The following is a 55,912-nucleotide window of genomic DNA, read 5'->3' as shown; positions in this document are numbered from 1 at the left end:
CTGATCTATCGCAAGAACGCCGTGGTCAATTGGGACCCCGTCGATATGACCGTTCTGGCCAATGAGCAGGTCGAGGGCGGACGCGGATGGCGCTCGGGCGCTTTGGTCGAGCGGCGCGAGTTGACGCAGTGGTTCTTTAAAATTTCGGATTATTCCGAGGAGCTTCTGGCCGATCTGGACAGGCTGGACGATTGGCCCGCCAAGGTGAAATTGATGCAGGCCAACTGGATCGGCAAATCGCGCGGGCTGCAATTTTCCTTCTCGATGGTGGATGAGGTCGCGGGCCATGACCGTGTAGAGGTCTATACCACCCGCCCCGATACGTTGATGGGCGCCAGCTTTGTCGGCATCTCGCCCGATCACCCGCTTGCCAAACAGCTTGAGGCGGAGAACCCCAAGATCGCGGAATTTTGCGCCGAATGCCGCCGCGGCGGCACCACCGAAGAGGCGATCGAGACCGGCGAGAAGTTGGGCTTTGATACCGGCCTCACGGTGCGCCACCCGTTTGATACGTCGTGGGAATTGCCCGTCTATATCGCCAACTTCATCTTGATGGATTACGGCACGGGCGCGATTTTCGGCTGCCCCGCCCATGACCAGCGCGACTTCGAATTTGCCACCAAATACGGCTTGCCGATCAATGCGGTCTTTGCCCCCGAGGGCAGCGACGATGCGCCGCTGACCGAAGCTTTCGTGCCGATGAAATCCGAGAAAGTGCAATACCTGCGCGGTTTTGCAGGCGATGCGGTGCAAACCGGTGATGCAGGTGTCGACAGCGCCATCGCCTTTTGCGAGGCCAATGGCGTCGGCCAAGGCGTGACCAAATTCCGCCTGCGCGATTGGGGCCTGTCGCGCCAACGCTATTGGGGTTGCCCGATCCCCGTGGTGCATTGCGACACTTGCGGCGTGGTGCCCGAGGCCAAGGAAAACCTGCCCGTCACCTTGCCCGATGATGTGACCTTCGACGTGCCCGGCAACCCCTTGGACCGCCATCCGACATGGCGCGATTGCACCTGCCCGACATGCGGCGCAGCGGCCAAGCGCGAGACCGACACGATGGACACATTTGTGGACAGCTCGTGGTATTTCGCCCGCTTTACCTCGCCCCGTGCCGCCACGCCGACCGATATGGCCGAGGCAGACTACTGGATGAACGTCGATCAATATATCGGCGGCATCGAGCATGCGATTTTGCACCTGCTTTATTCGCGTTTCTTCGCCCGCGCGATGCATATCACCGGCCATCTGCCCGAAAAATCCAAAGAGCCGTTCAACGCGCTTTTCACCCAAGGCATGGTGACCCACGCAATCTACCGCAAGGCACAGCAAAACGGCCGCTACACTTATTTCTATCCCGAAGAGGTCGAGGTGAGCGGCGGCAAAACCGTGCTCAAAGAGGACGGCACAGAGGTCGAGGTTGTCCCGTCGGCCAAAATGTCCAAGTCGAAAAACAACGTGGTCGACCCCAATTCCATCGTCACGCAATATGGCGCCGATACCGCGCGCTGGTTCGTGTTGTCCGACAGCCCGCCCGAACGCGACGTAGAATGGACCGCCTCGGGCGCCGAGGCCGCGTTCAAACACCTCAGCCGCGTTTATCGCATCTGCGCCGAGATCGCGGGCGACGACACGCCCGCTAGCGGCGAGGATGACGCCTTGCTGCGCGAGATGCATAAGGCCGTGCATGACGTGACCGGCGGCGTGGAAAGCTTTGGCTTCAACGCTTCGATCGCGCGGCTTTACGCCTATACGAACACGCTCGCGAAATCCAAGGCAGGCGGCGCGGCCAAACGCACGGCGGCGAAAACGCTGGCGCAATTGATGTCACCGATGACGCCGCATCTGGCCGAAGAGCTTTGGGCGCTCTTGGGCGGAACCGGCCTTGTTGCCTCGGCGCCGTGGCCCGTGGCTGATGAAGCCATGCTCAAGGACGATGAGGTCGTCCTGCCGATCCAGATCAACGGCAAACGCCGCGCGGAAATCAGCGTGCCTGCGGATATGGACAAAGCCGAGGTTGAAAAAATCGCGCTGGCGCATGATGCTGTGCAAAAGGCGCTGGACGGGGCCCAGCCCAAGAAGATTATCGTCGTCCCCGGGCGGATTGTGAATGTGGTCATCTAACAGGCGCGGCGCGTTGCGCCTTTTGGCACTTGGCGGAGCGGCGGCCCTTGGGGCCTGCGGCTTTACGCCCTCCTACGGGCCAAATGGCGGCGCGTCGTTGCTGCAAAACCGCTTGCGGGTCGATGATCCTCTGGACCGCGATGCCTATCTCATCACCCAAGCGATCGAGAGCAAATTGGGTCGCGGCGCCGTGGCCGATTTCGGCCTGTCGATTGCGATCCGCACCGAAGAGACCCGCATGGCGGTGCGCGCCGATAACATCACCTTGCGGTTCAATATCACCGGCAAGGCCACCTATGCCTTGCGAGATCTGGCCACTGGCGCGGTTCTGAGCACCGGAACGGTCGAGAATTTCACCGGCTATTCGGCCACTGGCAGCACGGTTGCCACATTGGCCGCCAGCCGCGATGCGCGCGAGCGGTTGATGGCGATCCTTGCCGATATGATCACCGCAAAACTGATCGCCGCCGCACCCACTTTTGCCGCACCCAAAGCCCGATGAAACTAAGCCCCCGCGACGCACCTGCCTATTTTGCCAAGCCGGACGGGCGCAAAACCGGTCTGCTGATCTATGGCAATGACGCGATGCGCGTGGCGCTGCGCCGCCAAGAGGTCATTGCCGCGCTCGTCGGGCCGCAGGGCGAGGAAGAAATGCGCCTGACCCGTATTCCGGCGGGCGAATTGCGCAAGGACCCCGCACAGCTCAACGATGCGATCAAGGCGCAGGGGTTTTTCCCTGGCCCGCGCGTGGCCTTTGTCGAGGATGCAACCGAAGCTTTGGCGGCGAAAATCCTGCCCGCGCTCGGCGATTGGCAAGAGGGCGATGCGCAGGTGGTGATCACGGCGGGCGCGCTCAAAGCCACATCAAAGCTTCGCAAGTTCTTTGAGAGCCACCCGAATGCCTATGCCGCCGCGATCTATGACGAACCACCCGGACGTGCCGAGATCGAGGCGATCATCGCGAAATCGGGCCTCGGCCAGCCCTCCGGTGAGGTCATGAACGATCTGACGGCTTTGGCGCGCAGCCTCGATCCAGGTGATTTTCGCCAGACGATGGAGAAGCTGGCACTCTATAAAATCGGCGATGACAGCCCGCTGTGCGCTGCGGATATTGCCGCTTGTGCCCCTGTCTCGGTGGAGGCGGTTCTCGATGACGTGCTCAACATCGTCGCCGAGGGCAAAGCCGCGCAAATCGGGCCGATCATGAGCCGCTTGAAAAGCCAAGGGCTACAGCCTGTGACGCTTTGCATCAGCGCGACGCGCCATTTTCGCACGCTTTATACCGCGTCCTGTGATCCGCAGGGCGCGGCCAACGGGATCGGCAAAATGCGCCCGCCGGTCTTTGGCCCGCGCCGCGACCGGATGGTGCGCCAAGCCCAAGGATGGGGCATGATCAAGCTCGAACAAGCCTTGCAGGTTCTCACCGATACGGATTTGCAACTGCGTTCGGCGGGGCAGCGCGCGCCCGCAATGGCCTTGGTCGAGCGCGCCTTGATCCGGCTGGCGATGCTTGCGCGCCGCTAAGCGCGCAAGGCAACGGGCGGCCCCCGCGCGTATCTGACCTCACGTCGGGCCAATTTTTGGGGGCTGGATTTCGCAGCCCGTCTAGGGTCTGCTCTGCGTCAGGATACGAGGGAGGAAACCAATGTATACCGTGATCGGAAAAGCCAGCAACCGAGGCCTGCGCGTGTTGTGGATGCTCGAGGAACTGGGCCAAGACTACACCCATATCAACGACGGCCCGCATAGCGAGACAGTGCGCAAGCATAGCATTCTGGGCAAGGTTCCGGTGCTTTTGGACGGCGATGAGGCCATCCGCGACAGCAGCGCGATTTTGACTTATCTGGCGGATAAACATGGCGCACTGACGGCCCCTGCGGGCACCATCGCGCGCGGCCAGCAAGACGCGGTGACCCATATGATCCTTGATGATATCGAAGCGCTCTTGTGGATGGCGGCGCGGCACAGCTTTATTTTGCCCGAAGACGAGCGTGTGCCGGAAATCCGCCCTGCGCTACGGCGCGAATTTGCCCGCAACATCGATAAATTCGCCAAAGTCTTTGCCAAAAATGGCGGGCCCTTCGTGATGGGGGGCGAGATGACGATCACCGATATTCTCGCTGGCCATTGCCTGAACTGGGCTGCGAATGCCAAATTCGCGGTCGAGGACGAGGCGCTTTTGGCTTACGGTGCACGGATGCGCGAACGCGAAGCGTTCAAGCGCGCGGCGGCCAGATAATCACGGCTCAGCGCGGGGCAAACGGGCGGCGTATTGCGCGGCCTTTTGCCCCGCCCACAGCCCCGTCGCCATCGAAGCGGTGAGCAGATAGCCCCCCGTCGGCGCCTCCCAATCAAGCATTTCACCGGCGGCGAAAACGCCCGCGCGGCTGCGCAGCATCAGGGTGTCATCAAGCCCCTCAAATCCGATACCGCCCGCAGTGGAGATCGCCTCGTCCATCGGGCGCGGGCCGTTATGGCGGATCGGCAAGGCTTTGATCAGCGGTGCCAGACCATCGGGCAGCGCGCCGCCCGCGCGTCCAAACTCCATCAATAGCGCCTGTTTGACAGGGGGCCACTTGAGCTGTTTGCGTAGATGCGCGCCAAGGCTGGCCTTGCCCTGTTTGCGCGCAAGCCGCGCGCGGACTTCGGCCTCGGTGAGGTCCGGCAATAGATCGACAAAAAGCGGCGCGCCCTCGCGCATCGCCGATGAGACCGCATAAATGCCGCCGCCTTCGATGCCGCGCGCGGATAGCACAAATTCGCCGCGCGAGCGGGCCGCCCCCGCGCGCAGGGCCACGCCTTTGACCGCGGTGCCCATATGCGCGGCCATATGCGGCGACCAATCGACAACAAATCCCATATTCGCGGGCCTGAAAGGCGCCAGCGCCGCATCGCCCACCCAACCGGCCCACGCGCCGTCCGAGCCGAGCCGCGCCCAGCTTGCTCCGCCGCAAGCCAGAACCGCGACCGACGGCGACAGCTGCATCGGGCCATCGGGCGCGGCAAAGGCGAAACCCCCATCCTCCCATCCGGTCCAGCGCCAGCGGGTGCGGATATCAACGCCGAGATCTCCCAAACGCGCCGCCCATGCGCGCAGCAAAGGCGAGGCCTTCATCGCCGTTGGAAAAACCCGCCCCGATGATCCGGTGAAGACCTCTTGGCCAAGGCCCCGCGCAAATTGCGCCGCCTGCTCCGGCCCGAAAGCTTGCAGCATGGGCGCAAGCGCCGGTGCCGCCGTGCCATAGGCGGCAAGGAAGCGCTCGATCGGCTCGTCCTTGGTCAGATTGAGGCCTGATTTGCCCGCCATCAAAAATTTACGCCCGATGGAGGGTTTGGCCTCGGCGACGATCACGCGCAGGCCCGCGCGCGCCATGGCTTCGGCGGCCATAAGACCCGCAGGCCCTGCGCCAATCACCAAAGCATCACTCATTGCGGCAAGGTGCCTGCGCCTTTGATTTCAACAACGCGGTGCGGATAGGGGATCTCGATCCCGTTGTCTTTGAGCGCATTCCAGATCAGGAACAGGACGTCAGAGGTATATTTATGCTGCCCGTCGTCGATGCCGTTGACCCAAAATTCCACTGCGAAATCAATGCCGCTGTCGCCAAAACCGCGCAGTTCACAATCGGGTGGTTGCGGCGCGCCCAATACATCGGGATGTGCGGCGACGGCTTTTTCGATGATCTCGGGGACGAGGTTGATATCGGTGTCGTAGCTGACGGAAAACGGCGCCTCGTAGCGGTTGGCAGAGCCGCTGTCGGAGTAATTGACCACCCGTGTGGTGATGAAATCCTCGTTCGGCACCACGATCCAGCGGCCATCGAAGGTTTCCAAGATCGCGGCGCGGGCGGTCATTTTGACGATGGTCCCCGCCTCGCCTCCGTCCAGTTCGACGTAATCGCCCACCGTGGCCTGCCCTTCGAGCAGCAAGATCACGCCGGAGATGAAATTCGAGGCGATGCGTTGCAGACCAAACCCGATCCCGACACCGACCGCACCACCGATCACCGCGAGCGAGGTGAGCGAGATGCCCATGATATTCATCAGCAGCAAGAAAGCCGCGCCGAAAATCACGATCTCGGCGGTTTTGATCGCCAAGGTGCGCGTCGCGGGGCGCAGTTCTTCGTTCTTGCCGATATAGGCTGCGGATTGATCATTCGACCAACGCCCGAACCAAAACAGCAGCGAGCCGGCAATCAGTCCGCGCACCAAGGTCATCACCGAGAAGGAGATATTGCCAAGGCTGATCATCGTTTCCGTCAGCTTGGCCGTGACCAGATCCAAAATTCCGAGCGCATAAAGCGCCATCACGGGGATCAGCACAAATTTGCCAAGCATCTTGAGGAAGGGGTCAGAGAGGATTTCACGCACCAAAATCCGCGCGGCCATGAACAAGAAGAGCCGTTTGCCAAAGGCAATCACCGCGCCGGACCCGAAGATCGACCGCGTGACGCTTTCGCCGATGCCGGTGAGAACATAGGCAACGAGCGGCAGCAAAAGCGGCACGAACATCAAGGCAAAGCGGCGCGCCTTGGACAGGATGTGTTTGCTGTCTTCGGGGGGCGTGAGCAGGCGCAAAACCGCAGGGCGCGCGCGCCGCGTGATCAAGAGTGCGGCGAGATAGGCCAAGACCAAGAGGCCGAATTGCGACCATGCGGCGGGGCTGAGCAACCAAGAGAGGGCGAGTTCTTTGCCCTGCTCGGCGTAGCCCAGCGCCTTTTGCAGCAGTTCGTTGTCAGAGTTCATGCGATTCCCCGTGCATTTGGCACCTACCCGCGCCGATATGACCCGCGCAGGCCCTGTTATTCAAGGGAAAGCCGCACATCCGGCCTCCCTTGCGGGCGCTGCCACCGCTCAGGATTGGCACATGGCTTTGATGCCGCGGGCGATCTCGGGTTTGGCGGCGATGGTGTCTTCGGCAATCTCGCGCGCTGCGTCCATCAAGGCCTCGCTCTCGATAATCCGCTCGATCAGGCCGAAATCCAAAGCCTCTTGCGCCGTGATCTTTTGCCCGCCCATGAGGATCAATTTGGCGCGCGCAGGCCCGATGAGCGCCGCCATACGCGGCGGATCGGAGGGCTGCGGCAAAAACCCCAGCTTCATCACCGGATAGAAGAATTTCGCTGACGGGACCGCGATCCGGATGTCGCAGGCCAGAGCCATGCCCATCGCGCCGCCCGCGAGCGTGCCGTTGAGCGCCGCAATCGTAATCGCGTCAAGCCGCGCAATGGCCGACGACAGGCGCTCCCACAGGGGGCTGACCGCGAGGCCCGCTTTGGCCGCTTCCAAATCCGCCCCTGCCGAGAAGACCTTGCCGCGTCCGGTCAAGATCAAGGCCCGCGCCTCGCCCGCGCTTTCGGCTATCTGCGCCAATTCGGTCAGCATCGCCTCGGTCAGCGAATTGGCCTTGTCGGGGCGGTTGATCGTGACCGTCCACAAACCGCCGTCTTTTTCCAGTTCAATCATATCAGTCCTACTCTTGCGCGGATGTCTTCTACGCGCAGCGAGATTTCCTCGCCGCAAAATTCGTCGCTGGCCGCGCCGCACATCCACAAGAGCGCGCGCGCGGGCCAATCGGCGGGAATGTGGTCGTCCCACTCCAAGCGGCGCACACCGTTGTCGACACGGCTGACCTTGATGTCGCGCTGCATCTGGGTGGCCACGGTGCCAGGCGACAGGCCCATGATCCGCAGGCCGCTGCCGCCATATTCCAGATGCGCCGAGCGGGTCAGCATCGCCGCTCCTGCCTTGGAGGCGCAATAGGCGCTCCAGCCCGCGACCGGACCATGCGCCGCACCCGACGACACGGTCAGGATCGTGCCCTTCCCTGCCGCAGCCATGACAGGCAGGGCGGCGCGCAGCCCGTAGAACACGCCTTTGAGGTTCACATCGATCAGTCGGCTCCATGCGTCGGGGTCTGCCTCGGCCATCGGGTCAATCGGGTCTATCATTCCGGCATTGCCAATCAACACGTCGAGACCGCCAAAAGCATTCACGGCAGTATTCACTGCGGCTTCGACCTGCGCGAAATCGGCCACATCGCAAGGGATGGCGAGCGCCTTGGCACCGCCTTTGGCGTTCAGCTCTGCGGCCAGACTTTCGGTTTGCGCTGTGCTGCGCGCCGCCAGAGCCACATGGGCACCTGCAGCGTGAAACACCCGCGCCGCCTCGGCCCCGATGCCGCGGCTTGCACCGGTGATCAGAACGGATTTGCCGCCCATATCAGGCATTTGATCTGCCATAGTGTATCCTTCGCGATTGCTTTTCCCTTGTGGTAAACCGCTCACCGGCTCGGGTCCAGACGCTTGCACCCTTGACCCTGCCGCCACCAGATACGAAGTATAGAAGAACATTGTTGAAAAGGGGGTCGATATGACCGGACTACGTAAATTGGGCAGCGTATCAGCCCTCGCATTATTGATGACGCCCGCGGCCGCATTTGCCGATGTCACAGCCCAGCAAGTCTGGAGCGACTGGCAGGAGTATTTCAAGAACTTCGGCTACACAGTTGACGGCAGCGAAAGCACATCGGGCGACACATTGACCGTGTCCGGTGCCGTGATGGCGATGGAACTGCCCGAGGGCGCAGGGTCGTTCAAGATCGAACTTGGCGACGTCGCGCTGCGCAATCTTGGCGACGGGCGGGTGTCGGTTGATTTTGCCGATAGCATCCCGATGACCGGCACGGTGATCACTGAGCCGGGTAAGACGGTCGATTATGCGGTCAGCTATCTGATGAACGGTTTCACAATGATCGCCTCGGGCGATGCCAGCGCGCTGAGCTATGATTACTCGGCCGATGATGTGAACCTGCGCCTGGACTCGGTTACCGTGGACGGCAAACCGGTCGAGTTTGGCGAGGCCACGGCAAAGCTGTCGGGTATTGAAGGCACCTCGAAGATGACCATTGGCGCCGGCCGCTCCATCGACCAGCGTGTGAGCGCGAAAAGCCTGTCCTATACCGCCGATATCGCCCTTCCGGACTCCAAGGATGCGCAGTTTACAGCGAAAGGCGGCATCAAATCTTTGACCTTTGAAGGCACGGGCCGGTATCCCGGAGAGGTCGACGTGATGAACCTGTCAAAGCTCCTTGCCAGCGGCTTTGCCTTTGACGGCGTCTTCTCCTACCTCGACGGAGCGGCGCAGATGACGGTCAAAGAGGCCTCGGGCGCGACCTTCGAGAGCACATCGCAATCGCAAAGCGGCACGCTTGCCGTGTCGATGGACGAAAAAGCCCTGAGCTATGAAGGCACGGCCAAGGGCGGCCAAAGCTCGATGCTGTCCTCGAACTTCCCGATGCCGATCGATATCAGCTTTGCCGAAGGTGGCTTCAAGCTCGTGATGCCCACGACGCCGTCTGACGAGGCCCGCGATGCGGCGATCATGATCAACATGTCTGACTTTACCATGTCCGACATGATTTGGGGCCTGTTCGACCCGACGGGCAAATTGCCCCGTGATCCGGCCACGCTTTTGGTCGATGTGAGCAGCAAGGTGAAGCTCTTCGCCAATATCTTCGACCCCGATGCAATGAAGGGCTTTACCGGTCCCGTCGGCGAGCCGCAAAGCGTGACGATCAATGCGCTGCGGCTCGATATTGCGGGCGCGGAATTGACCGGCGAGGGCGATTTCACCTTTGACAAGACCGATATGACCAGCTTTCCAGGCATGCCCGCACCCGAAGGCGCACTTGATCTGAACCTGACGGGGGCGAATGGCCTTCTCGACAATCTGACCGCCATCGGGGTTTTGCCTGCCGACAAAGCCATGGGCGCGCGGATGATGATGGGGCTGTTTGCCGTTCCTGGCGAGGGCGCGGATACGCTCAAATCCAAGATCGAGATCAACGATCAGGGCCATGTTTTGGCCAATGGCCAGCGTTTGAAATAGGCCGCTCGCCCGATCTTTACCCCTTGGAAGGGCCGCGCGGTTATCTGTTGCGCGGCCCTTGCCATGCCCACCGCCCTGCCCTTGCATAAGGGCGGCCTGCGGTCTACCTCCCTTTGAGCCTTATGCGGAGACCCCTCAATGACCCTGCCCCTTGACGATCTTGCCCACGCCTTGCTCGACGCCGCCCGCCGCGCGGGCGCGGATGAGGCCGATGCCATGGCCTATGCGGGCGATTCCATCAGCATCGACGTGCGGGCGGGGGTGCTCGAACATGCCGAGCGCTCGGAGGGCACCGATATCGGGCTACGGGTATTCGTCGGCCAGCGTCAAGCCTGCGTGTCCTCGTCGGACAGCTCCGAGGCGACGCTCAAGATCATGGCAGAACGCGCCGTGGCCATGGCCAAAGAGGCCCCCGAAGACCCGCATATCGGATTGGCCAGCGGCGATCAGTTGGCCCGCAATTGGGACGCCGAGGCGCTTGAGCTTTGCGATCCGGCCGATGAGCCCTCGCCTGCCGAGCTTGAAGCCGATGCGCGCGCCGTCGAGCAGGCCGCTTTGGCGGTGGAGGGGATCACGCAGATGGACAGCGCCGCCGCCGGATATGGCCGCACCTCGGTCCATATCGCCGCCAGCAACGGATTTTCGGGCGGCTACACGCGCAGCGAACGCCACCTTTACGGCGTGGCGATTGCGGGCACCGGCACCGGCATGGAGCGCGACAGCGATGGCGACAGCCGGATTTTTGCGTCCCAACTGCGCTCGGCGCAGGACATCGGCGAAAAGGCTGCCGCCCGCGCCTTGGAGCGCATCGGCGCGCGCCGCCCGCCCACCGGCAGCTTTCCCGTGCTCTATGACGAGCGGATTTCCTCTTCGCTGATCGGCCATCTTTTGTCCGCCGCCAACGGCAGCGCGATTGCGCGCGGCGCCTCGTGGCTGCGCGATGATCTGGGCACGCAGGTTTTGCCGAGCGGCCTGTCGGTGATCGAGGACCCGCACCGCGTCGGCATTCGCGCCTCGCGGCCTTTTGACGCCGAAGGCCTGCCCACTGCCAAACGCGCCGTGGTCAAGGACGGCGTTTTGATGGGATGGACGCTCGATCTGGCCACCGCGCGCAAATTGGACATGACGCCCACGGGCAATGCCATGCGCGGGCCGAGCGCCCCGCCGCATCCAGGCACCTATAATATCGCCCTCACGCAGGGCGAGGCCAGCCGCGCGGATTTGATCCGCGATATGGGCACGGGCCTTTTGGTCACCTCGATGATCGGCGCGACGATCAATCCCAACACGGGCGATTATTCGCGCGGCGCGGCAGGGTTTTGGATCGAGAATGGCGAAATCGCCTATCCGGTCAATGAATGCACCATCGCGGGAAATCTGCGCGACATGCTGCGCGGCATGATCCCCGCCAATGATGCGCGCGGGTATCTGTCGACGGTGGTGCCCTCGCTCTTGGTCGAAGGAATGACCCTTGCCGGAGACTGACCTCAGCCTTTTGGAAAACGCCGCCCGCGCGGCTGGCGAGATCGCGCTGCGCTATGCGGGCGGGGCGGCGCAGTCGTGGGACAAACCGGACGGCGCAGGGCCGGTGACCGAGGCCGATCTGGCGGTCAACGAGATGCTGAAATCAGATTTGCGCGCGGCGCGGCAAGATTACGGTTGGCTGTCCGAAGAATGCGAAGACGACGAGGACCGCCTTGCCGCCGAGCGGGTGTTCATCATCGACCCCATCGACGGCACGCGCAGTTTTATGAAGGGCGACGACACTTGGGCGCATGCTCTGGCGATTGCCGAGCGCGGCGAAGTCATTGCGGCCGCTGTCTATTTGCCTGTGCTCGACCGGATGTATCTGGCCGCCAAGGGTCAAGGCGCAACATTGAATGGCGAAGCTTTGACAGCCTCGGCGCGGCGCGATCTGTCCGGTGCGCGGGTTCTAGCGGCCAAGCCCAGCTATGACGGCAGCAACTGGCGCGACGGGGTGCCGGATTTGAGCCGCCATTACCGGCCGTCTCTGGCCTTTCGCATGAGCCTTGTAGCACAGGGGCGGTTTGACGCCATGCTCGCCCTGCGCGGCAGTTGGGAATGGGATATCGCGGCGGGCGACCTGATTGGCCGCGAAGCGGGGGCGCGCACCTCCGATCGCACCGGCGCGCCGCTGATCTTTAACAATGCGCGGCCATTGCTCAACGGCGTGGTCTCTGCAGGGCCGAACATTCACGGCGCCTTGATTGATGCCTTGGCGCAGGACGGCCCGCAGGGCGGCGAGATCGCGCCGAAGTATTCCTAGCCGCGATACCGCGTCACAAAATTGCGCAAAATACGCTCGGGCGCGGTGACATCGGCGGCGCGGCACATGGCGATCAAGGCCCCCGCCTCTTCGGGGCGAAAATACCCCTTATGTTTGTAGATATTGATCCGCGTTTCGAAGCCTGCGGCGTCGGCTTCGGGGTGGAATTGCGTGGCATAGACGTTTTGCTTGTGGCGAAACATCTGGATCGGGCAACTGGGCGCTTCGACCAGATGCACACAATCGGGCGGTAGGGCCTGCGCGGCTTCCTTGTGGCCGACAAAGGCCGCAAACCGGTCGGGCACACCGCGCAGCAAAGGGTCGGCGCGCCCCGCGTCGGTCAGGCGGCAATCGGCGGTGCCCACCGGCTCGCCATAGCGCGCCTTGCTGACCTCGCCGCCTAGGTGATGGCCCAAAATACCAATGCCATAGCAACAGCCCAAAAACGGAATATCGCGCGCGGTGATTTCGGGCATGAGCGAGAGAACCTCGGCCTCGATCTTGGCCTCGATTTCGGTTTTGTCTTGCGGCGCATCCGACACGCAACCGGGACCGCCGCCGACAATCACCCCTGCGAAATCCGCCGGATCAAGCGTTTCGGGAAGGGTTTCGCGGTCTAAACACAGACGCAGAACCTCGTCTTCACGCAGGCCCGGTTTGCGCAAGATAGCGGCAAATTCATCGTCCGACGCCTCGATCTCCGGCCTCAATTGCAAGATCAAAAACGGTCTACCCAAAAGTCCTCTCCCGCGTGTCGCCGCGCGCCGCCCGCACGCGGGAGGCAGCGTTAATAGTGCGCATCTTCACCGCGCATTCATTCTTGGTCGTGCAAACAGAACCCCTATCACAACCTTGACGCTGGCGCGCGGTCGGATACCCTGCGCTCGCACGGACCGGAAAAGGATTTTCCCTATGACACAACGGCTCCATCTCGTTTTCGGCGGCGAACTGGTCGATCCTTCGGGAACCACGTTCAAGAACGTCGATGATATCCATATCGTCGGAATGTTTCCCGATTATGCCTCGGCCTATGACGCGTGGAAATCCGAAGCGCAACGCACCGTCGACAATGCCCATATGCGCTATTTTCTGGCCCATATCCACCGGCTGCACGATGAAAATTCCGAAGCCTCCCCGACCGCAGTAATCGATTAACGACCCCAATGGCGCGCTCGCTCAGTCTTAAGGCCTATCTGGCTCTTGCCACACGCGCGCCGCAGCGCCCCGACCCGATCACCACCGCGCGCCCAGCCGGAGAGGTGATCTGGGCACATGCGACCGGTCCGGACAAAGCCGCCGCCGTGATCCAGCTCTATCACCGGCTCAAATTGCAGCGGCCCGACCTGACGCTTTTGCTGACGACACCCGAAGACATGCCCGCGCCGGATCATTTGCGGGGCGCGATGATATGGCAAGCGGTGCCCGCCGACTACCTCGACCATGTGCAGCAGTTTTTGTCCCACTGGCAGCCTGACATCTGCCTTTGGACCGGCGGGCAGTTGCGCCCCGCTTTGATCACGCAAGCCGCCGAAGAGGACATACCGATGATCCTGCTTGATGCGGAGGAAAGCGGTTTTGAGGAGGCGCGATGGCGGTGGCTTCCGGATATGAGCCGCGCGCTTTTGGGCCTGTTCAGCGCCTATTTCGCCACCAATGCCAATGCCGCGCAGCGCCTGCGCCGTTTTGGCGTGCCCGAAGATGAAATCGAGGTCACCGGCCCGCTGCAACAAGGTGGCACCGCCCTGCAATGCAACGAGGCCGAGCGCGAAGAGATGGCGCAAGACCTCGCAGGGCGGCCCGTCTGGCTTGCGGCGATGGTGCAAATGGGCGAGCTCGCGATCATTGCGAATGCACACCGGCGCGCCTCGCGCTATGCGCCGCGCTTCTTGCTCATCCTTGTGCCCGATAACGAAGAAGACGGGCCCGAAATGCTGCGCCAGTTGCGTGCCGATGGATGGCGGGTTGCGGTGTGGTCCGACGGAGAAATGCCCACCGAGACCACGCAAATCCTGCTCGCCGATACGCGCGGCGAAATGGGGCTTTGGTATCGCCTTGCGCCGATCACCTTCATGGCAAGCTCATTAATTGGCCAAGCCGGCGGGCGTGATCCATACGAGCCTGCCGCCCTCGGCTCGGCGGTTCTTTACGGGCCGAACATCAGCCGCTATCTGGGGGCCTATTCGCGCTTTGCCGCCCAAGGCGCGGCGCGGATCGTGCGCGATGCGGATACGCTGGCCGCCGCGCTCGGCCGCTTGATCGCCCCTGATCAGGCCGCCTCTATGGCGACGGCCGCGTGGAGCGTGGCAACCGAAGGCGCGGAGGTGACCGACCAAGTGCTCGATCTGGTCCAAGATACGCTTGATTTGATGGAGGCCGGATAATGCGCGCGCCGCTGTTTTGGTATACGCGCCCCGAGCGCCCGACATGGCAGGCACGGCTTTTGGCGCCGCTTGGCTGGCTCTACGGCGCGCTGACCGCGCGCAGACTGGCCAACGGCAGCGAAGCGCGCCTCGATGTGCCGGTGATCTGTATCGGCAACATCAATGCAGGCGGCACCGGCAAAACCCCGACCGCGATATTCATGCTGCAATACCTGCAAGCGCGCGGATACACCCCGCATATCGTCTCGCGCGGGTATGGCGGATCACTGGACGGGCCGGTCCGCGTTGATCCGCTCAAACACCGCGCGGGCGAGACCGGAGACGAGCCGCTCCTTCTGGCCGCTTTCGCCCCCACATGGGTCGCCAAAGACCGCGCGGAGGGCGCCCGCACCGCACAAGCGGACGGCGCAGATATCATCTTGCTCGACGACGGTTTCCAAAACCCGAGCCTGCACAAAGACCTCTCGATTGTCGTGGTCGATGCGGCCAAAGGCTTTGGCAACGGCCGCTGCCTGCCTGCTGGACCGCTGCGCGAGCCGGTCAGCGAGGGGATCACCCGCGCCGATTTGCTTCTGTCGCTGGGCGCAGAAGAGACGCAGGCAACCTTCGCGCGCACATGGTCCGACCAAATCACCGTCCCCCATCTGACCGGCGCGGCGCGCCCGCTCGAAACCGGCATGGATTGGGCCGATACAGGCGTTCTGGCCTTTGCCGGTATTGCACATCCCGAAAAATTCTTTGCGACCCTGCGCGGCCTTGGCGCAACCTTGCTGCGCGCTGAGGCGCTGGACGATCACCAACCGCTGACCCCCGCGCTCATGGCGCGGCTGGAAGGCGAGGCCAAACTGCTCGGCGCTCAAATGGTCACCACCGAGAAAGACGCGGTGCGCCTGCCCGATGCCTTCCGCCAAAAGGTGCTTACCCTGCCCGTGCGCCTCGAGATCAACGACACCGCGGCTTTGGACGCGGCTTTGGCGACCATCGCGCCAAACCGCTAAACACCCGCGACGGGGCGGGGCGAGGCGGGGCGCAAGGCTTTTTCTTGGCAGAAATACTTCCGCCGGAGGCTCCCCAAATCCGCCACATCGCCCACCCTCGCGGCAAGTGTGCGGCCGCTCAGCCGTTGTCTTCGCCAAGCTTCGGGCTGGGCCGGTGCAGGGCAAGATCGGCGCCGGAAAACCGAAACGGTGCGCGCACGCCAGGGATGCCGTCCAATTCGATCTGCATTGCGCGCGCCTTCACATGCGGGTCGGCAAACACATCATCCATCCGGTTGATCGGCCCCGCAGGCACGCCTTCGGCCTCGCAGGCCGCGAGCAACTCGCTGCGGGTAAAGCCCATGCAAGCCTCGGCCAAACGGCGCGTCATCTCTTCGCGGTTGGCGATGCGGTCCTGATTGGTCAAAAATTCAGGCGCTTCGGCCATCTCGCCCAAGCCCAGCAGGCGGCACAGCCGTTGGTATTGCGGATCATTTCCCGTGGCGATGATGATATGCCCGTCTTTGACTTCGAAGGTTTGATAGGGCGTCAGATTGGGGTGGTAGTTTCCGGTCCGCCCTGGCGGCGTTCCGGTGGTCAGGTAATTCATCGCCTGATTGGCGGTCACCGATACCGCCGTATCGAACAGGGACATATCGATATGCTGCCCCTGCCCGCTCGCGCCGCGTTGATGCAACGCCGCCAAAATCGCCGTGGCCGAGTAGATACCGGTAAACAGATCAGTCACCGCCACGCCCGCACGCTGAGGCGCGCCGTCCGGCTCGCCGGTGATCGACATCAGCCCCGACATGCCTTGGATGATGTAATCATACCCCGCGCGGTGGGCGTAGGGGCCCGTCTGCCCGAAGCCGGTGATCGAGCAATAGATCAGCGCAGGGTTCACGGCGCTCAAACTGTCGTAATCCAGCCCGTATTTCGCCAATCCGCCGACCTTGAAATTCTCGATCAAGATATCGGCATCCTTGACCAATTCGCGCATCTGCGCTTGGCCCTCGGGGGTTGCGATATCGATCGTGATGCTGGATTTGCCGCGATTGCACGAATGGAAATATGAGGCGCTTTTGTCGCCCTCGCGCTCGACAAAGGGCGGCCCCCAGCGGCGCGTGTCATCCCCTTGCGGCGCTTCGATCTTGATGACCTCGGCGCCCAGATCGGCAAGGGTCTGCCCCGCCCAAGGGCCCGCCAGAATGCGGGCCAGTTCGATGACTTTGACCCCCGCCAATGGGGCCGGTTTTGCGCCGCTCATCAGCCTTCCAACTTCCCGTCGATCAAGGTCTTGAGCGCATCAAAGCTCAGGTCCGATTGCTTTTCGCCATCCACAATCAGGGTCGGAGTACCGGTGATGTCATCGGCCTCGCCGTTCTTTTGGTACCATGTCACCAATGCCTGCGCCTTGTCGCCATCTTCGAGGCATTGCGTCACCGTCGCCTCGTCCAATCCGGCAATCACGCCGATTTTGCGTAAGGCATTGGCGATCGTCACCGGATCGCCGCCGCCGACCCAATCTTTTTGCTGCTCGTAAAGCAGATCGGCAATGCCAAAGAAACGCATCCCGTCGCCGCAACGCGCCACCATCGCCGCCCAAAGCCCGAAGCGGTCGAAATAGACATCACGGTAGATGAAATGAACCTTGCCAGTATCGACATATTCGGCCTTGAATTGCTTGAACACCGACTTGTGGAAATTGGCGCAATGCGGGCAGGTAAAGCTGGCGTATTCGATCACCGTCACGGGTGCATCCGGATCGCCGAGGGTCATTTCCTGAATGCCGGAGGTGTCGATTTGCGCGCCGTCATCGGCGGCATTGGCCGCGCCAAGCGGGTTCGGCGGTGTGCCCGCCCCGCGCCCGTTCAGGCCGATCCAGCCGCCAAGCCCTGCCACAATAGCCGCACTGGCGGCGCCGATCATCATCGTTCTTCGGTTCATCAAGAAACCCTTTCTAGCGTTTCGTCTTGGATAGAATATTCCGGCCCAGCGCTTCAAGCGCCAAGCGTAGTTTGTCATCCCCGACCGGCGCGGCAAGGCTTTGCGCTTGCGCGACAACTTCGGGTTTCGGCTCCGGTTTTGACGTGGATTTGGGTCGGTAGGTAAATTCTGCCTGCCCTTCGGAAAACCCCGTCGGCGCAGTTTGCGTGATGCGCAGGCGCGAGATGGCGTTATAGCCATAAACGCTGTTCACCTTGGCGCGAATTTGCTCTTTTTGCATCTCCAGCATCGGCGCATGGGGGCCGGTGGTCAAAAGACTGAGCGTTGCGCCGAAACCTTGGCGGCCATACTTCACATCAACGGGCCGCGCGATGGCGGCGATATCTTCGCCGACGATTTCGGGCCAATGGGTCAAAAGGCGCGTCACCGCAAACCCACGGCTCTCGCCTGCTTTGCGGATACGCTCCTGCAAAAGGCTGGAGGTCTGTTTAAAACCTCGCGTGGTGGGTTTGCGCCCTGCGGCCATGACTTGAATCCTAGGTGTTTAAGCTATTCTAGTGGCTTGCGAGCGGCAAAACAGCCCCGAAACGCTTTAGAGGCATAAAGATTGCGTGACATGGTAAAGAGCAGCCCCAAACCGGCCGATATGAGCGATGCGCTGCTGGCGTGGTATGACGTGCACGCGCGAGATTTGCCATGGCGCATCCCGCCTGCCTCCTTGCGGGGGGGGCAGCGGCCCGACCCCTACCGCATCTGGCTGTCCGAAGTCATGCTGCAACAAACCACTGTAGCGGCGGTAAAGGATTATTTCACCCGCTTTACAGCCCGATGGCCCCGCATCGAGGATCTGGCCGCCGCCGAGGATGGCGAGGTCATGGGCGAATGGGCGGGGCTTGGCTATTACGCCCGTGCGCGCAACCTGCTCAAATGCGCCCGTGTGGTGACGGCGGATCACGGCGGGCAGTTCCCTGATGATCATGCCGCCTTGCTCAAACTGCCGGGCATCGGGCCATATACCGCCGCCGCGATTTCCGCGATTGCCTTTGACGCGCAGCAGACGGTTCTGGACGGCAATGTCGAAAGGGTGATGGCGCGGCTTTACGATATTCACAAGCCGCTCCCCGCCGCAAAGCCCGAATTGATGGCGCGCGCGGCGGCGCTCACCCCGCCGCAGCGCTGCGGCGATTACGCCCAAGCTGTGATGGATTTGGGCGCGACGATCTGCACGCCGAAATCGCCCGCTTGTGGCATTTGCCCGTGGCGCGATCCTTGCGCGGCGCGCAAGGCGGGCTCCGCGGCGCAGCTTCCCAAGAAGACCCCCAAAAAGCCCAAGCCCGTGCGGCTTGGCGTGGCCTATATCGGGCGGCGCGCGGATGGCGCCTATCTGCTGGAGCGCCGCCCCGACACGGGGCTTTTGGGGGGAATGCTCGGCTGGCCCGGTGCGCCATGGGGCGAGATCTTCGCCCAAGCCCCGCCCGCGCAGGCCGACTGGCGCGCCCTGCCCGAAGAGGCGCGCCACACATTTACGCATTTTCACCTGCGCCTCGCGGTGCAGGTCGCCGATTTGCCGATGGACGCCGCCCCCGAACAGGGGGAGTTTGTCGCGGCGCATGACTTTCGCCCCTCGGACCTGCCCACGGTGATGCGCAAGGCATTTGATCTTGCGCAAGGCGCCTTTGCCGATAGACTTTCGCTTGGCCGCTTGAGTGACCGAAATGGATAGGACCTGATGATCCCCGCCTCTGCCCTTCGCCGATTTCGCAATGCCGCGCCGTTCTGGCTCTCGCTGGGATTGGTGCCCATGGCGTGGATCGGCGCGACGCAGGGCGGGTGGACGGTGTTGCTTTTGCCCGCGTCGGGGTGGTGGCTGTTTACGCTGCTCGACGCGCTGACGGGTTTGAACCTTGAAAACGCCGATCCGCAAACCGAGACCGAAGACCTGTTTTGGTATCGCGCCATTACGATGATCTGGTTTCCCGTGCAATTTGTGACGGTGTTCGGGCTCATCTATTACGTTGCCCACACCGACCAATTGAGCGCGCTCGAAATGGGAGTTTTGTTCTTTGGCGTCGGGGTGATTTCCGGCTCGATCGGGATCGTCTATAGCCACGAGCTTTTGCACCAGAAAAACAATCTGGAGCGTTGGCTGGGCGATCTGCTTTTGTCGATGGTGCTCTATTCACATTTCCGCTCCGAACATTTGCTGGTCCACCATCTGCATGTGGCCACCCCGCGCGATGCGGTGACCGCACGCTACAACGAGGGGTTTCACCGTTTCTTTTTCCGCGTTCTACGCGACTGCCCGCGCTCGGCGTGGGAGGCAGAAACTTCGATGTTGGCGCGGCGCGGCGCGGGGGTGTTCAGCCGCAAAAACCCGTTCTGGCGCTATGCGCTTTTGCAAGTCCTTATGCTCGGATTGGCGGTGCTGCTTGGCGGGTGGCTCGGCCTTGCGCTCTTCTTATGGCAAGCGTTGTCGGCGGTCTGGCAATTGGAGCTGACCAACTATGTCGAACATTACGGGTTAACCCGTCGGTATCTGGGGGGCGGCAAGTTTGAGCACGTCAAACCGCATCATTCGTGGAATGCGGCGCATCGGGCGTCGAATTGGCTGCTGATCAATCTTCAGCGCCATTCGGACCACCATTACAAACCCGACCGACGTTTCCCGCTTTTGCAAAATTACGAGGCCGACGAGGCGCCGCAATTGCCGTTTGGATATCCTTTGATGGCCTCTGTTGCGATGCTCCCGCCGCTGTGGCGGCGCGTGATGAACCCGCGCGTGCGTGCGTGGCGCAAACAGCATTACCCCGACATCACCGATTGGATGCCCTATAAGATCGGCCGTCACGAGGCTTGATGAACCCGCCTTTCGGCGTCCCAACAAAAAAGCCCCGCCAATGAAGGCGAGGCAAGTAGGTGCCGCCGCCAAGGCCGCAAGCACCGGCGGTGTTCCCAAGAACAACTCCGATAAAACTATGTGTGAATGTGCGGGCGGTTAGCCCATTTCGGCGCGGATTTGTTGGCGCAGGATGTCAATTGGCACGTTTTTACCGTCCCGCTTGAAGCACCAATAGGTCCAGCCGTTACAGCTTGGCGCGCCTTCGAGTTTCGCGCCGACCTGATGGATCGAGCCTTTGACATCATCGCCGACCAGCGTGCCATCGGCGCGCACTTTGGCTTTGTGACGGCCATTCATCGACAACAACTCCTCACCGGGGCGCAGCATGCCGCGTTCGACCAATTGGCCAAAGGGCACGCGCGGTTCGGCACGTTTGGAGGCCGAGACCTGCAAAGCCTCGCGGTCGAATTTGCGGGTATTTTCGATGCGTTTTTGCGCCACTTTGCGGTAGGCTTGCTCGCGCTCGATCCCGATGAATTCACGGCCCAGCATTTTCGCCACCGCACCCGTGGTGCCTGTGCCAAAGAACGGGTCAAGCACCACATCGCCAGGGTTGGTCGACCCGACCAGAACGCGGTGCAACAGGCTTTCGGGCTTTTGCGTGGGATGAGCCTTTTCGCCGTTCTCATCCTTGATCCGCTCGCCGCCGTTACAAATCGGCAAAACCCAATCCGAACGCATCTGAATACCCTCGTTGAGCGATTTCAGCGCCTCGTAATTGAAGGTGTATTTGCCGCCCTCCTGTTTGGAGGCCCAGATCATCGTCTCATGCGCATTGGTGAACCGCTTGCCGCGGAAATTCGGCATCGGGTTGGATTTGCGCCACACGACATCATTGAGGATCCAATATCCAGCGTCCTGCAAGGCGGCGCCTACGCGGAAGATATTGTGATAAGAGCCAATCACCCAGATCGCGCCATTCGGCTTGAGGATACGCCGCGCAGCCTTGAGCCAGTCGCGGGTAAATTTGTCATAGGCAGCAAAAGACGAGAATTGATCCCAATGGTCATCCACCGCATCCACACGCGAATTGTCAGGGCGGTGAAGGTCGCCTTTGAGCTGTAGATTATAGGGGGGATCAGCGAAGATGAGATCGATTGAATTCTCCGGCAGGGAATTCATCACCTCGATGCAATCGCCATCAAGAATCGTGTTGAGAGGGAGCGCGGATGCACTCTTTGCTTGGGTCATAGTCTTCATTTCTGCCTCTGGTCCCGGCGCAATTGGTTGCGCTCTTTGGTTGAGGTCAGGATGAGTCAAAGACGATTCGCGGTCAAATTCTTTTTTGAATCAATCACTTAGTTTTTTGTGTTGATACAACATATTGTGGACGGGCTTGAACGAACGTCTATGGTGTGGGGTCACCCCTAGATTTTCGAGCGCCAACCTGTGGCTTTTTGACGGGTATCCGGCGTTGGTGTCCCATCCATAACCAGGGAACTGTTGCGCCAAATCCCACATGATGTGGTCGCGCCTTATTTTGGCCATAATCGAGGCCGCCGAAATCGACACAGAGCGCGCATCGCCCTTGATGATCGCCTCGCTTGAATAGCCCTGCGCCGCGAGGCCGCGCGGGATCATATTGCCGTCGATCAACAGTTGGTCGGGACGGCGCGACAATCCGGCAACCGCGCGCTCCATCGCCAGATGCGAGGCGCGCAGGATGTTCAACTCGTCGATCTCCTCGACCGAAGCATGCGCGATGCTGACCTCGGCCCGCTCCATGATTTGCGCAAAGAGCGCTTCGCGCCGTTTGGCCGATAGCTTTTTGGAATCGTTGAGCCCTTCGGGAATATCATCGGGGTTGAGGATCACGGCGGCGGCGCTGACCGGACCGGCCAATGGGCCGCGCCCGACCTCGTCCACACCGGCGACAATGCGATACCCGCGCTGATGTGCGGCGGTCTCATGGCTGTAATCGGGGGCTGTTTTTTGTGCTGTGCTCATATCCCCGTCAAAGCGCAGGGCGCAATGCATGGCAAGAGGGCACGCATAAAAAGAGAGGGGGCCCATGTCCAAAGCCCCCTCTCCACCCGCCTGCGGCCTATGGCGCCGCTCTGCTCAACGGCGGGCGATCCGGTAGCCGCGTGCATTGAGGCAGCGCTCGCCATAGATCAAACGATCCGGCCCTCGGCTGCGCTCGACACGGGTGATGCAGGTTTGCGGCAAACGCGAGGCGTGGCGGAAATTGCGCTCGAGGCAGCGCGCGCCAAACCCGTTGAGCGTGCCGCGATTGGTCGGCAAGGACACGCGGCATTCGCGCGGCAAGAGGTTTCCCATCACCACGGGCGGCAAGGGGCGCGGGATAATCTTGTGGGGTCTGTCATCATGGCGACCACCGTAATTGCCTCTCCCATGTCCATAGCCGCGCTCACGCTCGCGGCGCGCGCGCTCTTCTTCACGCTCACGTTCGCGAGCACGGGCGCGCTCCTCTTCGCGGTGGCGGCGCATGATCTCTTCGCGCGAAGGTCCGGTTTGACGCGTCACGGTTTCGCGGTCACGGCGGCTGTTCTCGATGGCTTTGCCGAGGATAAACAGAGCGGTGATCCCCGCCACGGCGCGCATGGCGTCACGCTCGTCGGCGCGGGCCGGAACCGCCGACAGGGTCGAGATGGCAATCGAAGCGGCGAGAATGCCGGAAATAAACTTGCGGGACATAGGGTTGTCCTTTCGTGTTGCGCGCATCTGCGCTTGAACCAAAGTGCCGAGGCGCCCGTTGGATCAGGCAAGACGGCGGTGATGCTCAAACGATGGCGCGCGGCGGCAAAGACAGGCAATAACGCGGCATGGTTATCCGATAGCAGCCCGTTTTCGCGGGCGGCGCGCGGCATGGATATTGAATAACCGTGCGGCGGCGCGCAGAGTGCAGCCCATGATGACACATATTTTCACCCCCCTGCGCCAAGGCGCCCTGCGCGCGGCGATGGTGCTTGGCCTCGCTCTTGGTCTTGCGCTGCCAATCGCCCCCGCCGCACGGGCCGCCGATTGCTATGCCGATTATAAGGCCAAGCAAGACGCGCCCCTAAAGCTGCACTATGGCGTGCTGGCCCTGAACGGGGCCTGCACCAAATCCGACGCGACCGAAGAGGCCGCCAAACGGCTCAAGCAAAACGGATGGACCTTGCTACAGGTCCTGTCGGTGTTCGATGCCACGCAATTGGACCAAAGGAAGACCAATGCCGGACCATACTACCTCCGCTTCTGAGGCGCGCCGCTCCGGCAGCCGCATCGTTTACGGCGGGATCGCGGCGATTGCTATGGCCTTGATCGCGGCAGCGGCGGTTCTGTTCGCCGCCCTGCCCAGCGCCAATGCCTTCAACGCGCGGGTCGAGCGGTTGTTTGTCGAGAACACCGATCTGACCGCGCAGGCCGAGATCAAGCTGTTGGAGATCCTCGCCCAATCGGGCACCGCCTTTTCCGACACGCTCGCAGGCTATCGCATGGTGATTTTTGTGTTGATGCTCTTTGCCGCCGCGCTTTTGGTCGCGGCACTGGTATTTTTGGTGATGCTGGTGACGATGAACCGCCGCATGGCGCAAATTGAGCGGTCGGGCATTCAGGTCAGTTCGCTTTTGATCAGCCGCGAGGAAAATACCGTCTACCTCAATAACATGGGGTTCAAGCTTACCCCCGCCGCGATGGAAACCCTGAGCGTTCTGGCCGAGGCGCGGATGGACGACGACGTGATGACCGGCGCCGAAATCGAAGGGGTAATATCAGGGCGGGCCTCATCCGATTGCGAAGAGGCCGCAGGCGCGACCCGCATCAAACGCCTGCGCGATACTTTGGGAAATCAGATGGTCAGCGAGCTTTTGGTCAAAAACATAGCGCGCCGCGGCTATATGCTTTCGGTCGGCAAGGATGTCATTCGAGTGATTTAGCGCCCGGCACAGACCCGCGTATGGCGACCCCGGCAGGATTCGAACCTGCAACCTGCCCCTTAGGAGGGAACCGTTCATAGCGCTATTCCTTTTGTTATTTCTTACTGTTGGGTGTTTGTACAGCGTCGTCCTGTACATGGTTTGTACGAAAACGGGCCCTAATGTCGGCCTCGTCGGTCTCTGCGTGGGCATAAATCCGCATAGGCAAATTGGGGTCAGACCAGCGGCCAGCCTTGGCTGCAGTGACTGGGTCTACACCCTGGCGTACAACCAGCTCAGTGAAGAAGCCGTGCCGTCCTGCGGGGTGGGCAGAAAGGTACGGGATGCCCGCGCGCTTGCAGATAGTCTTCCAGCGCGTGTTGTAACCTGTCGAGCTGCCATAGCCGAAGATGCGCGCTTTCATCAGCTTGCCGGTCTTCCGGTTCTTTGGGCGCTTCGGTGGAAGCGCGAGCAGCTCTTCCATCATCTGAGGCGAAACAGTGATCCAGCTTTCCGGATGTCCCTTCTGGGCCTTTACCCGAACTTTGTTTTCGTGTCGCCTTAGATCGTCTGGCTCCAATGATACGGCCTGATCAATTCGCGCAGCCGTCTCAAACATAAAACGGACCAGCGCGGCGTTGTACGGATCGGCCGCACGGCAAAACGCCTCGATCCATTCCTTGTCAGCCGGTGTGCGCTCGACGCGGCTCAGCTTTCCTCGTCGCTTATCCTGAGCGATCCGCTCGAACTTGTCGTAGGGTTTCACGCGGATCAGAGGCGTTCCCTCGAGCTCATGCGCGTTGTTGATCACTGCACTCGCAGGCGTCACGATTTCACGCCACCAGGTATCGGTCGACGCTTTGGGTTTCAGTTTCGGCCCAAGGCTCTTTAGTAAAGCACCGGAAATTGCGCTCAACGACAGGTCGCCGATTGCTTCGACAATCGGGATCAACTGCTTCGCTGCTTTTGGGGACGCGTTGTAGAGCATGATTGCATCGGAGAACGTCTTGCTCGGTTCGTCGCCCACAACGTAGCGACGGATCTGACGTTCGGTCTCATCGTTTATCCAGTCCCGTGCGCCCTCTTCTGTAGATGCCTTAGTGCTTCGCCGGTATGGGCCGGCGATTGGCCTGCCGTTGTATTCAATCCACCCCTTGGCCCAGTAGACACGGCCCCTCTTGTAAATTTGGAGCGGCATGACTGGCCTCCTTCAAAAATCGTATCAATCTGCGCGGGCGTGATGAGCATGGTCCGCCCAAGGCGATAGAATGCGCCCGTCTCATTGGCGCGTTCGCGCAAGGTGCGTTCTGAAATATCGATCCCCATCCCGGCCATGACTTCGACCCATTGGGCGGGCGTCTTCCCAAGCCCCAAGATCTGAGAGCTGTCTGAATAGTTGGTCTCTGCCATTTCAGTCGTCCTTGTCCGCTTAAGTTGAATCGGCGACACGCATGGAATCGCTTGTTCTGCACCTTCTGACGTGGTCAGATGTGATTAAATGTAAATGTTCGTCATTTTTTGCAAAGTTCGCGAATTTCGGCGAAGTAGTCAATTGGAAAATTCAGATGCCGCAGAAACCTGCTGATCTTTTTGCTGCAATGGGTGCTCGTCTCACCATTGCTCGCAATGAAATCGGCTTCTCACAAGCGGCCATGGCCGAAGCTATCGGTGTCTCACCGCGCGCGTATCACAGCTACGAAAAGGGCCAGCGAGGAATGCCTGTAGAAGCCTTGGTCGCGATGGGTGAGCGGTTCGAGGTGGACGTACCCTGGCTACTTCTGGGCACCAAATCCATTCGGGCGGGGCATGATTTCGATGCCCTCAAACACATCGAAAGCTCACTGGATCAGCACCTCACCGAAGAGGGCATAAAGATCAAAAGCGAAAAGCGCGGGGCCATCGTGGCTCGTTGGTATCAATCGCATGTCGAAGGTCGTGAAGTGACGGATGATGACGTGCACACATGGATCGAGTTGGTAAGGGAGTAATCTGGTGAACAAGGCAAGCAAACGCTGGAACATGTTGCGGCATTCGGTCTTGGAGCGCACTCGCCGTGAGGTGATTGAACCCTTTGGGCCGCTTTACCTGATCTTTCTGGGAACCAGCGTGTTCTACCTGATTGGCTTGGGTCGACTATCACTGGCACAACAGACCGCAGAATACTCAGTTTTGGCCACCATCATGATTTTCGCAATCGGTGCAGCTGGATTGGCACTTCCATTTTTGACAGGTGCGGTGCTGACCCTTCGCGCAGCCGATCGAAAACTGGAACGCCTCCAACGCGGGTGATCCGATGGCCTTTGGTATTTTCATCCATCGCAGCGACTCGATTTACGACGACATTCCCTCGGAGCGGTATCAGTTTCCCAAGCAATACCTCTCGCGTGCCCAACAGTGCGAAGGGGATTGGATCGTCTACCTAGAGCCAAGCAAGGTCAAAGAGACCAAAGGCTATTTTGCTGTCGCCAAGGTCCAGGAGATCATTCCGGATCCTAGGAAGCAGGACATGTTCTTGGCGGTGATCGAGCCGGGAACGTATCTTGATTTCGGCGACCCTGTTTCATTCCGGGACGAGAATTCAATCGTCGAAAGAGGATTGCTGAACGATCAAGGCAAGATATCCGGACGCGCGCAAGCCGCGGTAAGAACCCTTGCAGCTGAAGACTTTGCCCGAATAGTTGAACGTGGTCTTGGACGGGATGAGGACATCCTGCCTCGCGTGGGCGACACGATGCAGATGCCAGGTTTTCAGGACGCACAAACACCTTTCCAACACATGCCCGCACGAGAACGCGTCAACCAGCTTACCAATCGCGCGGTTCGGGATCGTAATTTCCGAAAGAACGTCCTGCGCGCCTATGGCGAGCGCTGCGCAATAACTGGTTTACGTCTCATCAACGGCGGTGGCCGAGCTGAAGTGGAAGCCGCTCATATCAGACCGGTAGAGCATGACGGCCCCGACATCGTCAGCAACGGGCTCGCCTTGTCTGGAACAGCGCATTGGATGTTTGATCGCGGCCTCGTTGGGTTGGCAGACGACCTAACTATTCTGGTTTCCCGCCAGAGCAACGATATCGAAGCCGTGACATCGATGATCAACTCATCCGGCAAGATCTTGGTGCCGGATCGCCTCGCCAACCGGCCAAGGACTGAGTTTGTAACCTGGCACAGAGAGAATTGTTTTAAGCAGTGATGGCCCACTGATTTCCGGGCTTTTACATATAGATGATAGGTGGAGCTACTCGTGAGACTATTTGAACAGAAAATCGAAGGGGTGCCCCAATTTGTTAGCTACTTCGGCCCATTAATCGAAGTGCTAAGAGATCTAGGCGGTCAGGCGAAGCCGAGAGAAGTTTTTGATGAGATCGCACGTAGGTACGAGTTCTCAGACGAAGATATGTCAAAGGTTAATAAGAATGGCCGCCCCACGTTTGAAAACCGGGTTGCATGGGGCAGATTCTACCTGACGAAAGCGGGGTTACTTTATTCACCGAAACGCGGTGTTTGGGCGTTGACCGATGCGGGACAAACCGCTGAGCTGACTGATGAGTTCGCAATCCAGCTCTTTCGCGAGGCGCGTACAGAGATCAAGGCCGACGAGGACGAGGACCAGGCACCTGAAGGCGAAATCGTACCAGACGGAGTGAACTATTGGTTTGTGGGCGCGGCTTGGGATGAGGGGGACCAAACGCCTCGCTTCCTAGAAAATGGCATTTGGCAGAACGGCTACGACGACAAATTTTCGCACCTCGTGCGCCAAATGAAACAAGGCGATCGAATTGCCATAAAGGCAACATACACTCGTAAACATGATGTGCCATTCGACAACCGTGAACGCGCTGTCAGCGCGATGCGGATCAAAGCAATTGGGACGATCACCGGCAATCACGATGACGGAAAGACGGTCGAAGTATCCTGGGAAGAAATAGATCCTCCTCGCGAATGGTTCTTTTACACATACCGGACGACTGTTGCCCGGGCACGTTTCGAAGACGATGAAATGGCTCGGCAACTAGTTGGCTTCACCTTTGAGAACAAAGACCAGGACATCGAACGCTTCCTCAAACACCCCTATTGGGCTGAAAAATATGCGGAAGATATTGAGCCGCTCGCTGCGATTGAAGAACAAGAAGAAGCGGATGATGAGCAGCCAATTGAGCCCTATGGTGTAGACGACATCATTGCAGACGGTGGCTTCATGACGCGTGGCACATTGCAGGGAATGATCTCTCGCATAGAGAGTAAGAAAAACATCATTCTGCAAGGCGCTCCGGGCACTGGTAAGACATGGCTTGCCAAGAGATTGGGTAAGGCCCTCATCGGGAAACGAAACCCGAGCCCAGGGCAACTGCGCTCGGTGCAGTTTCATCCCTCTTTGTCTTACGAAGACTTTGTACGAGGTTATCGGCCCAGCTCAAATGGCCTCGTCATAACCGACGGCATTTTTCTTCAAGCCGTCGAAGTCGCGCGTGCTCAACCTGACATTGCCCATGTCTTGATCATCGAGGAAATTAACCGTGGCAATCCTGCGCAAGTTTTCGGTGAAATGCTGACTCTGCTGGAGAACACAAAACGTAGTCGAGCAGATGCAATCGAGCTCGCTTATCGCAAACAACCTGGCGAACGCGTCCATGTGCCTGACAACCTCTACATTATTGGCACAATGAACGTCGCTGATCGTTCTTTGGCGCTTGTGGATTTGGCGCTGAGACGGCGTTTTGCATTCGTTTCCCTAGAGCCAATTCTAAACGACTCTTGGGCTGCCTGGTGCTCAGACCGTGGCATCGACGGGGAAACGATCGATTTCATCCGGACCCAAATGACCGCACTCAACGATGAGATTTCATCTGACAGATCCTTGGGCCCGCAATTTCGGATAGGTCATTCATATGTGACCCCAAACGAAACCGTTGAGGGCGCCAAAACTTGGTTCAAAGATGTCATCGAAACTGAGATTGGGCCACTGTTAGAAGAATACTGGTTCGACGCGCCAGAACGGGCAACTGAGGCAATGGCGCGTTTGCGCAATGGGTTGTGATGTCCAAGCCAATCCCCGTCCGAAACATTTGGATCTTGTTCTTATACGCCGCGGATCTCGTCCAGTTTCGTGACAAATACGAGCGGGATGTTGAGGACGCCAGGGACCTCCCTGACCTCATCGGGCGGCTTCTGGTGCATGTGGTCGAAGATAGAATGCGAAAGAACCTAAGCAGAGGGTATCGCTCTAAATCGGCAGTGCTCCAACGGGTTCGCGGTCGCATCGATATGCTGGCGACTGAAACTGCTCAGCTTATGGATCGTGGACAAGTCGCCTGCCGCTTCGAAGAACATGTTATGGATACGCCTCGGAACAGATTGGTGCGTACTGCGCTTGAGCGCCTCGCAGCTAGGGTGGATAACATCGAAACGGCCCATCGATGTCGTAAACTTGCTGCCGATTTTGCCCGCCTTGGTGTGTCCGGTATGCGACCTTCGCGGGCTCAATTGGCAACGGATCAGATCGGACGGAACGAGAGCGCAGATCGAATGATGGTCGCGCTCGCACGCATGGTGTTTGACGGTAGCATTCCAACGAAAATCGAAGGCAACGCCCTGCAACCTGGCGATGAAACAACCGAGCACCTAATCCGGCGACTTTTCGAACGCGCAGTCGGCAACGCTTGTCGAATTCAATTGGAGCCCAAGGGGTGGCACATTGCGCAGGGTCGCCGCATTTCCTGGCCGGTTTCTGACGCGAGTTCAGGCCTGTATGGGATCCTTCCTGGCATGCAGACAGACATCGAATTGAACCATGCCCAATCGGGACGCCGTGTGGTCATCGATACGAAGTTCACGAAAATTTTGACCTCTTCAAACTATCGAAGTGAGGTCTTGCGGAGCGGGTATCTCTACCAGATGTATTCCTACCTCCGAACCCAAGAGCAAGAATCTGATGCCCCTAGCCTGTCAGCCAAAGGTATTCTGCTCCACCCGCAGACGGGAGGTTATGTAAATGAAATGATGATGGTCCAAGGACATGAAATTTCATTTAGAACCATTGACCTGACTGCCACCGCATCGATTTTCGAACGGCAGCTGAGACTGCTGGATACAGCTGAGACCGGATAGTATGCGCGCTCATGAAATAAGGTGCGGCACACCGCGGCTTCGGCGTGAGAAACGGATGGTCAGGCTTGCGTACCCGACCACCCAACTTGAGGATCGTTAAAGCATCACCGCTTGATCACACCGCGGCTTTCATAAGCCTTCAGCAGTGCTTCGGTAAAATCTGCGGTGCCTGAAGTCATGTGTCCCAAGTCCGGCCAAGCAAATGGCCCCGTTGAAAACGAAACCTCTTGCTCAACTTCAAGCCCCAGCTTTTCTGCGACCGCCAATGCTGAAGTTGGCTCCTTGTTTTCAGGCCACATCTCGTCAAATGTGATCAAAACCTCTTCTCCGTCTAAGAGGCTGATTTCTGCTCGCATTGCGCCTAGCCGTTCGTTGACTGATGCCGCATCCTCGAGCAAAGCACACCGGATCAATGTCGAGACGGTTTCCTCGTTCAAGTGCAGAGTAAGCCTAGGTTCCACAATCCGTACCTCCGGCTTCTCTCGTTGCGCCGCAACTGGCGTCTGCACTGGCTTACTAGGAAGCTGATCATCAAACGGCTCAGCGTGGATGTTGAGAGGGTGCGTGCCGCAGTTGGGGCAATGCCAATAGTTCTCAGCCAATTGTGAACCAGCAATTTGTGCATCACAGCTGTGACAGTACCAGGTTGAGGCTTCTCCCCCTCGCAGTGGATGTCTTGCTACGCCGTCGAGATCTGCTTTTGTCGACCGACGCGGCCAATCGACTGCCATCTGCGCGCGGATCCGTTTACTGCGCTCTTGTGCGAGCTCAATAAGTTTGGCCAGAAAGCTTGGATCTTTGACTGGGCTGGTTTCTGCGTAGCGTTCATCAATTTCAACAATAGGTGCTTTGAAGGGAGCTTCTGGAATGCGCAAATCCCATCCGTTCCCCGAGACGAAAACATCCCCGAGCGAGCTTCCAATCTGAAATTGATGACCGCAAAGCTCTCCGTTTTCCGGTTCTGGTTCGTGGAAGTGCGAGGCGTCATTTCTTGCATCCGGTATGGCACCTGCTTTGCGCACGAATTCTTCGACCTGAGCGAGCGCTTCTTCACTCGGCTGCCAACCTTCCTTCACCTCATCCGTAAGAGCTTTCCAGTGAGCGAAGCCAAACTCCATGGCCAGGAGGTTCAAAGCGTCAGTGTGTGCCATTGCAGTCGCACGCGCATACCGCTTGCCCAAGGTTCTAATCTTTTTCATCTGATAGTCTGTCATGTGTCATCTCCAAAAGGATCTGACTAGGTGCCCGCTGCTAATCATCCCGCGCCACTTGCGCAGTGTGTCAATTCAAAGCTGAATACGCTGCTTAGCTTTGCATGGCGGGCACACCGGCCTGCGTGAAGGCCAAAGTTTTGATATTAGCTTCGGTCGATTTCGTCAAGCAGCTGACTCCGTTCATTTGTACAATCAGCATACGGTGAGTGTTCGCTACCTTAGCGCTTCGACAGACTGGGATACCACTCGCTTCTGCACTCCAAAGAGCAATTGAGGCAAGCTATCACCGCTTGCCAATCGCGGAGATCACGGAACAGGTATTCAATAATAAATCGAAAAAATGCAGAAGAGACTACTTCTTTGGCCCTGCTTCAAAAATTCCTTCCAAACCGCGTTCACTACCTTTTTTATGGATGTCGCGCGCGTGATTTGCTCCCGGAGTAGTGATCAAAACATATGTAGCAAATGCAGTTTTATCATAGTCAGGCACACTTCTTAGAGCATCGATCGCATTTCGCGCTAACCTTCCGCAAAATCTAGCGATCTCAGAACTTGGCCTCGCAATCGGATCGTAGTCAGCTCTTTTTCTTGCATCCTGAAGCTGAACAAACGCACCTGCAAAGTTCGCTATCCCATCCGGGAAATCGATATTTTTGGACTTTCGACAAGCGTCTTGGCAAGTTCCGTGGCCTAAGCCTCTATAAACCTCAACCCAAGCCTTGTTAGAACGACCCTCTACCGGCTTCCCAACAAGCATGTCGGCGGCTTCGCAAGCAAGTGCATGGAAAACCGCAGAGTAGGCGCAACTGATAGCTTTCCGAATATCCGCCTGGCTCGGATTGCCACCATTATTTTCAACAAGTGCCTTCGAGGTTTCCAAATAGGCGTCAGCGAGAGACGTATCAGGCATGAGCTCCTTGGCCAAAAACAGGCGTGATGATCGGGAAGAAGCTGCTCAGAGCCGCAGACCGATCTTTGAATTTACGTTGCATCAAATGAGTGAGACCAAAGTACTCATCGGCAAAATCTTCTGGCGCAATTTGGGTGCTGACAGTCAAGGTGATCCGAATTTCGCCGGCCTCTTGATCCACTGTCACGTCGTCCAGAGAAATCTCAGAAATCATCTCTTCCGGAAATTTCTCTTTTAAAACAGTGCTCAGAAAGTCCTTCAACTCCACTGGAATGTCCATCGATCTCTCCCGCTTCTTGCCTCACTGTTGCAGCAAAATGTGAAAACACAAAGAAAAAAATTCGCAACGGCAAGCTTCATCAGAGTGCTTTTCACACCTCTACAAGTGGTTATCAAGCCGAACTTTTCCTAGGTGCAGCTTGACCACGACACGAAATCGTGGTGATTCCAGATTAGGTGCCCGTCACCACCTTGTAACAACCTCCGCATGCATCGAAGGCGATGACGCGCGGTGTGTCGTCGGGGAGTAAAGCCCGTCTTTGCGCTTCAACACAAGGAGGTGCCTCATGCCAAAGTGCTCATGGCCCAAACCGGTTAGCGTTCGCGCTTATTACAGGTTTCGGTATGGGCGGTGGGAGTCTGTGATTTCCCATTGCCGCTCATACCCGTCCTAAAAACCCGGCCAGGCTAAAAGGACCAAACGCATAGTCATGGTGGCGGGCATCTACCTTGATAAACTCGCCAAGGCAACACTAACCTGACAAGTAAATGTGTCAAATGCTTGGCACTCGGTGATCTGAAGTTACTCTGCGCGGGCGCTCCACTTAGATCCAAGTCCACCCGTATAAGTACGTCAAAGCAAACGGCCGGAGGGAAAATCACATCAACCTCTCTATAGCATCTAGTGTCTGAGCCTATTGCCCATGCCCCGCACGTCTAGCTCTCGTTCAGCCGCTTCTCGGCGTCTTTCGCTAGTTTCCAGCTGGTCTCTAATCCCGCCTGAAGCGTCTCGTAGTTCTGTTCCTCGCGCAGCAAGTCGGCCAATATGGTGACGGACGTGAGATGTGATTTCATCAATAGCGCCACGCAATGCGCCAAGCCATTCACCTTGCTTTCGATCCTGCTGGTTGAGCGTTTCTCCAAGGCGTGCAATTCCTTGGCTGAGCTCTCGCAGGCCGTCACCAACCGTTCGACGGATGCGAGTAATTCGCGTTCCAATGCTGTCAGGGGTGTTGTCGGTGGCTTGGTCATCTAAGGCTCCTTGATCTCGATGCAGATGATGGGCGTTTGCGCCATCGTGCAGGTCTTCAGTTCGGTCCGGTTCGGTTCCAGCGTCACCCATGTCTGCCCAGCCTGTTCGATCCGTGTCAGGCCAAGCCCCGCCATCTCCGAGCGCGAAATCAAACCCGTCCAAAGCCAACTCGCGATCAGCACTGTCGCGATCCAGGATGAGACCATCGCCACGATCACCCAGGGTGAGATCGTCAACCAGCGCCTGATCGTCTCGCTCCGCCTCTCCAACTCGCTCCTGCTGTCGCTCAGAAAGAACCTGATATCGGTCTCGATTGTATGTAGCGCGCTGGTCGCAATGCTGCTGAAATCGCTCCTGAAGCTCTCCAGCTGAGATGCCATCAAGGCGGCGTGGTCGCTGCGTATTGTCTCCAAGTCCGCGTTCAATTTCTCGGCGAGGCGGTTCGGCTTGCCAGTCGTCATGGAAAATCTCTCCTTTCAAGCGCCAGCGTTCACCGGTGTCCGGGTCTTTGGCGGTGATGTAATCTTTACTGGCACGGGGGATCTCGAAGCCCGCGTCAGTGAGTGCGTCGATCATGCTAGCGCGGTCAGTGATGATGCCGACGCTGATCTGATCGAGTATCCATTCGTGCAGCGCGTCGCGACCCTGCGCGCGCGTCATCGCTTCAATCGTCGCCCTCACTTCGCGGGCGCGTTCGGGGTCCAAAGGGTCTGCCCAACCGTGGGTCTTGTTCATCAAATCACGCAGGCTGGAAAAGGCGTTCTCATGGCCTGGCGGTGCGATGTTCAGCGCCTTGCCGGTGCTGAGCTCAAGGCGTGGCGTGCAGAAGTGCAGCTCGACGTTGCCTTCATGCGAGTGGCGCACCCAAAGACAATCGTATTGATCCCTGTCCAGTCCAGCAAAGGCCAGAGCCTCAAATAGCTCAATGGCCTCTTGCTGGGCGTCGGGACTGGGATCATCGCTATCGGCAAAGCTGATCACGCCCGCCGTGTAGCTCCACTTGTTGGGGCTCGCGTCGATCAGGTCGCGGGTCTGGTCTGGATTGCCGTGCAGCACCTCGGGCAGCGGGTCGCGGATCTTGGTTTGCGGCTGGCCGTTGTTATCACGGATCAGATTGCGGTTCTCGTCATAGGCCAGAACTTCGCGCGCGGTCAGGTATTCAACGGGGGCCGCACCGCTACCGGTGCCAGTGGAGAAGAACGAGATGATCAAGCGTCACCGCCAGTGTACGCCGCCACGATCTGCGCCAACTGCCGCTCGATGACCACCAGCTGTGCCGCGACCCTGAGGGCATCGATCTGGCTCGCACGTCCGGATTTGACCGCGCTGTTGATCCAACGGGAGAGCTGATTGAGGTTGCCGCCGACACGGGCAATCGCAAAGGTCAGCTTCGGGTCAACGCGAGGGACGGGCTTGCGCCGACGTGCCTCGGTCAACCCCAAGGCCTCGCGCATCAGCGTGGCATTGGGCAGGCCAGCGGCGCGCGCCTTGGCCACAAGCGCTGCCTTTTCCGACGGTGTGCATCGAAAGATCACGGTCTCGGAAAAGCCCTCTTTGACGCCGCTTGCGCGCGTCTGGTTGGGGTTTGAAGGGGAGGCTTGCCGCCCCTCACAAGTCCCGCCGATGTAATCGGTGGGTAACCTTGCTCTCTGCTCTTTGTGGGCATCGGTCGCACTCATGCTCTGAGCCCCGCCGCCTCGATTTCAGCAGGGCTGACCAGGTTTGCAGCCAGCAAAGCGGTCACTTGGCCGGGTGTGATGTGGCGGCATAACGGATGGCGGTCCGTGACCCAATCGGCCAAGCCTTTCAGCAGTTCGGCCTCTTTGGCTTTACCTGTTTCTCGTGCCTCCTCGACGTCGTGAAGGTATTTTAGCCAGCGGCCAGAGCTGAACCAGTTGTCGGAGAAGCACACTTTCGAGCGGGTGAAGCCTTCGCTCTCGATCGCATAGGACCGCACGGCGTCCTCTAAGTCTTTGGCATCCACTCCGTCGGCCAACGCTTGGCGGATTTGTGAAATGCAAACCGCTTTGCCGCGAATGCGATCCTCGGGATAGGCGCACAAAATCTTCTCTGAAATCTCATCCTCCACCGCCGCCTTTGCGTGCGAAGGATTTGGTTTTTGATATGGTTTATATCTGTTCTTATAGGATTTGCCCTCTGGGGCAGATGGCTTGCCCTCAGGGGCAAATGCATCATTTTCCCTATCGGTCGGATCGATTTGCCCATTTGGGCAAATGGAGTTGCCCAGGGCATACCAACAGGTTCGGTCATAGCGGTCATCGCTGAAATTGCCCTTGATGATCAGCTCTGCGCTGACCAGCTTTTCGAGCGCTGTTCGGATCTGCTTTTCGCTCAGATAGGGGAACAACTCACCAAAGGCCGAGATGGAATTGTAGGTCCAATACCGCCCGTCGCGAAGGTTACGTCGATTGGCTTGGTTCTTCTCGATCCAGAAGGTGATGTTCTGAAAGATGACGGCCGCGTTCAGACCGACGCGTCCGGCGATCTCGGGATCAAAGCTATGGCGGCTCATGATTTACCCCCCGAGATACGCACAAACGTGCGAATTTTGTACAGGTTTTGTACGAGAAATCGGCCGTTTCAGCCGATTTCGCCGCGAAAGCTCACGGGACTTTTTGCATGCTTCCGCACAACGTCCTGTAAATAATCCATATTTTTCAAGTGTTTTTGGCGACCCCGGCAGGATTCGAACCTGCAACCTGCCCCTTAGGAGGGGGCTGCTCTATCCAGTTGAGCCACGGGGCCTTTTGCGCGGTGATCCGGTTGCGCGGATTTGCTTTAACGCGCTCCGGGCTGTTTGTCATCCGCTCATGGTACGCATCGATGCCCCGCCGCCGGATATCCGCTCTTTGAGTGCTCTTGGCCCTCATGCGCCCCGATCAGAGCCAAACAATTTCATTAGAATTTTTCATTTGTATTGGGCCCGCGCCCCACAACCCGCAGCGCGATTAAGCGCGTTTTAAGAGAGTATCCTTTACCCCTTCACTCCAGACCCGCCCTTTCGCGGGCGCTTCTGTCCAAGCTGACGCCAACCCGAGGGGCAGGCACAGTTTGATGTGGTGTAAAGGAAAAGCGATGACTCAGACCTCCAACAGCGAAACTGCGGATATTCGCCCGCGTTCGAAAAACCCTCTGTCGTGGTTCGGCAACCTGCGATTGGCCGTTCGGTTGCCCTTGATCATTGGCCTCTTGGGCTTTGTCGGTGCGTCTGCTTTGACCTTTACCGCCTTTTTGGATGCGAAATCTTTGTTGGAAGCGGAGGTGGAGGACAAATTCCACTCCAACCTCAAGACACGCACAGAGGCCTTGGAAAGCTTGCTCGAAACCATCGAAAGCGATGTGCTGACGCAGGCGAAGAACCCCACGGTCGTCACTGCGCAGATGTTCTTTGATCACGCTTGGGACGAGCTTGAGAGCAATCAAGAACGGGCGCTCCAATCCGCTTACATCAGCAACAATCCCTTCCCCACCGGCGAGAAGGACAAGCTGGACAAGGCCGAAACCGGCACGCGCTATGACCGTATCCATGACAAATACCATGGCTACTTCCGTCAACTCCAACAATCGCGCGGCTATTACGATATCTTCCTCGTAAACAATGACGGCGACGTGGTCTATTCGGTGTTCAAAGAGGCAGATTTTGCCACCAACCTGAACCATGGCCAGTGGTTTGACACCCGCCTTGCAGACACTTTCAAACAAACCACATCGCTTCAATCCGGCGACATCGCTTTTGCCGATTTCGAAGCCTACGGGCCAAGCAACGGCGCGGCGGCGGCCTTTATCGGCACCCCGCTCTTTGCCGAAGACGGCAGCCGCATCGGGGCGATGATCTTCCAAATGCCGAGCGGTAAGATTTCAAACCTTATGCATTCGGTCGACGGGCTTGGCGAGACGGGGCAAACCTTCTTGGTGGGTAAAGATCTCATGATGCGATCGCCGGCGCGCGACGAGGTCAATGGGCCGCATGTACTGGATCACATCACCGCCTCTGATCATATTACAGCGGCCTTGGCGGGCACCACCGATGAATTCATCCATTCGATCGGCATCAACGGATTGGACGTCTGGGCTTTGGTCGAAACGGTATCGTTCCATGGCGCGGACTGGATGATCGTCATCGAACAGGGCAGCGCCGAGATTTTTGCTCCTGTGCACAAGCTGCGCCAGTACCTGATCATCCAAATGCTTATTCTTGTTGTCTTGGTCTGTGTCGCGGGCACATTGATCGGACGCAGTGTCGCCAAACCGCTGAGCAATGTCGGGCAGGCCTTGACCAAGATGACGGACGGCGAGCTGACGGTAGAAATTCCCCATCGGGATCGCAGTGAAGATATCGGCGATTTGGCGCGCAACCTCAACAGCCTGCGCCAAAAGCTCGCCGCAGCCGAGGAAGTGCGGCAATTGAACGAAATCCACCACCAGCAGCAAGTCGTTGTCGTGACCGAAATGCAGGCCGCCATCGCACAATTGGCAGGCGGCAACCTTGTGGCGCCCATCGAGACCAAATTCGCCGGTGAATACGAGACCCTGCGCGAAGGCTATAACTCTGCCGTTGCGCGGCTGAATGAAACCGTGAGCGCATTCGTCACATCCGCAGGCGAGATCGACACAAATGCCCGCGAGGTGGAGACGGCCTCCAACGATCTGAGCCAAAAGGCGATTGAGCAGGCCGCCTCTCTTGAGCAGACCGCCGCCGCGATCACCGAGCTGAACGCCTCTGTCAAATCCACGGCTGAGGCCGCCTCGGAGGCCGACAATGTCATGGTCAAAGCCAAGCAAGACGCGCAGGTAAGCGGCGAAACCGTCTCGACCGCAATGGCCGCGATGGATAAAATCTCCTCCTCTTCGCAAAAGATCGGACAGGTGACTTCGGTGATCGAAGATCTCGCCTTCCAAACCAACCTTTTGGCGCTCAACGCAGGTGTCGAAGCCGCCCGCGCGGGCGAAGCGGGCCGCGGTTTTGCGGTCGTTGCCTCCGAGGTCCGCGCCTTGGCACAGCGTTCCTCCGAAGCCGCCAAAGAGATCAATTCTCTGATCCACGAAAGCGCGACAAACGTGGCCTCGGGTGTCGATCTGGTGGATAAGGCCGGCAAGTCGTTTGAAACCCTGATCGGCGAGTTTGACAAGGTCTCGCTCTCGGTCTCTTCCATCGCCGCAGCCGCGCGCGAGCAAGCCGTCGGCCTGCATGAGATCAACACCGCGGTCGACCAACTGGACGGCGTCACACAGAAAAACGCCTCTGTCGCCTCGCAGGTCCATGGCACCGGCAAGTTGATGGTGAACGAAGCGGCCAAGCTCAACGCGCTTTCCGCCTCCTTCAAGATCGACAAGTCGAAAACCCAAACCGCCTCCTTCGTTGCGCCTTCGGTTTCGGCCCCCCCGATCGCCCCGCGCGCGGAGCCTGCCAAACAGGTCGCCAATGGGGCGCCCGTGGTCACGGCTCAGGCCATAAACGACGATGTTTGGGACGAATTCTAAGCCCTCGAACCCCGCGCTTGTCACAGGCGCGGGGTTTTCATTTGCCCTGCGGGCATCGACGGCAGGCGCTTTGCATGCGCAGGTCGCTTGAAGTCTCACAGCAGTTCGCGCTAACCTATTTGCAGGACTTATTTTCAGGATCACCTCATTGACCAGACAAGACAGCCGCCCGCTCACCCTGCGTGACGTTTCCGAAGCTTCGGGCGTGTCCGAAATGACAGTGAGCCGCGTGTTGCGAAATCGCGGTGATGTCTCTGACAGCACGCGCAAAAAAGTGCTCGAAGCAGCAAAGCAGCTTGGCTATGTCCCCAATAAAATCGCCGGTGCCTTGGCCAGCCAGCGCGTCAATCTGGTCGCGGTCATCATTCCGTCGATGTCCAATATGGTGTTCCCCGAAGTGATGACCGGCATCAGCCGCGCCCTCGAGGGGACCGATTTGCAGCCCGTCGTCGGGATCACCGATTATCTTCCCGAGAAGGAAGAAAAAGTGCTTTACGAGATGCTGTCATGGCGCCCCTCGGGCGTGATCATCGCGGGGTTGGAGCATTCGGAGGCCTCGCGCGCCATGCTGCGCGCCGCAGGCATTCCCGTTGTCGAGATCATGGATGTAGACGGCATGGCCATCGACACCAAAGTGGGCATTTCGCACCGTCTTGCAGGCGAGAAAATGGCCCATGCGATCATCGAGGCGGGATATAAGCGGATCGGGTTTTTGGGCACGAAAATGCCGCTCGACCACCGCGCGCGCAAACGTTTTGAGGGCTTCACACAGGTCATGGCCAAGGCCGGTATCGAGATGGCGGACCAAGAGTTTTACTCTGGCGGATCGGCGCTGGCCAAGGGGCGCGAGTTGACCGAAGCCATGTTGAAGCGAACGCCTGACATTGATTTTCTCTATTATTCCAATGATATGATCGGTGCTGGCGGCCTACTCTACCTGCTCGAAAAAGGCGTGGATATCCCTGCTGAAATCGGTCTTGCGGGGTTCAACGGGGTGGAATTGCTGCAAGGGCTGCCGCGCCAATTGGCGACCATGGATGCCTGCCGGACCGAAATCGGCAGCAAAGCCGCCGAGATCATCGCCCAACGCACCGCCGATCCGGAGGCCGATTTGCCCAAGAAAATCGAGATGACGCCGGTGATTTCCTTCGGTGACACGCTCAAACGCTAAGACGTCATCACCGCGTCACATCGCGCCATTAGGGCGAGGCCCATGACCGAGCAACCGCCGCATATCCCGCGCTACGCAATCTATTATACACCGCCCGACGGCTCGGATTTGGCCGAGTTCGGCGCAGCGTGGCTGGGATGGGATGCGGCGCAGGGATGCGCGCGGGCGCATCCGGAAATCGGCGGGCTGCCCCGCCCGATTGCGCAGATCACCGAAACCCCGCGCAAATACGGATTGCATGGCACGTTAAAGCCCCCGTTTTATCTGGCTGAGGGACGCCGCGAGGACGATCTGGTCACAGCCCTGCGCGATGCGGCGCGCGATCTGCGCCCTGCGGTGATGGAAGGGCTTGAACTTGCGCAGCTGGGCCGGTTCTTGGCGCTCACGGCGCGCGGCGATACGGCGGATCTGGCCCGCGTTGCGGGCGCATTGGTCGAGCGGCTCGACGGGTTTCGCGCGCCGCCGACGCAAGACGAGATCGCGCGGCGCAATCCGGCACATCTGAGCGCGGCGCAGCGCGCGCATCTGGACCGCTGGGGCTATCCTTATGTCTTTGACCAGTTCAAATTCCACATCACATTGACCGGAAAACTTCCCAAATCCGAAGCCACCGCAACAGGCGCAATACTGGCGCCGATCCTTGCGCCGCTGCTGCCTACCCCTTTCGAGGTGCGGCAGGTCACGCTTTTGCGCTCGGATGCACAGGGCCGGTTTGCCCATATGTTGCGGGTGCCGCTCGGCGGCTGAGGATCAACCGACCTTCAGGACAATCTTGCCGATATGGGTGCTGCTCTCCATATGCGCATGGGCTTTGGCGGCATCCTCAAAGGCAAATTCGCTGTCCATCACGGGCGCAATTCTGCCCGCGTCCAGAAGCGGCCAAACATCGGCGCGCAGGGCCTCGGCGATACGCGCCTTGGCCAGATCGCTTTGCGGGCGCAGGGTCGATCCGGTGATCGTCAGGCGGCGCATCATCACTTGGGCAAAGTTCAATTCGGCCACGGCCCCGCCCAGAAAGGCGATTTGCACCAAACGCCCTTCCATGGCCAAGGCTTTGATATTGCGAGGGATATAATCGCCGCCAACCATGTCGAGGATCACATTGGCGCCGCCTTCTTCTTTCATCACCGCGACGAAATCCTCGGTGCGATAATTGATCGCCCGCTCGGCCCCGAGCGTCACGCAGGCGGCGCATTTCTTGTCCGATCCGGCAGTGGCAAAGACCCGCGCGCCCATGGCCTTGGCCAGTTGGATCGCCGTTGTGCCGATGCCGCTCGATCCTCCGTGGACCAAAAACACCTCGCCCGCTTTGAGGCCGCCGCGTTGAAACACATTGGAGAACACGGTGAAGAAAGTCTCGGGCAGGCAGGCCGCCTCGCGCAGGTCCATCCCTTCGGGAACGGGCAGGCAATGCGCCGCGGGCGTGGCCACATAGTCGGCATATCCGCCCCCCGGCAACAGGGCGCAGACCTGATCGCCGATGGCCCATCCCTGCGCGTCCTCGCCCAGCGCCACGATCTCGCCCGACGCCTCCAATCCGGGCAGGTCCGACGCCCCGGGGGGCGGCGCATAGGCACCCGCGCGCTGCAAGGCATCGGGGCGGTTGACCCCCGCATAGGCCACTTTGATCACGACCTGTCCCGCCTCGGGGGTGGGCACGGGGCGGGTGCAGGGTTGCAACACCTCCGGCCCGCCGGCTTTGGTGATCTCGATCGCGCGCATGGTTTCGCTCATGGGGTCTTCCTTTTCGGGTGGGCGTGATGGGGGCGGTGTGCGCGGGCGGGCGCCTAGCGCGACCAGCGTCCCGGCATATGGGTGTGACGCGCGGTGGGCGCTTTGATCCGCGAGGCAAGCGCCATCGGCCCCGCCATCAATTTCGACAAAACGGGGTTTTCGCGCACATTGGCTTTGAGCTTTTCGATCTGCATCACATTGTCGATGCGGCGGTCGAGAAACTCCCATGTGGCCGCGTGGTCTTCGCTGTCATCGCCCAGCCAGTAGAGCACCGTAGAGCTATAGACCCCCGACAGGGTGGCGCGTTTGGAATACCAGTTGAAATCATCGGATGTATCGCCCAGCGCGGTCCAGATCGCATCGCAGGTGTTCCAGATCGCGCGCGCGCCGTCAGGGGCATTTTGCGGCAAGGTGAACAGCGTGGTCCCGCGGCGCACCGCTTCCTTGTCGCTTGCGGCCTCTAGCCGGAAGCGCACGGCGGCGGCGATCCGGTCGCGAAACCGCATCTCGCTCAGGTCCGCCGCGGCCAGCCGCTCTAGCATCAAGGCATCCCCGCGCGCATGATAGGCCAGCGCCAGATCGACCGCCCCGCGCGGGCAAAGCGCACGCGCCAGCGCCGGATCGACCCCCGCATCGGCCACTGCCGCATCAAAGGTTGCGGGGCTCCACCCGTCAAAGGCCACGTGCATCAATGCCGCATCGAGCAGCGCCTCCTTGATGGCGGCGTGATCTTGGGATGTGGTTGTGTCGGTCATGGCGGCCTCCTTTCAGGGAGCGTTGGCAACATACTAGACATCTAGGGCGGGCTTTGCTATATGGCCACCTCCTGCAATTTTGCAATTCAACTTAGAAAGGTGGTGAAAACCACATGCAGGTTAGTGTTCGCGACAACAATGTCGATCAGGCGCTCCGCGCTCTGAAGAAAAAGCTGCAGCGCGAAGGCGTTTTCCGCGAGATGAAGCTCAAGCAACATTTCGAGAAACCGTCCGTCAAAAAAGCGCGTGAGAAGGCTGAAGCGATTCGTCGTGCCCGTAAACTGGCACGTAAGAAGCTCCAGCGCGAAGGTATGCTCTAAGAGCAGCCCTTTTCGGCTTTTGACACGATAAGAATACAGCCCCCGCTACCGCAAGGTCGCGGGGGTTTGTCGTTCGGGCATATCGGGGTTTGGTGATTTGCGCGGCGCTGTGTAAGGTTGACCATAAGTCAATTTGAGATCGCAGTTTCATTCCGCATTACGGAGCCGCCCATGCCCGCGTCCAAAAAACGCCCTTTGCTTATCGCAGCGATGCTCGCCGCCTTGGTGATCATCATTGCCGTCATCGCCTTGCCCTCCTTGCAAATGAACGCGCCGATGCCCGAAGAAAGCGCAGGGGTCGAACCTGCGCCGATGCCGCCCAATGCGGTGCCTCTTGAACCCGCCCCCGAACCGGTGATCATCGTGGGTGAAGAGCCAATGATCATGCCAAGCGGCGAGGATTTTGTGGTGCAGCGGCTGTTTTACGGCACCAACCGCGTGCCGCAGGCCCCCGACGAAGACGGCCCGACTTACGGCGCCGAAGGGCATCAATCGCTGACCCTTGGCACCGCCGAAATCACCATCCCGAAAAATGCCCATGAGTTTGGCAATATCGAGCGTCCGCGACGCATCACGATTTTCACCATCACCTTGTTCGAGGAAAAGGAAGACGCCGCCAAACATATGACCCTTCTGGCGCGCGAGGAGCTGTCCTTGGAGGAGTTTCAAACCCGCGCCGCACAGATCGCCCGCGACAGTGAAACCTATGAAGGCGCGGCTTTGGTGTTTATCCACGGGTTCAACACCTCCTTTGATCAGGCGATGTTTCGCGGCGCGCAGATCGCCTATGACATGCGCTTTGACGGGCCCGCCTTTGTCTATAGCTGGCCCAGTCAGGGGCGGCTATTGTCTTATGTGAATGACACAGAGGCCGCCAAATCCGCCGTTAAACCGATGGATGAGTTCATGGAGGCCGTGATCACCACCCCCGGCGTCGAGCGGGTGCATGTGATCGCGCATTCCATGGGCAACGCGGCCTTGGCCGAACTTCTGACCCGTTCGGGCACAAGGCTCGGCGCGCGCGGCAAAGCGATTGATCAACTGGTTCTGGCGGCGCCGGATCTGGACGCGCGATACTTCCGCACGGTGTTTGAACATTTCACCGACGCCGCCAATAACGTCACGCTCTATGCCTGCGGCAGCGACCGCGCGCTTTTGGCCTCCAGCAAGATCCGCGATGATTTTCCGCGTCTGGGCGATGTGCCGAACGGCGTGCCCGTCATCGTGCCTGGCATTGATACGATCGACGTGACCGCCGTGGGGACCGAGATTTTCTCGCTCAACCACAATGCCTTTGCGCAAAGCCGCGGCGTGTTGACCGACCTGTCGCAACTCTTGCTGACGCGGATGCATCCGCCGGAAAAACGCACGCCCGTTTTGATCAAGGAAGACGGGCCCTATTGGAAAATGCCCAAATAGGGATCAGCCCCAGCGCTGCGCCGCTTTGGCCATCCGCGCCCCGAAACGGCGCGCGGTTTCGGCGTCGCCTCGGCTGACCATCAAGGTTTTGTCGCGCACCGATGTCGCGGCAAGGCCAAGCCACGCGCCGCTTTGGTTGATCTCGGGCTTATCGGCATCGACCGGCGCGCCGATTTCGCCTTGCCCGAGCCAAACCATCCCGTGCTGCGCGGCAAAGACCGACAGTTGCATCAAGGTCGACAATTTGTCGCCGCTCGCAAAGGTCGCGACGGTAAAGCCGCCTGCCAGTTTATCGGCCCAAAGCTGGTCCACCCAGATATCGCTGCTGGCATCCATGAAGGCTTTGAAGTCGGCCGCCGCGCTGCCCATATAGGTCGGGGCGCCAAAGACAATCGCGGCGGCGCCCGCCATGGCGGCCCAATCGCCCTCGTCCATCGCGGTCACATCAATCAACACCGGCGCGCCGCCCGCGCCCATGACGCCCGCCGCGATCTCTTCGGCCAAACGGCGCGTATGCCCCGCGCCCGAACAATAGGCCAAAGCGATTTTTACGGGCGTGCTCATGCCATCGCCCCTTGCCGCGCATCCGCGAGGATCATCTCGCTGGCTTTCTCGGCAATCATGATGGTCGGCGCATTGGTATTGCCCGAGGTGATGCGCGGCATGACCGAGGCATCCACCACCCGCAGCCCCGCCACCGCGCGCAGGCGCAGCCGCTCGTCCAGCGGCGCGTCCTCTTGCGCACCCATGGCGACCGTGCCGACGGGATGGAAAATCGTTGTGCCCACATCCCCCGCCGCCTTGGCCAATTCCGCATCGCTTTGCGCGCTGACCCCCGGTTTCATTTCTTCAGGCGCATATTGCGCCATCGGGGCCTGCGCCATGATCGCACGCGCCTGCCGGATCGCATCAATCGCCACGCGGCGGTCGCCTTCGGTGCTCAGGTAATTGGGCGCGATCTTGGGCGCGGCCTTGGGGTCGCTACTGGTGATTTCGACGCTGCCGCGGCTTTCGGGGCGCAGGTTGCACACGCTGGCGGTCATGGCGGGAAAATCATGCAAAGGTTGCCCGAAGGCCTCCAAGGTCAGGGGCTGCACATGATATTCGAGATCCGCCGTGGCCAGCCCCGCGCGCGACTTGGAGAATGCGCCCAACTGGCTTGGCGCCATCGACATCGGGCCGGAGCGGCGCAAGACATATTCCAACCCGATCTTGGCCTTGCCGATCACCGAATTCGCCATAGTGTTGAGCGTCTTGGCCCCCGTCAATTTCCACGCGCAGCGCAATTGCAGATGGTCTTGTAAATTCGCCCCGACGGCGCCGATGTCACGTGCAACCTCGATGCCGTGGTTTTTCAGCAAAGCCGCAGGGCCAAGGCCTGAAAGCTGCAAGATTTGCGGGCTGTTCACCGCCCCCGCCGACAAAATCACCTCGCCGCGCGCACGGGCGGTTTTGATCTCGCCGCCCTGCTCGTATTCCACCCCCACACATCGACCCTGCTCCAGCAGAACACGCCGCGTATGGGCATGGGTTTCGATTTTGAGATGGTCGGTTTTGGTGGTGCGCAAAAACGCTTTGGCGGTGTTCATCCGCCAGCCGCGGCGCTGGTTCACCTTGAAATATCCCACGCCCTCGTTGTCGCCGCGATTGAAATCATCTGTGGCCGGAATTCCCGCCGCCACCGCCGCATCGCGCCAATCGTCAAGCACCTTCCAATGCAGCCTTTGGTTTTCGACCCGCCATTCGCCGCCCGCGCCGTGGTCCTCGTTTGGCCCGCCGAAATAGTCCTCGGATTTCTTGAACAGCGGCAGCACATCGTCCCAACCCCAACCGGTCAATCCCAATTGCCGCCAGCCGTCATAATCCGCCGCCTGTCCGCGCAAATACAGCATGCCGTTGATCGACGAGCATCCGCCCAGAACCTTGCCGCGCGGATAGAGCAGTTGCCGCCCGTTCAGCCCCGCATCGGGCGCGGTTTTATACATCCAATCGGTGCGCGGATTGCCGATGCAATAGAGGTATCCCATCGGGATATGCACCCAATGGTAATTGTCGCGCCCCCCCGCTTCGAGCAGCAATGTGCGATGCCCTGCCTCACTGAGCCGTTTGGCCAGAACGCAGCCCGCGCTGCCTGCGCCGACGATGATATAGTCCCACTCCATCCCTGCGCTCCTCCGCCTTGGTGACGCTCAGAGTAACGCCTGCACAGGGATTGGCAACGCATCAGCGCACCGCGCCGCGCGAGGCCCCAGAACAGAGACTATTTCGGCCCAAAGCGCCAAAGCCGCGACGATCGCTAAACCGGAAGCGCCGTGGTTTTGAACACCGTGCGCAGGGCAAAAGACGATTGCATTTGCGCCACGCCCGGAAGGCGGGTGAGGTATTGGCGGTGGATACGGGCGAAATCATCGGTATCGGCCGCGACCACCTTGAGGATGTAATCCGCCGTGCCCGCCATCAAATGGCATTCCAAAACATCGGGCACCAAGGCGACGGCCTTCTCGAAGGCGTCGAGCACCTCGTCGGCCTGTGTTTGCAGTTTGATTTCGACAAAAACGGTCGTGGGCAAATCGACCTTGCGCGCGTTGAGCATGGCCACATAGGCGCGAATATAGCCCTCGGTCTCCAACCGCTGCACGCGCCGGTGGGTGGCGCTTGCCGAGAGGTTCACGCGTTCGGCCAAGGCGGCGTTGGAAATGCGCCCCTCGCGTTGCAATACGGTCAGGATCTGCCGGTCGTGTTGATCAAGATCCATATGTGAAGGCCCTTCTTGCGACGAATGCTTGGCCTGAGGTTACGCCAGCCGCGCGCCGCGCGCGAGGGCGGAAATGCAGATCATGCGCGCCGCGCATTGCGCCGTGTTAGAGACGAAAACGGCCCGCCACCACGACGGGTAGCGGGCCGCACTCACGCATCCGGTGCGGGCTTACTTTTTGGCAAGCGCGTCGCGGATTTCCGTCAAAAGCTCAAGCTCGGTCGGGCCCGCAGGCTCTTCGGCTTTGACTTCGGCTTCTTTCTTCTTGGTCGAATTGACCGCCTTGACCAACATGAACACCACAAATGCGATGATCAGGAAGTTGATGATCGCCATGATGAAGCGGCCATAGGCGAAGACCGCAGCGCCGGCTTCTTCGGCTTCGGTGATCGAGCCATATTCGCCATCACCAAGCAGGGCATAAAGGCCCGAGAAATCGACCCCGCCCATGAACAGGCTGATGATCGGATTGATCAGATCGGCCACCAATGAGCCGACAATCGCGGTGAAGGCCGCGCCGATGATGATACCAACGGCCATGTCCATGACGTTGCCTTTGGCGATGAAGTCTTTGAACTCTTTGAGCATTTTTCTTCCCTCGTTTACAGCGGGTTGTTCGCAATTCCTGTCCCGCGCACAGATAATAGCACGTATTTACACATGTTAATCCCTGTTAATACGGGGAAAATTGACTAGGTTGGCTCAACTGCCACACCCTTTAAAAGGAGGCGAGGATGACCGCCCAATTGATCCACCCGATTCAGGCCCGCTGGCCCGCCAGCGATCCCAGCAAGCTACAGCTCTATTCCTTCCCCACGCCCAATGGCGTGAAGGTCTCGATCATGCTCGAGGAAACCGGCCTGCCCTATGAGGCGCATCTGGTGACGCTCGCGGATGCCGATGTCAAAAGCCCCGCGTTTTTGTCTTTGAACCCCAACAATAAAATTCCCGCGATTTTGGACCCCAACGGGCCGGACGGCGCGCCTTTGGCCCTGTTCGAAAGCGGCGCGATCCTGATCTATCTGGCGGAGAAAACCGGCATGCTTTTGCCCGACGATCCCGCAAAACGCTATGAGGTCATCCAATGGGTGATGTTCCAGATGGGCGGGCTTGGCCCGATGCTCGGGCAGCTTGGGTATTTCTATGCCTTTGCGGGAAAAGAGATCGAAGACCCCCGCCCGCGCGAACGCTACATCGGCGAGGCAAAGCGGCTTTTGTCTGTGTTAGAGACACAACTGCAAGATCGCGACTGGATCGCGGGTGACTATTCCATCGCCGATATTGCCATCGCGCCATGGCTGCGCGCCTTGGCATTTTACAAGGCCGAGGAGGTTTTGGGTTGGGACGGGTATGAGCGGCTCAAGGAGTATGTCGCCCGTTTTGCAGCGCGTGATGCGGTGCAAAAGGGTCTCAACATCCCGTCGCGCCCCGCCTCGTAACCCCGCGCGCCTGCTTTGCGCGCCACAGGTCACCGGCCATCGCCGCCGGTGACCTTGACCCCTCGGGGGGCAATTTGCGAGACTGCGACAAACCTCCCGCCGGTTAACATTTTGGCAGAAGGAGGCGCGTAAGCTCGAGGCAAATGGTTGTGACGGATGCCGATACACTGACGCAGGGACGTTTTCGTGACCCTGCCTTTAACGACGTCAAAGCATCGGCTTTGGCGCGTGGAGGTTTCGTGCATGATATGCTCAACCATGTCGCGGCCTATCTGCCCGGCCCGCGCGATAGCGACAGCGCGCGCACCCTGATCGTCAGCTTTGACAACCTGTCCGCCACCCGCGAGACGCGGCGCATGCCGTGGGGCAACAGCTTTTTGTCGGCCCAAGGGTGGAGCATCATGGGCGTCATGGGGCGGCTCAATGACTGGTATCGCCACGAGGACGTTTGGGATTTTTTCGACGTGCTGCGCGATGAGGGGTTTTTCAAACGCTTCGATCATGTCGCGATGTATGGCGCGTCGATGGGCGGCTATGGCGCGCTGACCTTTGCCCCCGCCGCTCCGGGCTGCACGGTTTTGGCCTTTGCGCCGCAAAGCTCTCTGGTCACCGAATTGGTCCCCTTTGAAAAACGCTACCGCTACGGGCGCAAGCAAGGCGATTGGAGCGGGCGCTATAGCGATGCCGCCGAAGGGGTGCGCGCCGCCAAACGCGCCTATATCGTCTATGACCCGATGGAGCGCTATGACCGCAAACATGTCGAGCGCTTGGATGGCCCGAATGTCACCGCGCTCAAGGTGCCCTATCTGGGCCATAAAATCCCGCCGCAACTCAAACGCATGGAGCTTCTCAAAACGCTGGCGGTGCCCGCCTTGCAAGGGCGGCTGACCGAGGCACAGTTTCACCGGATGTTTCGCGCGCGGCGCAATTCCCTGCCGTGGCTGGTCGGCATTTTGGACCGCTGTTTGCAACGCGGCCATTATCGCTCCGGTCTTGCCTTGTCGGAAAAGCTGATGCAAAGCGAGGCCAATTGGAAGCTGCGCAAGCAGCACCGCGCCTTGCAAGAGGCGGTGGCGCAGATGGACGGCGCGGCGGGCGGCGCACCCCAAGCCGCCGAATAACAGGCGCGCAGCCCTGAGCGCCAAAGCTTGCCAAACCGGCCCGTTCTGCGCATGAAGGGCCGGAATTTTCAGGCAAGGAGGCCCCTGCGATATGGCCAATCCGCTCTATGACACGCTTTTCGGACGCCGCGCGGGCCAAGACAGCGCATTTTTGATTTCGCCCGAGGGCGCTGTGCTCACCCATGCGCAGTTTGTGCGTATGGCCGCCCGTTTTGCCCATGCGTTGCGCGCCGCAGGGCTGGGAGTCGGTGACCGTTTGGCGGTGCAACTGGAAAAATCCCCGCACATGCTGGCGATCTATGCGGCCTGCACCCAATCGGGGGTGATCTTCTTGCCGCTCAACACCGCCTATACCGGCGCGGAAGTGGCCTATTTCGTCGAAAACTCCGGTGCAAAACTGTTCTTGTGTGATCGGGCGCGCGAGGCCGAATTGACCCCCGCTCTGGCCCACACGGGCGCGCGGATCGAAACATTGGACGGCGCGGGCAAGGGCCGTTTTGCCGATATGGCCGCGGGCCAGCCCGAGACATTCGACACGGTGGATCGCGCCCCTGATGATCTGGCCGCCTTCCTCTATACCTCGGGGACAACGGGGCGCTCGAAGGGCGCGATGATGACCCATGAGAACCTGCTGTCGAATGCGCAAACATTGGTCTCTGAATGGCGGTTTAGTGACAAAGACGTGCTGCTGCATGCCTTGCCGATCTTTCACACCCACGGGCTTTTTGTCGCCAGCAATGTGATGCTTCTGGCGGGTGGGGCGATGCTGTTCTTGCCCAAATTCGACCTTGAGCAAGTGCTGCGGCTGTTGCCGCAGGCGACCACGATGATGGGGGTGCCGACCTTCTACACGCGGCTTTTGGAGGATGCGCGTTTTGACCGCGACCTGACGGCGCATATGCGGCTGTTCATCTCCGGCTCTGCGCCGCTTCTGGCCGAAACGCACAAACAATTCGAGGCGCGCACCGGCCTGCGCATTCTGGAGCGTTACGGGATGACCGAAACCAATATGATCACCACAAACCCCTATGACGGCGAGCGGCGCGCGGGGACCGTGGGGCCGGTTTTGCGCGGGGTGGAGTTGAAAATCACCGATCCCGAAACCGGCGCGCAGTTGCCCGATGGCGAGATCGGATCGATCGAGGTGCGCGGGCCGAATGTGTTCAAAGGCTATTGGAAGATGCCCGAAAAGACCGCCGAGGAATTGCGCGAGGACGGGTTTTTCATCACCGGCGATCTGGGCGTGCGGGCGGCGGATGGCTATGTCACCTTGGTCGGGCGGGGCAAGGATTTGATCATCACCGGCGGCTTCAACGTCTATCCCAAAGAGGTCGAAAGCGTATTGGATGATCAGGCGGGCGTGTTGGAAAGCGCCGTGATCGGCGTGCCGCATCCCGATTTCGGCGAGGGCGTTGTGGCCATTCTGGTGCCCGAGGACGGCATTGAATTGGACAGCAATACCATCGGCGCGGCGGCGGCAAAGGTCTTGGCCAAATTCAAGCAGCCCAAGGCCTATGTCGTGATGAAGGCCCTGCCGCGCAACGCCATGGGCAAGGTGCAAAAGAACCTGCTGCGCCAAGATTTTGCGGATATGTTCACCGCAACATAAAGGCCCGCGCAAGCCTATGCGCGGGCCCTCAAAACAGTCACTATTTGCGCCTAAAACGGCCTAGCTGGCCGCGACCATCAACCCGTCGGCGGTGGCTTTTTCCAAGGTTTCATCCAAGGATTTACGCGCCCGCGCGATCAAAAGATCGACTTCCTCCTTGGTGATCACCAGCGGCGGGCAAATGATCATCCGGTCGCCGACATGGCGCATCACCAGATTGTTGGCAAAGCAACGGTCGCGGCAGATATAGCCAATCGTGCCAGGATCAGAGGCGAATTTCGCGCGGCTCGCCTTATCGGGCGTCATCGCAATCGACCCCATCAGGCCGACGATCTTGGCCTCGCCCACCAGCGGATGGTCGAGAAGGCTCTCCCACTTTTCTTTCAAATAGGGCGCGATCTCTGTGGCGGCGCGCTCGACGATGCCTTCTTCGTCCAGCAGGCGCAGGTTTTCGAGCGCCACGGCGCAGGCCACCGGATGGCCCGAATAGGTATAGCCGTGGTTGAATTCGCAATTGCCGATCACTTCGGCGATCTCGTCACTGACGATCGAGGCGCCGATGGGCATGTAGCCCGAGGACAGCCCCTTGGCCACGGTCATGATATCGGGGCGGATGCCCAAAGTCTGGCTGCCGAACCAATTGCCGGTGCGGCCGAACCCGCAAATCACCTCATCAGCGATGAGAAGGATTTCGTATTTGTCGCAGATGCGCTGTACCTCGGGCCAATAGCTATCGGGCGCGACGATCACGCCGCCCGCGCCTTGGACCGGCTCGGCGATGAAGGCCGCCACATTGTCTTCGCCCAGTTCCAAGATCGCCTTTTCAAGCTGCTGCGCGCGCTCCAATCCGAAGTCTTCGGGGCTCATATCGCCGCCCTCGGCCCACCAGTTGGGTTGGTCGATATGGTGGATGTCGGGGATCGGAATGCCGCCTTGGGCATGCATGCCCGCCATCCCGCCAAGGCTGGCGCTGCCGACCGAGGAGCCGTGATAGGCGTTCTTGCGGCTGATGATGGTTTTTTTGGTCGGTTTGCCTTTTTGATCCCAATAGGTGCGCACCATGCGGATATTCGTGTCATTCGCCTCCGAGCCGGAGCCTGCGTAGAACACATGGTTCAAATCCCCCGGCGCCAGTTCGGCAAGCCGTTTGGACAGGGCGATGACCGGCACATGGGTGGTTTGGAAAAAGCTGTTGTAATAGGGCAATTCGTTCATTTGCCGCGCGGCCACTTCGGCCAGTTCCTTGCGCCCGTAACCGACGTTCACGCACCAAAGCCCCGCCATCCCGTCAAGGATCCTCTCGCCTTCGCTGTCGGTCAGATAGACGCCTTCGGCCCGTGTGATGACGCGCGCGCCTTTTTTGGCAAGGCTTGCTTGATGCGAAAACGGATGGATGTGATGCGCGGCGTCCAGCGCTTGCAATTCGGCGGTGGGCATGTGGTTGGTAATGGTGGCCATTTCTGGGCCTCCTTGCATTAGGGGTAAGCGGGCCGCGTCTTTGGCATGAGCCTTGGGGGCGCGGAATTGTCTGCGATCAGAATATGATCAAATTATGCCGAGTCAATCGAATCGCTCTGCCATGAGCGGCATCTCGAGGCTCTGGGCGACATGGCCCATGCCTTGGCCCACGTCTTCGCGCATGGCTGCTGCCGCCGCGTCAGCGTCCCCCGCCCGCATCGCGGCCAGCATCGACTTATGCATATCGGGCAGGTTTTGCGTGCCGAGCCGCCCGCAGATCACCCGCAATGACGGCCCGAAGCGCAGCCACAGACCGCGCGCCATATCGGCCAGAACCGGCGCATCGGCGAGGTCATAGAAACAGGCGTGAAAACGATAGTTCTGCTCGAGATATTGCCGCTGGTCGCCGCGCAGAATCGCAAGGTCCAAGGCTGCGTCGATGACCTCCAGCCGCGCGATATCGGCATCCTTTGCCCGCAGGGTGGCGCGGCGCGCAAGTTCAGGGTCAAGACATTGCCGTGCATAGATAATTTCGGAGATATTTTGCGCCGAAAGCTCGGGCACAATGACGCGGCGATTGCCCAAGGCGGCCAAGGCCCCTTCGGCGGTCAGGCGGCGGATCGCCTCGCGCACCGGCGTGACCCCCGCCTCCATCCGCGTGCTCAGCCCCGCGATGGTCACCGCCTCGCCCGGAGCCAGTTCGCCAAAGAGAATCAACGCGCGCAGCGCCTCATAGATCAGCTGATGCGCAGGCGCACCTGCAGCGGGCGGCGCACCGCCCGCGTCTGCGCCGGTGATTTCTTGGGCATCTGCAACGATTTTCATCTTCCCGTCTCTTCCCCTGCACATCTGATCTCTTGCCAGTTTAGCGCGACCATGAATAGATTGCTATAATGTCCCACGGACAGAACTTGATCAAATCTTCCTCGCGGCCGCTGCAGCGCCCGAAGCGAAGACAACGGGAGAACCAAATGAGACATCCATTGATGACCATGACCGCAACGCTGGCGCTGTGCGCGGGCGTCGCTTTCGCCGAGGAAGTGCGGGTTTACAACTGGTCCGACTATATCGACGAGGAGCTTCTGACCAAATTCGAGGAAGAGACCGGTATTGATTTGATCTATGACGTCTTTGACAGCAACGAATTGCTCGAGACGAAAATGCTGGCTGGCGGGTCGGGCTATGACGTTGTGGTGCCCACGGGCACCTTCTTGCAGCGCCAGATTTCCGCTGGCGCCTTCCAAAAGCTCGATTTGTCCAAATTGCCCAACCACGCGAATGTGTGGGACAAGGTCGCAGCGCGCACCGCGCAGTATGATCCCGACAACGCCTATTCGATCAACTACATGTGGGGCACCACGGGCATCGGTGCGAATGTCGGCAAGGTGACCGCCGCTTTGGGCGAAGACGCGCCGCTCGACAGCCTCGCTTTGGTCTTCGATCCTGCGAATATGGAAAAGCTGGCCGAATGCGGCGTGCATTTCCTTGATGCGCCTGCCGAAATGATCCCTGCCGCGCTCAAATACATCGGCGAAGATCCCAACAGCCACGATCCCGAAGTGATCGCCAAGGCCGAAGCCGTGTTTATGGCCGTGCGCCCCTACATCCAGAAATTCCACAGCTCGGAATATATCAACGCGCTGGCCAATGGCGATATCTGCGTGGCCGTCGGTTGGTCGGGCGATGTCTTGCAAGCGCGTGACCGCGCCGCCGAGGCCGACAATGGCACCGAGATCGTCTATAACGCCGCCAAGGAAGGCGCGCAGATGTGGTTCGACCAGATGGCGATCCCCGTCGATGCGCCCAACGTCGATGGCGCGCATAAGTTCCTGAACTTCATTCTGGATGCGCGAAACATGGCGGCGGCGTCGAACTATGTCTATTACGCCAACGGCAACCTCGCGAGCCAAGAGTTCCTCGAAGAGGATGTGATCGGCGATCCGGCGATCTACCCCTCGGCGGAAACGATGGACAACCTCTTCACCACCACGCCCTATGACGCCAAGGTGCAGCGGGTCGTGACCCGTCTTTGGACCAAAATCAAATCGGGCACCTAAGGCCCGCACCAACCGCCGCCCGCGCCCCTCGGTGCGGGCGGTTTGCCATGCGGCAAGCTTTGGCAAGCCGCTGCCGACAAGACGGCCAAAGCCGCAGGCAACATCTGGCTCCATGAATACAGATCAGGGACTAATATGGCACAAAACGTCTTCGCCCCGTGGGATGATCCCAAAGAGACTCCGCTCATCCAGTTCAAGGGCGTGACCAAACGGTTCGGCGATTTCGTCGCGATTGATAACCTGACCCAAGACATTTATGCGCGCGAGTTTTTCGCGCTGCTCGGCCCGTCGGGCTGCGGCAAAACCACGATGATGCGGATGCTGGCAGGCTTCGAAAATCCCAGCCAAGGGCAAATCCTGATCGCGGGGCAAGACATGGCAGGCGTGCCGCCCAATTTGCGCGCCGTGAACATGATGTTCCAAAGCTACGCGCTGTTTCCGCATCTGTCGGTGTGGGACAACATCGCCTTTGGCCTCAAACGCGAGGGGCACGGCAAGAACGCGATCGCCGCGCGTGTCGAAGAGATGCTCAAACTCACGCGGCTGAGCAAATTCGCGCGCCGCAAACCGCATCAGATTTCCGGCGGGCAAAGACAGCGTGTCGCCCTCGCCCGCTCGCTGGCCAAAGCGCCGAAACTGCTGCTTCTGGACGAGCCTTTGGGCGCGCTGGACAAGAAGCTGCGCCAAGACACGCAATTCGAATTGATGGACATTCAGGAGAAAACC

The 55,912-nt window shown here is 59.7% G+C and carries 55 protein-coding genes and 1 tRNA gene (2 of these 56 only partly in view); 29 read left to right on the top strand and 27 right to left on the bottom strand.

Going from position 1 to position 55,912, the window contains the following annotated elements; genetic code table 11:
• The 4 genes from leuS to ABWV64_RS09200 all read left to right on the top strand — a co-directional run.
• Window positions 1-2,121, top strand: the 3' portion of a protein-coding gene (leuS, locus tag ABWV64_RS09215; RefSeq protein WP_353344297.1) for a leucine--tRNA ligase. Its footprint begins 438 nt before the window's first position; 2,121 of the gene's 2,559 nt are visible here — the last part of the coding sequence; its start codon lies beyond the left edge, outside the window; its stop codon occupies window positions 2,119-2,121.
• A gap of 13 nt (window positions 2,122-2,134) precedes the next feature.
• The gene (locus tag ABWV64_RS09210) at window positions 2,135-2,623 is read left to right on the top strand and encodes a hypothetical protein (RefSeq protein ID WP_353344295.1); all 489 of its coding nucleotides are present in this window, start codon (window positions 2,135-2,137) and stop codon (window positions 2,621-2,623) included.
• Window positions 2,620-3,645: a DNA polymerase III subunit delta gene (gene holA / locus ABWV64_RS09205; RefSeq protein ID WP_353344293.1), complete on the top strand. Its 1,026-nt coding sequence runs from the start codon at window positions 2,620-2,622 to the stop codon at window positions 3,643-3,645. Before ABWV64_RS09210 ends, holA begins: the two co-directional genes overlap by 4 nt.
• Before the next feature lie 121 nt (window positions 3,646-3,766).
• Window positions 3,767-4,360 (top strand): glutathione S-transferase family protein, encoded by a 594-nt coding sequence (locus tag ABWV64_RS09200; RefSeq protein WP_353344291.1) that lies wholly within the window; start codon window positions 3,767-3,769, stop codon window positions 4,358-4,360.
• On the opposite strand, the gene ABWV64_RS09195 is transcribed toward ABWV64_RS09200, so the two are convergent.
• From ABWV64_RS09195 to ABWV64_RS09180, 4 genes are all read right to left on the bottom strand, one after another.
• Window positions 4,361-5,551 carry a TIGR03862 family flavoprotein gene (locus ABWV64_RS09195; RefSeq protein ID WP_353344289.1) on the bottom strand — a complete coding sequence of 397 codons (1,191 nt, stop codon included), beginning with the start codon at window positions 5,549-5,551 and terminating at the stop codon, window positions 4,361-4,363.
• Window positions 5,548-6,867, bottom strand: coding sequence for a mechanosensitive ion channel family protein (locus ABWV64_RS09190; RefSeq protein WP_353344287.1), 1,320 nt, complete (start codon window positions 6,865-6,867; stop codon window positions 5,548-5,550). Before ABWV64_RS09190 ends, ABWV64_RS09195 begins: the two co-directional genes overlap by 4 nt.
• A gap of 108 nt (window positions 6,868-6,975) precedes the next feature.
• Window positions 6,976-7,587 carry an enoyl-CoA hydratase/isomerase family protein gene (locus tag ABWV64_RS09185; RefSeq protein WP_353344285.1) on the bottom strand — a complete coding sequence of 204 codons (612 nt, stop codon included), beginning with the start codon at window positions 7,585-7,587 and terminating at the stop codon, window positions 6,976-6,978.
• The gene (locus tag ABWV64_RS09180) at window positions 7,584-8,363 is read right to left on the bottom strand and encodes an SDR family oxidoreductase (RefSeq protein ID WP_353344283.1); all 780 of its coding nucleotides are present in this window, start codon (window positions 8,361-8,363) and stop codon (window positions 7,584-7,586) included. Before ABWV64_RS09180 ends, ABWV64_RS09185 begins: the two co-directional genes overlap by 4 nt.
• A 130-nt stretch (window positions 8,364-8,493) precedes the next feature.
• On the opposite strand from ABWV64_RS09180, the gene ABWV64_RS09175 reads away from it, so the two are divergent.
• The 3 genes from ABWV64_RS09175 (at window position 8,494) to ABWV64_RS09165 (ending at window position 12,298) form a co-directional block, all read left to right on the top strand.
• Window positions 8,494-10,011, top strand: coding sequence for a DUF2125 domain-containing protein (locus tag ABWV64_RS09175; protein WP_353344281.1), 1,518 nt, complete (start codon window positions 8,494-8,496; stop codon window positions 10,009-10,011).
• A 138-nt stretch (window positions 10,012-10,149) separates the two neighbouring features.
• The gene (locus ABWV64_RS09170) at window positions 10,150-11,496 is read left to right on the top strand and encodes a TldD/PmbA family protein (RefSeq protein WP_353344279.1); all 1,347 of its coding nucleotides are present in this window, start codon (window positions 10,150-10,152) and stop codon (window positions 11,494-11,496) included.
• Window positions 11,483-12,298, top strand: a complete 816-nt coding sequence (locus tag ABWV64_RS09165; protein ID WP_353344277.1) for an inositol monophosphatase family protein — start codon at window positions 11,483-11,485, stop codon at window positions 12,296-12,298. Before ABWV64_RS09170 ends, ABWV64_RS09165 begins: the two co-directional genes overlap by 14 nt.
• Here the strand turns inward: ABWV64_RS09165 and ABWV64_RS09160 are convergent.
• A complete protein-coding gene (locus tag ABWV64_RS09160; protein WP_353344275.1) occupies window positions 12,295-13,035 on the bottom strand; it encodes a glutamine amidotransferase in 741 nt (246 codons plus the stop codon). The genes ABWV64_RS09165 and ABWV64_RS09160 overlap by 4 nt on opposite strands.
• Before the next feature lie 175 nt (window positions 13,036-13,210).
• Between ABWV64_RS09160 and ABWV64_RS09155 the strand changes: the two genes are divergently transcribed.
• The 3 genes from ABWV64_RS09155 to lpxK are packed head-to-tail and all read left to right on the top strand — an operon-like array spanning window position 13,211 to window position 15,677.
• The gene (locus tag ABWV64_RS09155; protein WP_353344273.1) at window positions 13,211-13,453 is read left to right on the top strand and encodes a DUF4170 domain-containing protein; all 243 of its coding nucleotides are present in this window, start codon (window positions 13,211-13,213) and stop codon (window positions 13,451-13,453) included.
• 8 nt (window positions 13,454-13,461) lie between these two features.
• Entirely contained in the window at window positions 13,462-14,679 is a 1,218-nt protein-coding gene (locus tag ABWV64_RS09150; protein WP_353344271.1) for a 3-deoxy-D-manno-octulosonic acid transferase, read from the top strand.
• Window positions 14,679-15,677: a tetraacyldisaccharide 4'-kinase gene (gene lpxK, locus ABWV64_RS09145; protein ID WP_353344269.1), complete on the top strand. Its 999-nt coding sequence runs from the start codon at window positions 14,679-14,681 to the stop codon at window positions 15,675-15,677. Before ABWV64_RS09150 ends, lpxK begins: the two co-directional genes overlap by 1 nt.
• A 118-nt stretch (window positions 15,678-15,795) precedes the next feature.
• On the opposite strand, the gene ABWV64_RS09140 is transcribed toward lpxK, so the two are convergent.
• From ABWV64_RS09140 to ABWV64_RS09130, 3 genes are read right to left on the bottom strand one after another with little or no spacing between them, the layout of a single operon-like run.
• Window positions 15,796-16,923 carry a CaiB/BaiF CoA transferase family protein gene (locus ABWV64_RS09140; RefSeq protein WP_353344267.1) on the bottom strand — a complete coding sequence of 376 codons (1,128 nt, stop codon included), beginning with the start codon at window positions 16,921-16,923 and terminating at the stop codon, window positions 15,796-15,798.
• Window positions 16,923-17,603, bottom strand: coding sequence for a DsbA family protein (locus ABWV64_RS09135; RefSeq protein ID WP_353344265.1), 681 nt, complete (start codon window positions 17,601-17,603; stop codon window positions 16,923-16,925). Before ABWV64_RS09135 ends, ABWV64_RS09140 begins: the two co-directional genes overlap by 1 nt.
• A gap of 13 nt (window positions 17,604-17,616) precedes the next feature.
• Window positions 17,617-18,129 carry a DUF721 domain-containing protein gene (locus ABWV64_RS09130; RefSeq protein WP_353344263.1) on the bottom strand — a complete coding sequence of 171 codons (513 nt, stop codon included), beginning with the start codon at window positions 18,127-18,129 and terminating at the stop codon, window positions 17,617-17,619.
• Between the two features lie 90 nt (window positions 18,130-18,219).
• Here ABWV64_RS09130 and mutY point away from each other — a divergent pair, with 90 nt between their 5' ends.
• On the top strand, window positions 18,220-19,326 hold the full coding sequence (mutY, locus tag ABWV64_RS09125) for an A/G-specific adenine glycosylase (protein WP_353344261.1): 1,107 nt from the start codon (window positions 18,220-18,222) through the stop codon (window positions 19,324-19,326).
• 6 nt (window positions 19,327-19,332) lie between these two features.
• The gene (locus tag ABWV64_RS09120; protein WP_353344259.1) at window positions 19,333-20,460 is read left to right on the top strand and encodes an alkane 1-monooxygenase; all 1,128 of its coding nucleotides are present in this window, start codon (window positions 19,333-19,335) and stop codon (window positions 20,458-20,460) included.
• A gap of 138 nt (window positions 20,461-20,598) precedes the next feature.
• Here the strand turns inward: ABWV64_RS09120 and ABWV64_RS09115 are convergent, their stop codons facing one another.
• The 3 genes from ABWV64_RS09115 to ABWV64_RS09105 all read right to left on the bottom strand — a co-directional run bounded on the left by ABWV64_RS09115 (window position 20,599) and on the right by ABWV64_RS09105 (window position 23,160).
• Window positions 20,599-21,702 carry a site-specific DNA-methyltransferase gene (locus ABWV64_RS09115; RefSeq protein ID WP_353344257.1) on the bottom strand — a complete coding sequence of 368 codons (1,104 nt, stop codon included), beginning with the start codon at window positions 21,700-21,702 and terminating at the stop codon, window positions 20,599-20,601.
• Between the two features lie 90 nt (window positions 21,703-21,792).
• Entirely contained in the window at window positions 21,793-22,449 is a 657-nt protein-coding gene (gene rnhB, locus ABWV64_RS09110; protein ID WP_353344255.1) for a ribonuclease HII, read from the bottom strand.
• Window positions 22,450-22,563: 114 nt separating this feature from the next.
• The gene (locus tag ABWV64_RS09105) at window positions 22,564-23,160 is read right to left on the bottom strand and encodes a hypothetical protein (protein ID WP_353344253.1); all 597 of its coding nucleotides are present in this window, start codon (window positions 23,158-23,160) and stop codon (window positions 22,564-22,566) included.
• A 217-nt stretch (window positions 23,161-23,377) separates the two neighbouring features.
• Here ABWV64_RS09105 and ABWV64_RS09100 point away from each other — a divergent pair, with 217 nt between their 5' ends.
• Both ABWV64_RS09100 and ABWV64_RS09095 read left to right on the top strand, forming a co-directional pair.
• Window positions 23,378-23,707, top strand: coding sequence for a hypothetical protein (locus tag ABWV64_RS09100; protein ID WP_502902642.1), 330 nt, complete (start codon window positions 23,378-23,380; stop codon window positions 23,705-23,707).
• A complete protein-coding gene (locus ABWV64_RS09095) occupies window positions 23,679-24,383 on the top strand; it encodes a winged helix-turn-helix domain-containing protein (RefSeq protein ID WP_353344251.1) in 705 nt (234 codons plus the stop codon). Before ABWV64_RS09100 ends, ABWV64_RS09095 begins: the two co-directional genes overlap by 29 nt.
• Before the next feature lie 94 nt (window positions 24,384-24,477).
• On the opposite strand, the gene ABWV64_RS09090 is transcribed toward ABWV64_RS09095, so the two are convergent.
• Entirely contained in the window at window positions 24,478-25,560 is a 1,083-nt protein-coding gene (locus tag ABWV64_RS09090) for a tyrosine-type recombinase/integrase (protein ID WP_353344249.1), read from the bottom strand.
• Between the two features lie 253 nt (window positions 25,561-25,813).
• Between ABWV64_RS09090 and ABWV64_RS09085 the strand changes: the two genes are divergently transcribed.
• Genes ABWV64_RS09085 through mcrC form a run of 5 tightly spaced genes read left to right on the top strand, consistent with a single transcriptional unit; the run spans window position 25,814 to window position 30,470 of the window.
• A complete protein-coding gene (locus ABWV64_RS09085; RefSeq protein ID WP_353344247.1) occupies window positions 25,814-26,350 on the top strand; it encodes a helix-turn-helix domain-containing protein in 537 nt (178 codons plus the stop codon).
• 4 nt (window positions 26,351-26,354) lie between these two features.
• A complete protein-coding gene (locus tag ABWV64_RS09080) occupies window positions 26,355-26,651 on the top strand; it encodes a hypothetical protein (protein ID WP_353344245.1) in 297 nt (98 codons plus the stop codon).
• Between the two features lie 4 nt (window positions 26,652-26,655).
• Window positions 26,656-27,555: an HNH endonuclease gene (locus ABWV64_RS09075; protein ID WP_353344243.1), complete on the top strand. Its 900-nt coding sequence runs from the start codon at window positions 26,656-26,658 to the stop codon at window positions 27,553-27,555.
• A gap of 51 nt (window positions 27,556-27,606) precedes the next feature.
• The gene (locus ABWV64_RS09070; RefSeq protein WP_353344241.1) at window positions 27,607-29,400 is read left to right on the top strand and encodes an AAA family ATPase; all 1,794 of its coding nucleotides are present in this window, start codon (window positions 27,607-27,609) and stop codon (window positions 29,398-29,400) included.
• Entirely contained in the window at window positions 29,400-30,470 is a 1,071-nt protein-coding gene (gene mcrC, locus ABWV64_RS09065) for a 5-methylcytosine-specific restriction endonuclease system specificity protein McrC (protein ID WP_353344239.1), read from the top strand. Before ABWV64_RS09070 ends, mcrC begins: the two co-directional genes overlap by 1 nt.
• A 104-nt stretch (window positions 30,471-30,574) precedes the next feature.
• Here mcrC and ABWV64_RS09060 read toward each other — a convergent pair whose 3' ends face one another.
• From ABWV64_RS09060 to ABWV64_RS09030, 7 genes are all read right to left on the bottom strand, one after another.
• Window positions 30,575-31,684, bottom strand: coding sequence for a hypothetical protein (locus ABWV64_RS09060; RefSeq protein ID WP_353344237.1), 1,110 nt, complete (start codon window positions 31,682-31,684; stop codon window positions 30,575-30,577).
• Between the two features lie 352 nt (window positions 31,685-32,036).
• Window positions 32,037-32,594, bottom strand: coding sequence for a hypothetical protein (locus ABWV64_RS09055; protein ID WP_353344235.1), 558 nt, complete (start codon window positions 32,592-32,594; stop codon window positions 32,037-32,039).
• Window positions 32,587-32,874, bottom strand: a complete 288-nt coding sequence (locus ABWV64_RS09050; RefSeq protein WP_353344233.1) for a hypothetical protein — start codon at window positions 32,872-32,874, stop codon at window positions 32,587-32,589. Before ABWV64_RS09050 ends, ABWV64_RS09055 begins: the two co-directional genes overlap by 8 nt.
• A gap of 621 nt (window positions 32,875-33,495) precedes the next feature.
• On the bottom strand, window positions 33,496-35,058 hold the full coding sequence (locus tag ABWV64_RS09045; protein WP_353344231.1) for a relaxase family protein: 1,563 nt from the start codon (window positions 35,056-35,058) through the stop codon (window positions 33,496-33,498).
• A complete protein-coding gene (locus ABWV64_RS09040; RefSeq protein WP_353344229.1) occupies window positions 35,055-35,525 on the bottom strand; it encodes a plasmid mobilization protein in 471 nt (156 codons plus the stop codon). Before ABWV64_RS09040 ends, ABWV64_RS09045 begins: the two co-directional genes overlap by 4 nt.
• Window positions 35,522-36,379: a hypothetical protein gene (locus ABWV64_RS09035; protein ID WP_353344227.1), complete on the bottom strand. Its 858-nt coding sequence runs from the start codon at window positions 36,377-36,379 to the stop codon at window positions 35,522-35,524. Before ABWV64_RS09035 ends, ABWV64_RS09040 begins: the two co-directional genes overlap by 4 nt.
• Before the next feature lie 156 nt (window positions 36,380-36,535).
• Window positions 36,536-36,612: transfer RNA gene (locus ABWV64_RS09030), tRNA-Arg, on the bottom strand.
• Between the two features lie 330 nt (window positions 36,613-36,942).
• Here ABWV64_RS09030 and ABWV64_RS09025 point away from each other — a divergent pair.
• The 3 genes from ABWV64_RS09025 to ABWV64_RS09015 all read left to right on the top strand — a co-directional run bounded on the left by ABWV64_RS09025 (window position 36,943) and on the right by ABWV64_RS09015 (window position 41,266).
• On the top strand, window positions 36,943-39,348 hold the full coding sequence (locus ABWV64_RS09025; protein WP_353344225.1) for a methyl-accepting chemotaxis protein: 2,406 nt from the start codon (window positions 36,943-36,945) through the stop codon (window positions 39,346-39,348).
• A 148-nt stretch (window positions 39,349-39,496) separates the two neighbouring features.
• Window positions 39,497-40,519 carry a LacI family DNA-binding transcriptional regulator gene (locus tag ABWV64_RS09020; RefSeq protein WP_353344223.1) on the top strand — a complete coding sequence of 341 codons (1,023 nt, stop codon included), beginning with the start codon at window positions 39,497-39,499 and terminating at the stop codon, window positions 40,517-40,519.
• Window positions 40,520-40,561: 42 nt separating this feature from the next.
• Window positions 40,562-41,266 carry a DUF1045 domain-containing protein gene (locus tag ABWV64_RS09015; RefSeq protein WP_353344221.1) on the top strand — a complete coding sequence of 235 codons (705 nt, stop codon included), beginning with the start codon at window positions 40,562-40,564 and terminating at the stop codon, window positions 41,264-41,266.
• Window positions 41,267-41,269: 3 nt separating this feature from the next.
• Here the strand turns inward: ABWV64_RS09015 and ABWV64_RS09010 are convergent, their stop codons facing one another.
• Together ABWV64_RS09010 and ABWV64_RS09005 are read right to left on the bottom strand one after the other, a co-directional pair.
• Window positions 41,270-42,253, bottom strand: a complete 984-nt coding sequence (locus tag ABWV64_RS09010) for an NAD(P)H-quinone oxidoreductase (protein WP_353344219.1) — start codon at window positions 42,251-42,253, stop codon at window positions 41,270-41,272.
• A 53-nt stretch (window positions 42,254-42,306) separates the two neighbouring features.
• Window positions 42,307-43,008: a COQ9 family protein gene (locus ABWV64_RS09005; RefSeq protein ID WP_353344217.1), complete on the bottom strand. Its 702-nt coding sequence runs from the start codon at window positions 43,006-43,008 to the stop codon at window positions 42,307-42,309.
• A gap of 113 nt (window positions 43,009-43,121) precedes the next feature.
• Between ABWV64_RS09005 and rpsU the strand changes: the two genes are divergently transcribed.
• Window positions 43,122-43,328 (top strand): 30S ribosomal protein S21, encoded by a 207-nt coding sequence (rpsU, locus tag ABWV64_RS09000; RefSeq protein ID WP_110796242.1) that lies wholly within the window; start codon window positions 43,122-43,124, stop codon window positions 43,326-43,328.
• A gap of 171 nt (window positions 43,329-43,499) precedes the next feature.
• A complete protein-coding gene (locus ABWV64_RS08995) occupies window positions 43,500-44,747 on the top strand; it encodes an alpha/beta hydrolase (protein WP_353344215.1) in 1,248 nt (415 codons plus the stop codon).
• Between the two features lie 3 nt (window positions 44,748-44,750).
• Here ABWV64_RS08995 and ABWV64_RS08990 read toward each other — a convergent pair whose 3' ends face one another.
• The 4 genes from ABWV64_RS08990 to mscL form a co-directional block, all read right to left on the bottom strand.
• Window positions 44,751-45,311 carry a flavodoxin family protein gene (locus ABWV64_RS08990; RefSeq protein ID WP_353344213.1) on the bottom strand — a complete coding sequence of 187 codons (561 nt, stop codon included), beginning with the start codon at window positions 45,309-45,311 and terminating at the stop codon, window positions 44,751-44,753.
• Window positions 45,308-46,909, bottom strand: coding sequence for a GMC family oxidoreductase (locus ABWV64_RS08985; RefSeq protein ID WP_353344211.1), 1,602 nt, complete (start codon window positions 46,907-46,909; stop codon window positions 45,308-45,310). Before ABWV64_RS08985 ends, ABWV64_RS08990 begins: the two co-directional genes overlap by 4 nt.
• Window positions 46,910-47,043: 134 nt before the next feature.
• Entirely contained in the window at window positions 47,044-47,502 is a 459-nt protein-coding gene (locus ABWV64_RS08980) for an Lrp/AsnC family transcriptional regulator (protein WP_353344209.1), read from the bottom strand.
• A gap of 171 nt (window positions 47,503-47,673) precedes the next feature.
• Window positions 47,674-48,090, bottom strand: a complete 417-nt coding sequence (gene mscL / locus ABWV64_RS08975) for a large conductance mechanosensitive channel protein MscL (protein WP_353344207.1) — start codon at window positions 48,088-48,090, stop codon at window positions 47,674-47,676.
• Between the two features lie 146 nt (window positions 48,091-48,236).
• Here mscL and ABWV64_RS08970 point away from each other — a divergent pair, with 146 nt between their 5' ends.
• From ABWV64_RS08970 to ABWV64_RS08960, 3 genes are all read left to right on the top strand, one after another.
• Window positions 48,237-48,941: a glutathione S-transferase N-terminal domain-containing protein gene (locus ABWV64_RS08970; RefSeq protein ID WP_353344205.1), complete on the top strand. Its 705-nt coding sequence runs from the start codon at window positions 48,237-48,239 to the stop codon at window positions 48,939-48,941.
• A gap of 149 nt (window positions 48,942-49,090) precedes the next feature.
• Window positions 49,091-50,062 (top strand): hypothetical protein, encoded by a 972-nt coding sequence (locus ABWV64_RS08965; protein ID WP_353344203.1) that lies wholly within the window; start codon window positions 49,091-49,093, stop codon window positions 50,060-50,062.
• Window positions 50,063-50,153: 91 nt separating this feature from the next.
• On the top strand, window positions 50,154-51,671 hold the full coding sequence (locus ABWV64_RS08960; RefSeq protein ID WP_353344201.1) for a malonate--CoA ligase: 1,518 nt from the start codon (window positions 50,154-50,156) through the stop codon (window positions 51,669-51,671).
• 60 nt (window positions 51,672-51,731) lie between these two features.
• Here ABWV64_RS08960 and ABWV64_RS08955 read toward each other — a convergent pair whose 3' ends face one another.
• Together ABWV64_RS08955 and ABWV64_RS08950 are read right to left on the bottom strand one after the other, a co-directional pair.
• Window positions 51,732-53,129 carry an aspartate aminotransferase family protein gene (locus tag ABWV64_RS08955; protein WP_353344199.1) on the bottom strand — a complete coding sequence of 466 codons (1,398 nt, stop codon included), beginning with the start codon at window positions 53,127-53,129 and terminating at the stop codon, window positions 51,732-51,734.
• A gap of 102 nt (window positions 53,130-53,231) precedes the next feature.
• The gene (locus ABWV64_RS08950) at window positions 53,232-53,954 is read right to left on the bottom strand and encodes a GntR family transcriptional regulator (RefSeq protein WP_353344197.1); all 723 of its coding nucleotides are present in this window, start codon (window positions 53,952-53,954) and stop codon (window positions 53,232-53,234) included.
• 161 nt (window positions 53,955-54,115) lie between these two features.
• Between ABWV64_RS08950 and ABWV64_RS08945 the strand changes: the two genes are divergently transcribed.
• Both ABWV64_RS08945 and ABWV64_RS08940 read left to right on the top strand, forming a co-directional pair.
• On the top strand, window positions 54,116-55,186 hold the full coding sequence (locus ABWV64_RS08945; protein ID WP_502902630.1) for a polyamine ABC transporter substrate-binding protein: 1,071 nt from the start codon (window positions 54,116-54,118) through the stop codon (window positions 55,184-55,186).
• Window positions 55,187-55,321: 135 nt separating this feature from the next.
• Window positions 55,322-55,912 carry the 5' portion of an ABC transporter ATP-binding protein gene (locus ABWV64_RS08940; protein WP_353344193.1) on the top strand. 534 nt of this gene lie beyond the right edge of the window, so 591 of the gene's 1,125 nt are visible here — the first part of the coding sequence; its start codon is at window positions 55,322-55,324; its stop codon lies beyond the right edge, outside the window.

The organism is Litorivita sp. NS0012-18 (genome assembly GCF_040371945.1).
In the GTDB taxonomy this organism is placed as follows: Bacteria; Pseudomonadota; Alphaproteobacteria; order Rhodobacterales; family Rhodobacteraceae; genus Litorivita.
This window is presented reverse-complemented; position numbering and strand designations above follow the sequence as displayed.

Coding starts and splice junctions, on each gene's coding strand:
- holA (WP_353344293.1), top strand. CDS start 2,620: ATGAAACTAAGCCCCCGCGACGCACCTGCCTATTTTGCCAAGCCGGAC.
- ABWV64_RS09200 (WP_353344291.1), top strand. CDS start 3,767: ATGTATACCGTGATCGGAAAAGCCAGCAACCGAGGCCTGCGCGTGTTG.
- ABWV64_RS09195 (WP_353344289.1), bottom strand. CDS start 5,551: ATGAGTGATGCTTTGGTGATTGGCGCAGGGCCTGCGGGTCTTATGGCC.
- ABWV64_RS09190 (WP_353344287.1), bottom strand. CDS start 6,867: ATGAACTCTGACAACGAACTGCTGCAAAAGGCGCTGGGCTACGCCGAG.
- ABWV64_RS09185 (WP_353344285.1), bottom strand. CDS start 7,587: ATGATTGAACTGGAAAAAGACGGCGGTTTGTGGACGGTCACGATCAAC.
- ABWV64_RS09180 (WP_353344283.1), bottom strand. CDS start 8,363: ATGGCAGATCAAATGCCTGATATGGGCGGCAAATCCGTTCTGATCACC.
- ABWV64_RS09175 (WP_353344281.1), top strand. CDS start 8,494: ATGACCGGACTACGTAAATTGGGCAGCGTATCAGCCCTCGCATTATTG.
- ABWV64_RS09170 (WP_353344279.1), top strand. CDS start 10,150: ATGACCCTGCCCCTTGACGATCTTGCCCACGCCTTGCTCGACGCCGCC.
- ABWV64_RS09155 (WP_353344273.1), top strand. CDS start 13,211: ATGACACAACGGCTCCATCTCGTTTTCGGCGGCGAACTGGTCGATCCT.
- ABWV64_RS09150 (WP_353344271.1), top strand. CDS start 13,462: ATGGCGCGCTCGCTCAGTCTTAAGGCCTATCTGGCTCTTGCCACACGC.
- lpxK (WP_353344269.1), top strand. CDS start 14,679: ATGCGCGCGCCGCTGTTTTGGTATACGCGCCCCGAGCGCCCGACATGG.
- ABWV64_RS09140 (WP_353344267.1), bottom strand. CDS start 16,923: ATGAGCGGCGCAAAACCGGCCCCATTGGCGGGGGTCAAAGTCATCGAA.
- ABWV64_RS09135 (WP_353344265.1), bottom strand. CDS start 17,603: ATGAACCGAAGAACGATGATGATCGGCGCCGCCAGTGCGGCTATTGTG.
- ABWV64_RS09130 (WP_353344263.1), bottom strand. CDS start 18,129: ATGGCCGCAGGGCGCAAACCCACCACGCGAGGTTTTAAACAGACCTCC.
- mutY (WP_353344261.1), top strand. CDS start 18,220: ATGGTAAAGAGCAGCCCCAAACCGGCCGATATGAGCGATGCGCTGCTG.
- ABWV64_RS09120 (WP_353344259.1), top strand. CDS start 19,333: ATGATCCCCGCCTCTGCCCTTCGCCGATTTCGCAATGCCGCGCCGTTC.
- ABWV64_RS09115 (WP_353344257.1), bottom strand. CDS start 21,702: ATGAAGACTATGACCCAAGCAAAGAGTGCATCCGCGCTCCCTCTCAAC.
- rnhB (WP_353344255.1), bottom strand. CDS start 22,449: ATGAGCACAGCACAAAAAACAGCCCCCGATTACAGCCATGAGACCGCC.
- ABWV64_RS09105 (WP_353344253.1), bottom strand. CDS start 23,160: ATGTCCCGCAAGTTTATTTCCGGCATTCTCGCCGCTTCGATTGCCATC.
- ABWV64_RS09100 (WP_502902642.1), top strand. CDS start 23,378: ATGACACATATTTTCACCCCCCTGCGCCAAGGCGCCCTGCGCGCGGCG.
- ABWV64_RS09095 (WP_353344251.1), top strand. CDS start 23,679: ATGCCGGACCATACTACCTCCGCTTCTGAGGCGCGCCGCTCCGGCAGC.
- ABWV64_RS09090 (WP_353344249.1), bottom strand. CDS start 25,560: ATGCCGCTCCAAATTTACAAGAGGGGCCGTGTCTACTGGGCCAAGGGG.
- ABWV64_RS09085 (WP_353344247.1), top strand. CDS start 25,814: ATGGAATCGCTTGTTCTGCACCTTCTGACGTGGTCAGATGTGATTAAA.
- ABWV64_RS09075 (WP_353344243.1), top strand. CDS start 26,656: ATGGCCTTTGGTATTTTCATCCATCGCAGCGACTCGATTTACGACGAC.
- mcrC (WP_353344239.1), top strand. CDS start 29,400: ATGTCCAAGCCAATCCCCGTCCGAAACATTTGGATCTTGTTCTTATAC.
- ABWV64_RS09060 (WP_353344237.1), bottom strand. CDS start 31,684: ATGACAGACTATCAGATGAAAAAGATTAGAACCTTGGGCAAGCGGTAT.
- ABWV64_RS09055 (WP_353344235.1), bottom strand. CDS start 32,594: ATGCCTGATACGTCTCTCGCTGACGCCTATTTGGAAACCTCGAAGGCA.
- ABWV64_RS09050 (WP_353344233.1), bottom strand. CDS start 32,874: ATGGACATTCCAGTGGAGTTGAAGGACTTTCTGAGCACTGTTTTAAAA.
- ABWV64_RS09040 (WP_353344229.1), bottom strand. CDS start 35,525: ATGAGTGCGACCGATGCCCACAAAGAGCAGAGAGCAAGGTTACCCACC.
- ABWV64_RS09035 (WP_353344227.1), bottom strand. CDS start 36,379: ATGAGCCGCCATAGCTTTGATCCCGAGATCGCCGGACGCGTCGGTCTG.
- ABWV64_RS09025 (WP_353344225.1), top strand. CDS start 36,943: ATGACTCAGACCTCCAACAGCGAAACTGCGGATATTCGCCCGCGTTCG.
- ABWV64_RS09015 (WP_353344221.1), top strand. CDS start 40,562: ATGACCGAGCAACCGCCGCATATCCCGCGCTACGCAATCTATTATACA.
- ABWV64_RS09010 (WP_353344219.1), bottom strand. CDS start 42,253: ATGAGCGAAACCATGCGCGCGATCGAGATCACCAAAGCCGGCGGGCCG.
- ABWV64_RS09005 (WP_353344217.1), bottom strand. CDS start 43,008: ATGACCGACACAACCACATCCCAAGATCACGCCGCCATCAAGGAGGCG.
- rpsU (WP_110796242.1), top strand. CDS start 43,122: ATGCAGGTTAGTGTTCGCGACAACAATGTCGATCAGGCGCTCCGCGCT.
- ABWV64_RS08995 (WP_353344215.1), top strand. CDS start 43,500: ATGCCCGCGTCCAAAAAACGCCCTTTGCTTATCGCAGCGATGCTCGCC.
- ABWV64_RS08990 (WP_353344213.1), bottom strand. CDS start 45,311: ATGAGCACGCCCGTAAAAATCGCTTTGGCCTATTGTTCGGGCGCGGGG.
- ABWV64_RS08985 (WP_353344211.1), bottom strand. CDS start 46,909: ATGGAGTGGGACTATATCATCGTCGGCGCAGGCAGCGCGGGCTGCGTT.
- ABWV64_RS08980 (WP_353344209.1), bottom strand. CDS start 47,502: ATGGATCTTGATCAACACGACCGGCAGATCCTGACCGTATTGCAACGC.
- mscL (WP_353344207.1), bottom strand. CDS start 48,090: ATGCTCAAAGAGTTCAAAGACTTCATCGCCAAAGGCAACGTCATGGAC.
- ABWV64_RS08970 (WP_353344205.1), top strand. CDS start 48,237: ATGACCGCCCAATTGATCCACCCGATTCAGGCCCGCTGGCCCGCCAGC.
- ABWV64_RS08960 (WP_353344201.1), top strand. CDS start 50,154: ATGGCCAATCCGCTCTATGACACGCTTTTCGGACGCCGCGCGGGCCAA.
- ABWV64_RS08955 (WP_353344199.1), bottom strand. CDS start 53,129: ATGGCCACCATTACCAACCACATGCCCACCGCCGAATTGCAAGCGCTG.
- ABWV64_RS08950 (WP_353344197.1), bottom strand. CDS start 53,954: ATGAAAATCGTTGCAGATGCCCAAGAAATCACCGGCGCAGACGCGGGC.
- ABWV64_RS08945 (WP_502902630.1), top strand. CDS start 54,116: ATGACCATGACCGCAACGCTGGCGCTGTGCGCGGGCGTCGCTTTCGCC.